The following is a 57671-nucleotide window of genomic DNA, read 5'->3' on the forward strand; positions in this document are numbered from 1 at the left end:
TTTTAGGAGTTGAATTGCCATATAGTTTGCTTAATTTTTACCTCTTTGCTGCGATTTCAAGTTTGATTATTTGTTTGACGTTTATCAGCTTACCAGACCTGGTTCCTGCATTGCACGACAAGCTGGGATTTATGTTTTTGTTTTCCATCTTTGGGAAACTTTTTTTACTAGTACTGGTTTTCAAAGACTTCCTTTTTTCAGATGTTCTTTTCTCGCGGTTAGAGCGCCTGAGTATGTTAATTCCTATATTTATCTTTCTGGTTTACGAAGTGTTGGTAATTGTTAAAATCTTAAATAAAAATTCTTGAATCTATATTTGCGTAAAAAAAGATGGAATTCTGAATAAAATGTTTAGTTTTGCAGCAAATTTTAGCAAGCCTGATTTTTTAAAAAAATATAATGAAGATAACTTCTTTACCCATTCATTTTCTAGCTGTTATCAGTTTTCTGTTGTTGGGATCGCTGGCAAATGCACAAGAGCATAGTGTCGCGGAAGCTAACGACGAAGGTCCTGTAAACACGCAACAAGAGATTACAGATTACACCAATCATCACTTGAAAGACTCTCATGACTTTCATTTGTTCTCGTATACCGGGGATAATGGTGCGCGTGAGCACGTAGGTCTACCTTTGCCAATTATACTTTGGGCAAGCAATGGCCCGGTTGCATTTATGTCTTCTGCATTTCACCACGATATTGATGGTGAAGTAGTTGTAGAAGCCGGTGGAAGCCGTTTTGTAAATCTTCACGATAAGATTTATGAGTTAGAAGAAGGTGCTGAGGAAATCGTGATGGGAGAAGATCATCATCCGGTAAACGCACATAAGCCTTTTGATTTATCGATTACCAAAAGTGTTTTGGGTATTCTAGTCGTAGGATTGCTTCTTATATTCTGGTTTGCCTCTTTGGGAAATCAATACAAGAAAAAAAGTATACCAACCGGTTTTGGCCGTGTCTTAGAGCCGCTTGTTATTTACGTTCGTGATGAGATCGCTCGTCCTAACATTGGTGAAAACAAGTACCGTAAATATATGGGCTTCCTATTGACTGTGTTTTTCTTCATCTGGGTTTCTAATTTATTAGGAATGACTCCATTTGGATTCAATATTACCGGTCAGATTGCGGTTACCGTTTGTTTAGCATTATTCACCTTTGTTATCGTTCAGTTTAGTGGTAATAAAGATTATTGGAAACATATTTTCTGGATGCCAGATGTACCGGTAATTATGAAAATTATGCTTATCCCGATTGAAATCTTAGGCATACTTACAAAGCCATTTTCACTTCTTATACGTTTATTTGCAAACATCACTGCAGGTCACGTAGTAGTTATGGGTTTAATAGCATTGACAATTACATTAAAAGCTCAATTTGGAGCAATAGGATCTACAGGTTTATCGATAGTACTTACGCTATTTATATCTGTTATTGAATTATTAGTAGCATTCCTACAGGCATTTATCTTTACGATGTTGTCTGCTTTGTTTATCGGTATGGCGGTTGCAGAACACGACCATCACCATGAGCATGATGCAGAAGGTCACGAGATTGATGATGTAGAGGATGTTAGAGAAAGTTTTGTTTAATTTTTAAATCAATTGTTATGTACAATTTAATTGGAGCTGGATTAATCGTTATCGGAGGTGGTATCGGACTAGGTCAAATCGGTGGTAAAGCGATGGAAGGTATTGCTCGTCAACCTGAAGCAGCTGGGAAGATCCAAACTGCGATGATTATCATCGGCGCACTTTTAGAAGGTCTTGCTTTCGGTGCTTTGATCTTAGGTCAATAATCACAGTTTAAACAACTAAACAATTCCTGTAACGGTTGGTTACAGGAGTTGTTTTATTTAAAAAATTAAAGATGGATCAATTATTAAATGATTTTTCTCCGGGCTTGTTCGTAATGCAAGCCGTTATATTGCTTATTCTCATCTTGTTGATGAAGAAATTTGCTTGGAAACCTATCTTGAACTCATTAGATGAGCGCGAGCAGGGTATTCAAGGAGCATTAGAAGCTGCTGAAAAAGCACGTATCGAAATGCAAAATCTTCAGGCTGATAATGAGAAAGCGTTACAACAAGCTCGTGAAGAGCGTGATATAATGCTTAAAGAAGCACGTGAGATTAGAGCAAAAATGATTGCTGAAGCAGAAGGCGATGCTAAGTCTCAGGCAGACAAGATTATTCTTCAGGCTCAGGAAGCTATCGCTGCAGAAAAGCGCGCTGCTGTTGCCGAATTAAAAAGTCAGGTTGCAGAACTTTCTTTACAAATCGCAGAAAAAGTGGTGAAAGAAGAGCTTTCAGACAAAAGTAAACAAATGCAGTATGTAGATAAGATGCTGCAAGACGCTACCCTTAATTAATAAAAAAAGTAGTTCATGTCTTCAAGAGCAGCAATACGTTATGCAAAAGCAATTTTAGAACAGGCCCGTGAAAAGGGTACTGCTGAAGTTGTTTTTGGTAATATGAAATCTATTGAGGCGACCCTCAACGCAAGTAAAGAATTAAGAAATGTACTTAAAAGTCCGGTTATAAAATCAGATGATAAGCGCGCTTCGTTACTTGCAATTTTTAATGGATATGACTTGAGTACAATAAGTCTTATAGAATTGCTTGTTGATAAAAAAAGAACTGCAATTTTAGGAGATGTGGCTTCAAGCTATGTTGACATTTATAATAAATCTAAGGGTATTGTAGTAGCTCATTTAACAACTGCGGTAGAACTTGACGATTCATTAGAAGCAAAAGTTCTTGCAAAGGTTAAAGAGATTACAGACGGTAAAGAAGTAACCTTAGAACATCATATAGATTCTAACTTAATAGGAGGATTTATATTGAGAGTAGGTGATGTGCAATACGATGCAACGGTTGCAAATCAATTAGATAAAATACAAAAAGAGTTTAGTAAACGTTTATAATTACAACTAAGTCTTGAGTTAAATTGAGGCTTATTAGATATCAAACAAAATGGCAGAAGTAAAACCAGCTGAAGTTTCAACAATTTTAAAGAAACAACTTTCCGGCTTTGAAGCATCAGCTTCTTTAGATGAAGTAGGAACAGTACTTACCGTAGGTGATGGTATTGCCCGTGTTTACGGTCTTTCTAACGCACAATACGGAGAACTCGTAGAATTTGACGGAGGTCTTGAGGGTATTGTATTAAACTTAGAAGAAGATAATGTAGGGGTTGTACTCTTAGGTCCTTCTAAAGAGGTTAGAGAAGGTGCTATCGTAAAACGTACACAACGTATCGCTTCTATAAATGTAGGAGAGGGTATAGTAGGTCGTGTTGTTAACACTCTAGGTCAGCCTATAGATGGTAAAGGTGCGATACAAGGTGAAACTTATGAGATGCCACTTGAGCGTAAAGCGCCAGGTGTTATCTATCGTCAGCCGGTAACAGAGCCATTACAGACAGGTATTAAATCTATTGATGCAATGATCCCTGTAGGTCGTGGTCAACGTGAACTTGTAATTGGTGACCGTCAGACAGGTAAAACTACTGTTTGTATTGATACTATTTTAAATCAAAAAGAATTTTACGATGCAGGTGAGCCTGTATATTGTATATATGTTGCGATAGGCCAAAAGGCTTCTACCGTAGCAAACATTGCTAATGTACTTGAAGAAAAAGGTGCTTTGGCTTACACTACTATTGTTGCTGCAAATGCATCTGATCCTGCAACTATGCAGGTATATGCTCCATTTGCAGGTGCATCTATCGGTGAGTATTTTAGAGATACTGGTCGCCCGGCTTTAATCATTTATGATGATTTATCTAAGCAAGCGGTAGCCTATCGTGAGGTATCTCTTTTATTACGTCGCCCACCGGGACGTGAGGCATATCCTGGAGATGTTTTCTTCTTACACTCTCGTTTGTTAGAGCGTGCTGCAAAAATTATTGCAGATGATGATATCGCTAAGAATATGAACGATCTTCCTGATACTTTGAAGCCTGTCGTTAAAGGTGGTGGTTCATTAACTGCACTTCCTATTATAGAAACTCAGGCTGGTGACGTTTCTGCGTATATCCCAACAAACGTGATCTCGATTACAGATGGTCAGATTTTCTTAGATGGTGATTTATTTAACTCTGGTGTACGTCCTGCAATTAACGTAGGTATTTCGGTATCTCGTGTAGGTGGTAACGCTCAGATTAAATCAATGAAGAAGGTTGCAGGTACTTTAAAACTTGACCAGGCAGCTTTCCGTGAACTAGAAGCGTTTGCTAAGTTTGGTTCAGATTTAGATTCTGCTACATTAAGCGTTATTGAAAAAGGTAAGCGTAACGTAGAAATTCTTAAGCAAGGTGAGAACACACCATTTACTGTAGAAGATCAGATCGCAATTATATACGCAGGTTCTAAAAACCTGCTACGTAATGTGCCTATTAATAAGGTTAAAGAATTTGAAAGAGACTACCTGGAGTTTTTAAATGCTAAACACAGAGATGTGCTTGATACTTTAAAAGCAGGTAAGCTCACAGACGAAGTTATCGATACGTTAACCACTGTAGCAAAAGATCTTTCATCTAGATATACTAAGTAATTTTTTCGCAAAGCGAAAAAACCAATTAAAGAATGGCAAATTTAAAGGAAATACGTAACCGGATTTCATCAGTATCCTCAACGATGCAGATTACCAGCGCTATGAAAATGGTGTCTGCTGCTAAGTTGAAAAGGGCTCAAGATGCTATTACAGCTATGCGCCCGTATTCTGATAAATTAACCGAACTTTTACAGAGTCTTAGCGCTTCTATGGAAGGCAATAGCGGTAGCCGTTTTGCCGAAGAGCGTGAAGTTAAGAAAGTACTTGTGGTAGCAATCTCGTCTAATAGAGGTCTTGCCGGTGCTTTTAACTCAAACATTGTTAAAGAATCAAAGAATATTCAGCAAGCTGTTTACCCAGGTAAAGAAGTACATTTCTTAACTGTAGGTAAAAAAGCAAATGATATTTTAAAAAAATCTGCAAAAATCGTTTCTAATGATAATGCGGTTTACGACGATTTAACATTTGAGAACGTAGAAGTTATCGCTGAGCAGGTGATGGATTTGTTTGTAAACGGGCAATATGATAAAGTTGAGTTAGTATATAACTCATTTAGAAATGCAGCTACACAAATCGTTACACGAGAACAATTTTTGCCTATTGTACCTTTAAAAGAACAATTTGAAAACATTGAGGCTCCAAGCGTAGATTATATCTTCGAGCCTTCAAAAGAAGAAATTGTAAAGCAATTAATACCTAAAGCTTTAAAAACACAGTTTTTTAAAGCAGTTAGAGACTCTGTGGCGAGTGAACACGGTGCGCGTATGACAGCAATGCATAAAGCTACTGATAATGCAACAGAATTAAGAGATCAGCTTAAATTGACGTACAACAAAGCACGTCAGGCAGCAATTACAAATGAAATCTTAGAAATTGTAGGTGGTGCAGAAGCATTAAACAATTAATAGTAGATTAAATTCATATATTAAAGCCTTGCATTTGCAAGGCTTTTTTTATTTGTACAATTTTTTAAAAATATTGAGGTTTCAATTATTGTGTAATCCATTTAATACAAAATTACTATGCATATAAAATTTGGAATATTAATACTAATAGCAATAGCAACATGTTCTTGTGGTAGTAGTAAAAAGTCAGCAAATGAAGAATTTGTAGTTGAGGATTTAAAACGAGTTGACTTTAATGATAAAGGGTTTGAAGTAACTTTTAAAGTTGAGGCGCTAAACCCTAAAATCACTTTAAACCATCTGTATTTTCAAAATCAAAAAGCTCAAGTCACTAATTCTTCAGCAGGCATCTACTCAGCCCAATTTGCTGCTTTAAAATTGAATTCTGAAGATCGCGTTTTATCTCTAGATATGTCTAAAGAGTCTAAGAATTCACTGCCTTCTTTACCAGTAAAAATGCCGGTAAAGATTGAAGAATCTCAAGCTTTATTGAGTTATTTAATAGATTCAAATGTTAAGTATAAGGTACTTAATTTTAACACTAAATAAAAGCTCAAGTCAAGCGGGAAAACGGGATCTGGCTCTCATTCTTAAATTGATCTGTATAACTTACTTTTGAATTTTAAAAAATAACTTTTTTGAGCGTACTAAAGCGATTTGTAAAGGATACTGCGGTATATGGTCTTGCGACTATTTTACCTCGTATAATGAACATTGTATTGGTTCCTTTGCATACAGATGTATTAGATCCTGCTAACTACGCAGAAAACACTTTGTTTTATATTGGTGCGGCTTTTCTAAATGTTCTTCTTACCTATGGTATGGAAACTGCCTTTTTCCGATTTTTTTCTAAATCAGAAAATAAAGAGAGGGTTTATAGTACGGTTTTAATTGCGCTAACTACAACAGCAGTTCTTGCGTTCGGACTTCTATTCCTACTTAAAAACCCTATTATAGAGGCTTTAGAGCTTCGCAGCGAATACTTTGGGTATTTAATAGGCCTAGCTATATTAGACACATTAGTTGTTGCGCCATTTGCGTATTTGAGAGCTAAGGGTAAAGCGCTTCGATTTGCAGGTATCAAATTGGCGAATCTAGCTATTTATGTCGTGCTCAATCTCTTTTTCCTTTGGGCAATCCCGTATTTTAATCTTAAGTTTTCGTGGTACAACGCTGATAATATACTCGTATATATTTTTATCGCAAATCTTGCTGCAAGTGCAGTAACCTTCTTACTCATCGCTCCAGACTTTTTCCGCATTAAACTTATTTTTGATAGGCAACTCTTTAAACAACTATGGCAATATGGTTGGCCGGTTTTAGTTGCTGGTTTGGCATTTGTAATTAATGAGAATCTAGACAAGCTGCTCTTAGGAAATATGCTCGATAAAGAAGTTATGGGTGCATATTCCGGGTGTTATAAGCTTGCCGTTTTTATGACGATTTTTATACAGGCCTTTAAGTTAGGAGCAGAACCCTTTTTCTTTAATCACGCCCAGTCAAAAAATGCGCCTGCAACATATGCAACAATCCTTAAATACTTTACGATAGCAGGAGCCTTGGGCTTAATGATTATCGTTTGTTTTATCGATTTCTTTAAGGATATTCTAATTCGTGATGCGGAATATTTTAAGGCCTTGGAAATTGTACCATACATTCTTTTGGCAAATCTTTTTCTGGGTATTTACCACAACCTAGCAGTCTGGTATAAGCTTACCGATAAAACCTTATACGGCATGTATTTTTCAATTATAGGAGCAGTGCTAACGATAGGATTAAACCTGTTACTAATACCTGAGATTGGCTTTATGGCTTCAGCATATGCTACAGTGATTGCTTATGGCGTGATGATGATGATTTCGTATTTTTACGGACAAAAATATTACAGGATACCTTACAATATTCCACGTATTGCTATGTATCTCACCGTGGCTACCACAATGGCTATGGTTTCATTTTATTACTTAAGAGAATTTCATATTGTGAATTTTGGTTTTTTACTAGCTTTTATTTTACTGGTCTTTATGCTTGAAAAAAAGGAGTTAGAAGGAATTTTAAACCGAAACACAACTTCAAAAAACTAAAATATGCAAATCAATATTATAAATAAATCGAGTCACGCACTCCCGCATTACGAGACTGAAGCTTCTGCAGGAATGGACTTACGGGCAGAACTTACGACTCCCGTAATCTTAAAACCTTTAGAGCGCTCCATTATAAAAACCGGATTGTTTATTGAGTTACCTGTAGGCATTGAAGCTCAGGTAAGACCTAGAAGCGGTCTGGCTGCAAAATACGGAATTACCGTTCTTAATGCCCCGGGAACTATTGATGCAGACTACCGCGGCGAAATAGGTGTAATCCTTGTTAATTTATCAAATGAAGATTTTACCATAGAAAACGGGGAGCGCATAGCACAATTGGTTATCGCAAGACATGAGCGTGCAAACTGGAATGAAGTCGATGTTCTAAGCGAGACAGCGCGCGGGTCAGGAGGCTTTGGCAGTACCGGTACTAAATAATTTTTTTCCACATAGTAGGAAATTCTATCAAAAGAGCTTTTTTACCAGAAGAGCTTTTGAATATAAACTCCTTTAAAGCAAAAAACCAGAAACAAATAAATGAAAATTATAGTTCCTATGGCAGGGCGGGGTTCTCGTCTAAGACCACATACATTAACAATACCTAAACCGTTAATTCCCATAGCCGGTAAACCTATTGTACAACGACTGGTAGAGGATATAGCCGGCGTTCTTGAAGAGAAAATTGAAGAAATAGCTTTTGTCATTGCAGAAGATTTTGGTTCAGAAACCGAAGAAAATTTAAAGCAAATTGCTGAACGTCTAGGTGCAAAAGGTACTATTTACTATCAGGATAAACCGCTGGGAACAGGTCATGCGATTATGTGCGCTCAGGAATCTTTGAGCGGCCCTTGTGTGATTGCTTATGCAGATACACTCTTTAGGGCAGATTTTACGTTAGATAAAGAAGCAGATAGTGTAATCTGGGTAAAGCAGGTTAAAAACCCGCAGGCCTATGGTGTGGTTTCTTTAAATGAAAATAAAGAAATTACTGGTCTTGTAGAAAAACCTGAAGAATTTGTTTCAGATTTAGCCGTTATAGGTATTTACTATTTCAAAGAGGGCAGTGTTCTTAAACAAGAATTGCAAGCTGTTCTCGACGCTAATTTAATGCACGGTGGCGAATACCAGATTAACGATGGTATTAAACAAATGCAAGCTAAAGGCTATGTCTTTAAACCTGGAAAAATCGACGAGTGGATGGACTGTGGTAATAAAAATGTAACGGTAGAAACTAACGGAAGAATGCTTCAGTTTTTGCATAAAGAAGAGCAAAAATTAGTTTCTCCTTCTGCAAAACTAGAGAACGCTTCAATTATTCCGCCGGTATATCTGGGTGATGATGTGGTGATTAAAGATTCAACAATAGGCCCTAACGTTTCCGTAGGTAAGGGAACCGTTATTGAAAACAGTACCATTGAGCAAAGTTTAATTCAGAATTTCAGCACTATTAAAAATGCACAATTAAAAAACGCCATGATAGGTAATTACGCCAAATACAATGGTAATTTTACCGAAATTAGTATTGGTGACTATTCTGAATTGATATAGCTTTTATACAATGAAATTATTTACGTGTTTACTCGTGTTTTCTTTGTTTTCGCCGTTGGCGGAAGCACAGGAGCCTGCTACCTTAAAAGACGTAAATGTTGACAATCTTGAAGATGTTACAGATGATTTTCAAGAGTATTTTTTTGAAGCTTTAAAGCAAAAAGGCATTCAAAACTACGAGCGCGCTATAATCGCTTTAGATAAATGCATCTCACTACGACCGCAGGAAGCCATTCTCTACTTTGAGAAGGGAAAGAATGAAGCATTATTAGGCAATGTGCAGGAGGCCGAAAATAATTATTTAAAGGCGCTGCAATTAAAGCCAAACCAACGCGATATAATGGTAAGTCTATATGATGTCTATTATGCGCGTCAGGACTTTGAGAAAGCTATAGATCTTGTAAAACAACTCGTAAAATTTGATATTAGATATAAAGAAGACTTAGCGCGTATTTATTTGCGTAGGGGTTCATTTAAAGAAGTTATAAGCCTCATAGATGAGCTTGAAGAGAAACTAGGCAAAGATGCTTATCGCAATCAAATACGACAGCAAGCGCTAGCCTTAAGTGGAGGAGATGTTCAGGAAAAAGCACTTTTAAAACAAATAGCTGCTAGTCCTAAAAATGAACAGCATTATCTCAATCTTATTTACGTCTACAGCGAGCAGGGCATGACACAACAGGCCTATGAGACGGCTCAACGCTTATTAAAAGTAAACCCAAAGTCTGAGATTGTACATATGGCTTTGTACAAATATTACCTCGAGAGCGGCGCAATCAAACAAGCGGTTGCCTCCCTTGAGAAAGTGATGCGAAGTTCAAAGATTGAAGCGAAGGCAAAACATAATGTTTTAAATGACTTTTTAATTTTTGTAGATCGTAATCCCGAGTATGAGCCAGAACTGGAGCAAGCAATCACGCTATTTTCTAATGAAGAAAATACGGATGTAAATGAAGAATTAGGAGCTTATTATTTAAAGAATAAAGATAACGACAAGGCATTGTCTTATTATGAGAATGCATATAAAAAGAATCCTTCAGATTTAGGTGTATTGCGCAATTTGCTTATGCTTCAGCTTGAAGCAAAACAGTTTGAAAATGCCACAAACCTTAGTGAGGAAGCCTTAAGCTTGTATCCTGCTCAAGCCTTGTTTTATTTAGTTTATGGAGTTGCTCAAAACAATTTGGGTAAATCTAAGAATGCTGCAGAATATTTAGAAATGGGTTTAGACTACGTAGTTGAAGATTCTAAAATGCTTGCAGATTTTTACAGTGAGTTGGTACGCGCTTATGTTACGCTGGGAGATGCAAACAAAGCGACTAGGTATCGCGAGCTAATTAATAATTTGAATTAACACGATGCATATATATTTTAAAAGTTTTGTAGTACTATTGATGGTAAGTCTTACCGCTTGTAAATCAACAAAAAAAGTAGCTGCTACTAATGATGATTTAGCTTCTACTAAAATAATAGCGAGTCATTACGAGACACACCCGCAGTTTGAAACCCTTGCTGCACGATTAAAAATAAAATATTCAGACCCCGATCGTACACAAAGTGTAACGGTAAGTTTGCGTATGCAAAAAGATGAAACCATCTGGATGAGTGCATCTGTATTGGGGATTTCACTTGCTAAAGCGATGATTACTCAAGACCGCGTTCAGTTTTATGAGAAAATTGACGGGACTTATTTTGACGGCGATTTCAAACTCCTCAGTGATTTACTAGGCACCGAGTTAAACTATAAACAAGTACAGGCCTTATTGCTGGGAGAGCCCATCTATGATTTACGTAATAGCGGTTTTAGTGCAGGAGCAACAGGAACACGCTATCTAGTTGCACCGCGTCAGCAACAGAACTTATTTAACCTATTTTTCTATTTAAATGCAGGAGCGTTTACACTGCAGGAGCAGCGTCTAACACAAGATAAAGAGCAAAGAGATTTAACGATTAAATATGCAGATTACATAAAGGAGCAAAATGGTTATTTTCCTTCAGCTATAAGTATAAGCGCTCAGGAAGCGAGTAAAGAGACTCGCGTTGATATCGAGTACAAAGGCGTAGATTTTAATACAGAGGTGAGTTTTCCGTTTAGTATTCCCGGGGGATTAAAAGAAATAAAACTTTAATGCAATTGAAGCAGATTTATAAATTTGGTTTAGTAGTAGCGCTTCTATTTGCAGGAAGCACTGCATTGTGGTCTCAAAACGACAAGCAGGCAGAGCTTGAGCGACAACGACGAGCGTTAATGGGTCAGATTGAAGAATTAAGCAAACTGCGTCAAAGTAATAAGAAGAAAGAGATTAACGTATTGAGTCAGGTAGAAGACCTTGATTCTAAAATAAAAACACGTCAAAATCTTATTAAGGTTACAAATAGTCAGGCAAACTTACTAACGCAGAAAATTAACCAAAATATAAACAAACTCTCCTCGCTAAGAGAAGAACTAGAAAAACTGAAAGACGATTATGCCAGTATGGTGCAAAAGTCTTACAAGAGTAAAAGTAGCCAGAGCCGCATCATGTTTTTACTTTCTTCTAAAAGCTTTTTACAAGCCTACAAGCGGGTGCAGTATATGAAGCAATACAGCAATTACCGAAAAAAGCAGGGAGATCAGATAAAAGAACGTACGGCTTTACTTCAGGAGACAAATAAGAAACTAGCCTTACAAAAAGAAGAAAAGCAAAAGCTGGTTGCCCAAAATAAAATTGAACAGGAGAAATTAGAAGGGGAGCGTGCGCAGCAGGATGAATTGATTTCTAAAATTAGAAAACAAGAATCTACATATGTAGCGCAAATACAAGACAAACAAAAGGCAGCAGATCGTATAGACCGAGAGATAGACCGTTTAATCAGAGAGGCAATTGCCGCATCTAAAAAGGAAACAGGAGTAGAACCAACAAAAGAAGCGGCTACAAATGTGAGTAAAATGCCTACATTCTCGTTAACCCCGGCAGCAAAGGCATTAGCTAGCGATTTTGCATCTAATAAAGGCCGAATGGACTGGCCTGTAGAACGCGGTAGGATTTATAAAAAGTTTGGCACCTCAAAACACCCCACACTTCCTAATATTACAACCTACAACAGTGGGGTCGAGATAGAAACTGCTCCCGGTAGTATTGCGCGTGCAGCGTTTAAAGGAACAGTTCAACAAATACAACTAATACGAGGTGGGGGATATACGGTTTTAATTCGCCACGGAAACTATTTGACGGTTTATCAGAATTTAAAAAACTTGAAAGTTAAAGTAAACGATCAAATTTCTACAAAACAAGCACTGGGAGAAATTGCTGAAAATTCATTTAACGGCAAAACCATTTTAAAGTTTTTAGTGTATAAAGATTCAGAACGTTTAAATCCTGAAGATTGGGTTTATAATATGTAAATTTTAAATATATCTCATTTCAACTTCGAGATATAAGAATCAAAAAACCCTGTTAAGTCTTGACTTAACAGGGTTTTTATATAAAGTAAAGTTTATCTAAGCTAAAATCACAACAGATTTATTGTTGAAATAAGGCTTTAAGTTCTGTGGCTTCTGAAGCTTTCATCTTACCTGCAAGAACCAGACTCAGCTGTTTTCTGCGCAAAGCAGCGTCGTAGCGAGCGACTTCTTCTTCGGTTTCTGGTTTAATTTGTGGTATAGGTACTGGCATACCGGTATCATCTACAGCTACAAACGTATATATCGCATCGTTTGCTTTCGATTTTAAGCCACTTTCACGGTCTTCTACCCACACATCTATAACAACTTCCATAGAGGTTTTAAAAGCTCGGGAAATCGCCGCTTCTACGGTTACAACGCTACCCAGAGGTATTGCCTTGTTAAATGCTACGTGGTTTACTGAAGCAGTAACGACAATTCGGCGAGAATGTCGCCTTGCGGTAATACTGGCAACACGGTCCATACGCGCTAACAGTTCACCACCAAACATATTATTAAGTGGGTTAGTCTCGTTAGGTAAAACAAGATCTGTTTGCATTGTGCGCGATTGTGAAGGCGTCTTAGTATCCATACATTAATTTTTGCGCAAAAGTAGCAAGAATAAAAGCGATTGAGAAACGAAAAAGCCTCCAAATAGGAGGCTTTCAATATTATATGTTTTCTTTAACGTTAATCCATCTCCTGAATAAGCATCCAGGCGTTAGAATTATCGTTAGTACGTATTTTGCGTAAATCGTTTAGTGCTTCAGTACGTTCTGTATAACTTCCGTAAACAACTTGATGTAAACCATATTTGTTTTCGCCTAAAGTGCGTGCTTTATATCCCGCTTCACGCAATTCTTTCACACGGCTTTCTGCATTCTCAGGTACTCTAAAAGCACCGGCTACAATGTGATAGCTTCCTTTAGGTTTAAAAGCGTTTAAGGTAACAGCAGGCAGCGGATTCTCAATTGTAAATGTTGCGTGTTGTATGGTATTTTCAACTTGCTTCTTTGCTTTTTGTTCTTGAGCAAAGTTGTAATCTGCAATGTCTTTAAAATGTAAAAAGCTAAATGTTCCTGAAAGTCCAATTGCAAGAACTCCCACAGCAGCATACTTTAACCACGAGTTAGTGCGGCGATCAGTTGTAAGGTGTATAGGTGCTTTCTCTTCTAATACTTCTACTTCCTGTTTGTAAACCTCGCGCATTACCGGTTTAGTCTCAAAAGAAGATAGACCGAAAGCTTCTGTTAAATAATTTGTAGCAGAAACCGGTTCAAATTTGATTTGTGACGATTCATTCTGGGTTAGTGTACCTATTTTATCTAGTAAAATAGTTTCCCCATTAAGTATGCGCGTCTCAAGCGTGTATGCATATGCCTGAAGCTTACCTAAAGCTTCTGCATAGCTACTATTTTCGGCTGTTGCGATGTAATTTGTTAAGAGACCATCATTTTCTTTCAATTGCGCATTAAATGAAATTCTCTTTTTAGGAGGAAAAAATACATTTTGGTCGGCATCATGATGAGCAGAAATTTTATGCGCTAAAAATGCCCCAAATCCGGGAATAATAACGCACTCGTAACGGTAAAGCAAATCGCTTATGTAAGTAGAGTAATGCATAACGTAAAAATAAAAAAAAATGCGACCGCCCTTAAAAAGTAAGCATTGAATTGTCAACAATTTTATAATATCTTTAATACCAGCTAACTATAGGGATGACTCAGGACCAACTACACGCTTTTCTAATCTTACAACGTATTCCCAATCTTGGGGACACCTCTATAAAAAGACTTATCAATCGGTTTGAAACACCTCAAAATGTTTTGGCTCAAAAAAAGGCAACGCTTCTAGATATAGACGGAATAGGGGAGCATAAAGTCAAGGATTTTTACAATAAAGAGCACGCTATTGAAGCCGAAAAAGAACTCAAGTTTATTGAGAATAATAATATTGAATATTCATGTTTTCTAGATGCTGACTATCCTGAACGACTAAAGCATTGCATAGACGGTCCTATTTTACTTTTTAAACGCGGAAACTCAAATTATGCAAATCCTAAAATGATTTCTATTGTAGGCACCCGTAAAGTAACGACCTACGGGATAGAATTTATAAAACGATTTATTGAAGATCTTGCACCTTTAAAACCTGTAATTGTTTCGGGTTTTGCTTACGGTGTAGATATCACGGCACACCGTGCAGCACTAAACAATGGTTTAGAAACAATTGCAGTATTGGCACACGGCCTCAATCAGATTTATCCTAAAGTTCATCATAATTATGCAAAATCTTTAGAAGCACAAGGCGCATTTATAACAGATTTCTGGAGTTCAGACAATTTTGACCGAACTAACTTTTTAAGACGCAATCGTATTATTGCAGGAATTAGTGAGGCAACTGTAGTAATTGAAAGTGCAGATAAAGGAGGCTCGCTGGTTACGGCAGATATCGCGAACTCGTACAACAGAGATGTGTTTGCTGTTCCTGGGAGGCCAGATGATTCACAAAGTTTAGGCTGTAATAATCTTATAAAATCTCAGCAAGCCCAGTTAATTACCAGTGCTGCAGATTTAATTTATATGTTGAATTGGAGTGTAAAAGATTCTTTCAAATCTGTGCAAAAGCAACTTTTTGTAGAACTTGATGTTGAGGAGAAAGCAATATTTAATTACTTAACCAATCAAGGAAAAGAGCAGCTCGACTTAATCGCTTTAAATTGCAAAATGCCAACCTTTAAAGTGGCTGGCATTCTCTTAAATATGGAATTAAAAGGGGTTATACGCCCACTTCCGGGTAAGCAGTTTGAACTTGCCTAGTATCCTAGTTTTGTACGTACACGCTTTAAAACTGACTGCGCAACAACCTGAGCTTTCTCGGCACCTACTTTTAAAGCCTCATCAAGCTCATCAAGATTTGCCATATAATGGTTGTAGAGTTCACGTTCTTTTTCAAACTTAGTAAGTATAAGTTCGTACAATGCCTTTTTTGCATGACCATAACCATAACCCCCACCTTCGTAATTAGCACGCATTGCAGCAACATCTTCATCAGAAGCTAACAGTTTATAAATTGCAAAAATATTACAGGTAGTTGTGTCTTTAGGTTCTTCTAAAGGAGTGCTATCTGTTTCAATACTCATAATTTGTTTTTTCAAAGCTTTATCAGACTGAAACAAAATAATGGTATTGCCTTTACTTTTACTCATTTTAGCACCGTCTGTACCGGGTATGTACATGGTTTCTTCATGCAGCTTAAGTTCTGGTATCACAAATGTTTCTCCCATTTGTGCGTGAAAACGAGAAGCAACATCACGTGTCATTTCTAAGTGCTGCGATTGATCTTTACCCACCGGTACTATCTCTGCATCATAAAGAAGAATATCTGCCGCCATGAGCATAGGGTACGTAAATAAACCGGTATTTACATCATCTAAACGATCTGCTTTATCCTTAAAGCTGTGTGCAAGTGTGAGGCGTTGATAGGGGTAAAAACAACTCAAATACCACGTTAATTCTGTTGTCTGTGGTATATCACTTTGACGATAGAAAACAGTTTTATTAATGTCAAGACCACAGGCTAGCCAGGTAGCTGCTGTAGAATAGGTATTATGTCTTAATGTTTCTCCGTTTTTAATTTGAGTAAGAGAATGCATGTCTGCAATAAACAAGTAAGACTCGTTTTGCGGCATATTTGCCATTTTTATTGCAGGAATAATAGCACCTAATAAATTTCCTAAATGAGGAGTTCCTGTACTTTGAACTCCGGTTAAAATTCGTGACATTGTTAACTATAATTTTGCGTAAAGTTACCCCTTTTGGCTAATTAACTCCTTTTAAAATGCCTATTTTTGAATGATTACAACTTCATTATTGTTTATCACAGCCAAATTACCTAACCACATATGATTCACGTTTTTCGTAAGATTATTACACTGCTTTGGCGTATATGGTTTTATATACTTTTAGTAGTTCCTATAATTGTCTTGTTTCCTTTTCTTGTAATATCTGTTGCAAAGGACACGTGGTATCCTTACTTTTTTAGAATGGCGCAATTTTGGGCCCGGTTTATTTTGTTTGGTATGGGTTTTTGGCCACAGATAAAACGTCTTGAAAAAACTAAACGCGGCAAGAGCTATATGTTTGTCGCAAATCATACCTCAATGGCCGATATTATGTTGATGCTGCACGTAGCACGCAATCCATTTGTATTTGTAGGTAAGAAAGAATTAGCACGGTTCCCGCTATTTGGATATTTCTATAAACAAACCTGTATTTTAGTAGATAGAGGAGACGCAAAGAGTAGAATGGCTGTATTTGAAAGTGCGCAGCGCAGATTAAAGCAAGGTTTAAGTATTTGTATTTTTCCCGAAGGAGGCGTGCCTGACGATCTTTCTGTAGTATTAGATACTTTTAAAGATGGCGCTTTTAGACTAGCGATAGATCATCAGGTTCCCATTGTGCCTATGGTTTTTTACGATAATAAAAAACGGTTCTCGTATGATTTCTTTACAGGCACACCAGGTAAAATGCGTGTTAAGATTCTACCTTTTATAGAAACAAAAGGAAAAGAAGCAAAAGACCGAAGAGAATTGAGGGATCAAACCTATCGTGCAATACATAAAGAACTTCTTCAAGACCTTAGTTTATAAACGAAAAAAACCGCCCTAACCAAGGGCGGTTTTTCTAATTATTGCTGTGCAATAATTACCTAACCAACTAAAAAAATAACCTAACCTTTCTTCTTTAATATTTTAAAACTTAAAGCTCAAACCTGTGTATAAACCTAAATAGTAAGGTTTAAAATCACTTACACTTTTTGTGTATGCATTAAGTTGATATTTAAACATAGGTTCTAGTTTAAATTGAATTCGTTCAGTGAATTTATAGTCAATACCAAGCCCTACGTTAGTACTAAAACTGGTGTTATTAAGACTGTTTGATTTACCCAATTCAGATACTAAATTGCCTTCTTCCTCAAGTGAAATAGAGTTTGTATTTAAAAACATTGAGCTTAATCCACCAATCACCTGTAAACCAATTTTACTATCTAGCAGAGTATATTCTGCCTCAAGAGGAATCTCTATGTATCCCAATTCCTGTCGTAAAGATGTATTTTTATTAGCGCTTATACTGGTGGCAAATTCGGTTTGATTACCACTAGGTAAATTGGGTAAACCCGAGTTGTTATTGTTGTCAAGTTGTATGATTTGCGAATTGTCATTAAAGTCTATACTGCTAATCATCGTGTTAGGATTTCTGGCACTAATACTGGGCGTGAATCCTATTTGCTCGGTGCTATAGCCCAGTTCTACTTTGTTAATCCCAGAACGTACTGTAATACGTTTTGAAAGTGCATAACTAACCTGCACCCCATAACTGAGATTTACATCGGCACGTTTTGTATTATTAGCAAACTGTTGATCTATACCAGAACCACTAAAACTGTCGTAATAAACAGGCGCAACCATAGGTGTAATCCCCCATCGCATCGTTTCTGCTTTATTAGGATCATCTGTTGTAGCAATAGCCTCCTCTTTAGATTTATTTGCCAGTTTTTCTAAAGCATTGGGGTCAATTTCTGTAGGAGTCTGTTTATCTTGAGTTGTGTTTTCTATATCATTTTGAACAACAGCTGTTTCAACAACCGGTTTTTTAAGGGCAAACGCAGTTGTATTGTGTAATGGTTCATTCGGTTTTAAATCTTCGTTAAGAATATTTGACGTAACCGTTGTTTTTTCAATAGGTTGCCCTATTCCATTTTTTCCTACGGAAGCATTGTTTAAAGAGTTTTGACCATTAGTTACTACAGCAGATCGATGTTGAGTTGAGGTATTTTTAATTGTTTCTCTAGTATTGTTTTCAACCGAAATATTTTCAGTGTTTAAAACTTCAGAAGATTTAGTAGTTGTAGAAGTAATCGCCTCTTGATTAGTATTTATAGTTTCTGAAGGGGTAGTGTTATAAATGGTTTTATCTTCCTTTTTAAGAGTATCTGAAGTATTTTCCTGCTCTTGATTTACAAGTTGAGGTGTCTTTAAATCATTTTCCGTATTAAACCAAAATGTACCTGCTAAAAGCAAGAGCACTAGAATTGCTGCAGCTCCACTTAATTGAAACCATAACGGTAGAATGCGTTTTTTCTTTTGATTTTGTCGCGCAGCAATACCTGCCCAGATATGTTCACTAGGTTCTATGGTAAAGTCTTTAAACTTTTCCTGATATAAGCGATCTATGTTTTTCTTTTCTTTCACCGCGTTGAAGCTTGTATGTGAGCATTAGCTTGAAAGTCTTGAACTTTCTCTTTTAAAATCATTCGGGCACGAGCTAGATTTGATTTAGATGTGCCTTCCTTAATTTCTAGCATTTTTGAGATTTCCTTATGAGAATAACCGTCTAATGCATATAAATTAAAAACCAACCGGTACCGGTCGGGTAGTTCTTGTACTATCTGAAGTAAAAACTGAAGCGAGATTTCTTCATCATCATCAATTTCAACGGCTGCTTCCTCGATGTTTTCTTCGTTTATTATTTCGAAAACTGCTTGTTTACGGTAGCGCTGTAATGCTGTGTTAATGACGATACGCTTAAGCCAGCCTTCAAAAGAGCCTTTGTTTTTAAACTGCGAAACTTTTTCAAAAATTATAATAAAACTTTCTTGCAAGATATCTTCAGCCTCGCTGTAATTGCGGGCATATTTTAAAGCAACGGGAAAAAGTGTCCTGGCAAACTGCCTGTACAATGCCTCCTGTGCTTTTGATTTTTGACGTTTGCAGTCGATAATGAGCTGTTCTAAACTCACATTTTTGATTTGTTAAATTCTTATGGTTGCTTTACAGGTATTTCTTGAGTTATATAAGTAGGCTTGTCGTTAGCGTCTAAGCCTTTAAAGAATTTAAACACATAAGTGTAATTATATAGTACCTCAAAGTTAAGTGTGGCTTCTACAGTATCTGTTGTAGTTGTACAATTTTCATTTTCAAATACCTGATTTACAACAAATACAAAACGCGTGCTGTCTTTGCGATCGTATTCAAAACCGTAAAATGCATTACAATCTGTAGGAGAAACATATTTAATGGGGAATTGATATTTCTGCCCCAACACTAAAGAATCTGGTAATTCATAATCTGTAATAGGCACAAATTCATAGCTAACATTTCTTCCGTCATCATCTAAAGAACAACTAACAACTAAGGCTAGTAAAGCGAGTAATAAAAAAACCTTTTTCATCATTATAAATATCTTCTTTTATAGTAGATACTTAATGATGAAAAAGGTTGCGTGAAGTTTAAAAAAAAGATATTACTACGCTGAGGTAGCTACTTTTATAGCATCTTTTATTTTAATTTCTAGTTCTTCTAATAAATCTGGGTTGTCCTTAAGTATTGCTTTTACAGCATCACGTCCCTGACCTAGTTTCGTGTCCTGATAGCTGAACCAAGAACCGCTTTTATTGATGATCTCATACTCAACACCTATGTCAAGAATTTCACCAACTTTTGAAATACCTTCACCATACATTATATCAAATTCTGCCTGACGAAACGGTGGTGCTACTTTGTTCTTAACCACCTTCACACGGGTTTTGTTACCTTGTACTTCGCCATTAGCATCTTTAATCTGCGTAGAACGGCGTATGTCTAAACGTACAGAAGCGTAAAATTTAAGGGCATTACCACCAGTTGTAGTTTCCGGGTTTCCAAACATTACACCTATTTTCTCTCTTAACTGGTTAATAAAAATAACGGTACAGTTAGTTTTACTTATTGAACCGGTAAGTTTTCTTAAAGCCTGAGACATCAAACGTGCGTGTAATCCCATTTTAGAATCACCCATTTCACCTTCTATCTCGCTCTTAGGAGTCAATGCAGCAACAGAGTCAATAACTATAATATCAATTGCTCCTGAGCGAATAAGATTATCTGCAATTTCTAAAGCCTGCTCCCCGTTGTCTGGTTGTGAGATAATAAGATTCTCAATGTCAACCCCTAATTTTCCTGCATAGAACCGGTCAAAAGCATGTTCTGCATCAATAAATGCTGCAATACCTCCTTTGCGCTGTGATTCTGCGATTGCGTGTAGAGTAAGTGTGGTTTTACCAGAAGATTCTGGGCCATAAATTTCAATCACACGCCCTTTAGGTAAGCCGCCTACGCCTAATGCAATATCAAGACCTAAAGATCCTGTTGATATTGCCTCAACTTCAACAATAGCATTATCACCCATTTTCATAACCGTCCCCTTTCCGTAGGTTTTGTCCATTTTGTCAAGGGTGAGTTTTAGAGCTTTTAATTTAGCTTCTTGCTCTTTACTCATCGCAACTTCTTCTTTTTTTGCCATTATGATGCTTTTATAAACTTTACAAGTTATTTGATTAATCTATAAATCAAATACTTGGTATTTTATGTTTTATTTATTTTTTATGGATGCTAAAGTACCATTTCTTTTTGATGGATACAATGATATCTTGGCTTAATATTGGAAAAATTCCATTAAATGAAGGGTATAATGTGTTTTTAATCTTTTAAATAGGAAAATATCCTAGTCCGAATATTTAATTTTAACATAGGTATACGCAACCTTATTAGGAATGTTGCAACTAGATTATAAACAGTATTCCTATGGAGCATATATATAAACGTGTATACTGCGATTACAAAGTGTCTTTGTTAATACACTTAAATTGCAGTATAAGATTGGACGGTGGTTAGCTAAGTTCTTTGATTGATTTCAAATAATTTACTAATGAATTAGCCGTTCAGAAAAAATGCTTTCAATAAGATTGGAGGCATTTTTTATGTTTAAAACTTTTTGCTTCTCAAAAATGGTATTAAAAGCAAAGGTTGTTAGCTGTTTTTAAAAGCCCTATTTTTGCGCACTTTTTAACCTTAAAATTAGTATAGCATGCAACTGTACAATAAATTAAGTGCAAAAGAACGAGCAGCACTTATTGATGAGGCAGGCGAAGACCGTCTTACTCTTTCGTTCTACCAATATGCCAAAATAGGCAACCCCCATATTTTTAGAGATCATCTTTTTATTGCCTGGGACGGCATGGAAGTACTGGGTCGTATTTACGTCGCTCACGAAGGAATAAATGCGCAACTTTCAGTCCCGGCAAAAAACTTTGAAACTTTTAAAACGTTTCTAGATAGTATAGATTTTCTAAAAGATGTGAGACTCAATATTGCGATAGAACAGGATGCAAAATCCTTTTTAAAGCTCAAAGTAAAAGTGCGTGATAAAATTGTAGCAGACGGTCTCAATGACGACACATTTGATGTTACTAATAAAGGAATTCACGTAGATGCACAGACTTTTAATGAACTTATAGAAAGTGACGATGTGGTGCTTGTAGACATGCGTAACCATTATGAAAGCGAAATAGGACATTTTAAAAATGCGATAACACCAGATGTCGACACTTTTAGAGATAGTTTAGATCTAATTGAAGAAGATTTAAAAGATCATAAAGAAGACAAAAAGTTGGTGATGTATTGTACTGGTGGTATACGCTGTGAAAAAGCGAGTGCTTATTATAAGCATAAAGGTTTTAAACAGGTATATCAATTAGAAGGAGGTATTATTGAATATGCGCGGCAGGTAGAGCAGTTAAAACTTGAAAATAAGTTTAAAGGAAAAAACTTTGTTTTTGATCACCGTCGTGGCGAGCGTATTTCTGATGATGTTATTTCTAGTTGTCACCAGTGCGGAAAACCTTGTGATACGCACGTTAATTGTGCAAATGAAGCGTGTCACTTGTTATTTATACAATGTGAAGAATGCTCAGACGCGATGAGTTTAACGTGTTCTAATGAGTGTAAAGAGATTATTGCGCTACCTTATGAAGAACAAAAAGAACTGAGAAAGGGAATACCTAACAGTAATAAAATCTTTAAAAAAGGAAGGTCAGAAAAGCTGAAATTTCAACGGAAAGCATAAAAAAAGCCGGCACTAGCCGGCTTTTTTATAAATATATAGAACTATCTTCTTACTTGTGAGTTATTAGCAGGTGGGTTGATAGGAGCAGTTAAAATAGTAGTATTTAAATACTGAAGAAAACTCTGGTGCACTTCATCTGCAGAAAGTAATTTTCCGTTTTTCTGAAGGCTTTGTGCAAAATCATAACCAGCCTCTGCAGCACGCATACGCTGTGCAGGAGTTCCGTGGTGACCAGGACTCGTAAACTGGCAATCTCCAATATTGAAGAACAATTCATTAAATTCTTCAACACGTTTCCAGTTAAAAGTCGCCCCTCTTTTATGAGTCATATAAAATGCAGCAAAAAAGTCTGCTTCAAGTTCTGTAAATCGTGTCGCTTCTGGAGCATTGTCAGCAGCCCCATTAGGATACCATACCGCTGTATTATCAAACTGAATTTGATGTGCCCATTCGTGAGCTAAAATACCAGACCATACAATCTTATCTTCAACACCTGCTTCAGAAGCAAGTTGAACAAGACCATCACCTATAACAATAAGATCTGCAGAAGATGCAAAACCGTCAAAAGATAATAAAGGGCTTTCATTTAAGAATGTGCTAGCCTCATTTACTGCAAGAAAAAAATCTGCATTACCATATGCCTGAGCTTCTGTTAATGTAGAAAAATTAAGATATACACTTGCAATTTTATCGCGATCATTTAAGGTCGCGTTATGTTGACCTCTTACTGTAATTAAATTAGACATGTCCCAAAATTTTTCAAGACTACGGGTTCTATTATTTACATAGTTTGTGTATTCCCCATCTGCCCCAAAATATTGAGAATCTGTGTCAATAAAAGTATATAATTGAGCTATCTGTGTATAAATATCGTAATACTGAGCGCCTAAAGCATCAATATTACTACTTATTGAAGCGTTAATTACATCATTAAATGGTGTTGTCGCACAACTGGTAGGTTCTACGAGACTCGAAATCTTAAATTTAAAATCGTTATGTGTGAAAAAAGCAGGAGTTTCTAAAACATCTATATTGGTACTTTCTGTATTAGCGGTAGCTGTTAAATTCATTTCCACCGAAGTTTCTAAAGTTTCATCTTGACTACAAGAAGTTAATACGAGACTCCCAATGGCTAACATTTTTAAATAATTCTTAATCATATTCGTGCTGTTTTTTAAATATTATTTCAGACAATTTAAAGATTAGCTAGATAACCACCAACATTTAAAAAATTTTAACACAAAACCCTTTTATGCTCGTGTTTTAAGGGAAGCCTAATTGTGTTTTTTGAATTTGTCATATATCAATGTATTTGAGATAACATTTTCTGACAATAAGAATTACTATATTTTTGCCTGTCTAAAATGTTATCTTTAGCATAAATTAAAACGAAAAAATTTCGTTTTAAAGAATACAAATCAAAAAATCCTAATTTACTTTAAATTAGAGATTTACTAAATATAGGATCTCATGGCGTGTGGAAGTTGTGGTACGACCGTTAACGGTCAGCCACGTGGTTGTCAAAATAATGGTACCTGTGGTACAGATGGTTGCAATAAATTAACGGTTTTTGACTGGTTAGCAAATATGAGCTTACCAGATGGGCAAGAACCTTTTGATTTTGTAGAAGTTCGTTTTAAAAACGGGCGTAAAGAGTTTTTCAAGAACGTAGATAATCTTCAGATTAATATAGGTGAGGTGTTAGCTGTACAGGCTGCTTCTGGTCATGATATAGGTATTGTTTCGCTTACTGGTGAGCTGGTGCGAATTCAAATGAAAAAGAAAAAGGTGCCTTATGACACCGAAGAATTTTTAAAAATATATAGGAAGGCAAATCAGAAAGATGTAGAAATCTGGCAAGGTGTAAAAGATCGCGAAGAAGCAATGAAAGTGCGTTCTAGACAAATAGCCATTCGTCTTAACCTACATATGAAAATCTCTGATATTGAGTTTCAGGGCGATGGTTCTAAAGCTACCTTTTATTATACTGCAGAAGAGCGCGTAGATTTTAGACAGCTTATTAAAGAGTTTGCACAAGAATTTAGAACGCGCATAGAAATGCGTCAAATAGGTTTTAGACAGGAAGCAGCACGCCTGGGCGGTATAGGCTCTTGTGGTAGGGAGCTGTGTTGTTCTACGTGGTTAACAGATTTTAGATCGGTGACTACAAGCGCAGCGCGCTATCAGCAGCTATCGTTAAATCCTCAAAAACTTGCGGGACAGTGCGGTAAGCTTAAATGTTGTTTAAATTATGAGCTTGATGCGTATTTAGACGCATTAAAAGACTTTCCGAAGACGGAACAAAAATTAAAGACCGAAAAAGGAACTGCTATTTGTCAAAAAATAGACATTTTTCAGGGACACCTGTGGTATGCATACGAAGGTGAGTGGATGAACTGGCACAAACTTACCACCACTCAGGCAAATGAGATTTTAGAATCTAATAAAAAGAATTTACCGGTTGCGAGTCTTGAAGAATACGCAGCAGAATTAATTTCTGATACTAAAGTTGATTTTGGTAACGTTGTTGGGCAAGACAGTTTAACACGTTTTGATAAGCCTAAAGTAGCGCGTAAAAAGTCTAAAGGCAGAAGAAAGAAATCAAATTATCGTAAAAAAGGCCCAAGTAATAATGCATAAATTTTGCTATGCACTTTTAATTTTAATCTGTTTTTCAGCTTGTGATGAGAAAGCTGTTTTTCACGAATATAAAAGTCTTCCAGATTACTGGGAAAGCGACGCTGCAGTGGTTTTTAAAGTGAATAAACTTGATAGTTTAATTAACTATAATCTTTTTATCACTTTGAGAAACACAAATGAATACGCATTTAGCAATTTATTTTTGATCTCAGAATTGCAATTTCCTAATGGAAAAACCATTACAGATACTTTAGAATATAAAATGGCACGACCTGATGGGTCCTGGCTGGGAGAGGGTTTTGGAGATTTAAAAGAAAATAAACTTTGGTATAAAGAGAATTTCAGGTTTACTGAAAAGGGCGAATACCAGTTTAGACTTAAACAGGCAATGCGACGTAATGGTAGCGTAAACCCTGTACAAGAATTAGGTGGTATTGAAGATGTGGGTTTACGCATCGAAAAAATTAAAGAATAAAAAATGGCTCAGAAAACAAAAAAGACAGCTAAGAATACACCCAGTAACGCACCGTATATTAAAGGATTTTGGATTTTATTTTTTGGATCTATAGGGGCGCTTGTTCTTGTTTTTCTTTTAGCTTCCTGGGGTGTTTTTGGGAGTTTACCTACGTTTGACGAATTAGAAAACCCTGAAAGTAATCTAGCTACAGAAATCCTTTCTTCAGATGGAAAAACATTAGGGAAATTCTATAATGAAAACAGAACTCCTGTAAAATATAGCGACTTGCCTCAAAATTTAATTGATGCAGTTGTGGCTACTGAAGATAGACGTTTTTACGATCACTCTGGTATAGATGTACGAGGTACAACGCGCGCCGTTGCCTATTTAGGTTCAAAAGGTGGTGCAAGTACCATTACACAGCAGCTCGCAAAATTGCTCTTTTCTGATACACCTAGCAGTACACTAGAACGTCTGGTACAAAAGGTAAAAGAATGGATCATTGCTGCACGATTAGAGCGACAATACACTAAGGAAGAAATTATTACGATGTATTTAAATAAGCAGGATTTCTTATTTCAGGCGGTGGGAATACGTTCTGCTTCAAAAATTTACTTTGACAAAGAACCCATAGAGTTACGTCCTGAAGAATCTGCAGTAATTGCTGCAATGCTTAAAAATCCGCGACAGTTTAATCCACATCGTGAGATTTCTAAAGATAATTCTCTAGAACGCCGTAATACAGTTTTAGCACTTATGGCTCAAACTGGAAAGCTTACCCAGCAAGAGCGCGATAGTCTTATGGCAATGCCCATGAAAATTACTTTTTCTCCGGAAGGGCATGCAGATGGTATTGCGACTTATTTTAGAGAATATTTACGCGCATTCATGGCAGATTGGATTAAAAATAATCCTAAAGGCAAAGATGCAGACGGTAATGAAGAGTTTTATAATATTTATCGTGACGGGTTAGTTATTACAACTACGATAGATTCACGTATGCAGCGTTATGCAGAGCAATCTGTAACTGCGCATATGGAGAATTTACAGCGTGAGTTTGATAAACAGAATGAAAGAAATAAAACTGCTCCCTTTAGAGATATAACAGAAGACGAAGAGCAGAAAATTCTGTACCGTGCAATGCGTACTTCAGACCGCTGGAGAAAAATGGCTGCTAATGGTATTTCTGAAGAAAAAATCAAAGCATCATTTGATATTAAAACAGATATGCGTGTTTTTGCGTGGAAGAATGGAGCTTCAGAGATAGATACGATTTTAACCCCTAAAGATAGCATACGATATTATAAGCGCTTTTTTAGAGCAGGTTTAATGAGTCTTACACCGCAGACCGGCGAGGTAAAAGCATGGGTAGGTGGTATAGATTATAAGCATTTTCAATACGATCACGTAAAAACCGGAAAGCGCCAGGTGGGTTCTACATTTAAACCTTTTCTATATGCTACAGCAATAGATCAATTACACCTATCTCCTTGCGATACAATCCCTAATATTCCTTACTGCATTCCTGCAGGAGAAATGGGAGCGCAGCGTGACTGGTGTCCAGAGAACTCTGGAGGACAATATGGTGGTATGGTGACTTTAAAAAGTGCATTAGCGCAATCTATTAACACGGTTTCTGCCCGCTTAATGCATCGTGTGGGGCCACAAACAGTAATTGATTTAATTGCAAAATTAGGTATAGATACTAAAGACATACCGGTAGTGCCGTCTATTGCTTTAGGTACTCCAGATATTAGTTTATTTGAGATGGTTTCTGCTTATTCTGCTTTTGCTAACAAAGGGGTTCATGTTGAGCCGCAAATAGTTTCTACAATTGTCGACAAGAACGGGACGGTTCTGTACCAAAGTATCCCAGAGGCTAAAGACGTCTTAAGTAAAGAATCTGCATATGTAACGGTTAACCTTATGGAAGGAGTAACCCAATACGGTTCTGGTGCCAGATTACGATCGGGTGCAATAAATAGTGATGTTTATAAAAAAGTAATTACGGGGCATCCTTATGCATTTAAAAACCCTATTGCGGGTAAAACGGGTACCACACAAAATCAAAGTGATGGTTGGTTTATGGGTATGGTGCCTAACCTGGTTACTGGTGTTTGGGTAGGAGGTGATGATAGATCGGTTCACTTTTCTTCTATAATCTACGGTCAGGGGGCAACTATGGCGTTGCCTATCTGGGGAAGCTTTATGAAAAAATGTTATGCAGACGAAGCACTAAAAATCTCACAGGGCGCTTTTGAAAAACCAGAAAATCTTTCTATTCGCATAGATTGTTCTCAGTCTGAAGAAAGTTCGCATCAATCTGATATTATTGACGAACTAGATTTTTAATTAAGGACCAAGCCGTAATTTTTTTCTTGAATTAGGGCTTAAAATGAATTGCATAAAATCTTGTAAAAAAATTGCCGTTGGATGCGTTGTTTTGTAATTTTCTGTATCTAAAATCAGAAAATGATAATTAAAACAGTGCGGTCAGTTTCAGAAGCTTTAAAAGGCGCTACTGATTCAATGACAATGATGTTTGGAGGCTTTGGCCTTAGTGGAATTCCTGAAAATGCTATTTCACAATTAGTTAAACTGGGTGTAAAAGAATTAACATGCATTTCTAATAATGCAGGAGTTGATGATTTTGGACTGGGCTTACTACTTCAGAAAAAGCAAATCAAAAAAATGATTTCTTCCTATGTAGGCGAAAATGCAGAATTTGAGCGCCAGATGCTGAGTAATGAGCTTGATGTTGAGCTTATTCCGCAAGGAACTTTGGCCGAACGTTGCCGTGCTGCTCAAGCAGGATTTCCGGCATTTTATACTCCGGCAGGGTATGGTACAGAAGTAGCTGAAGGTAAAGAAACCCGCGAGTTTAACGGTAAAATGTATGTGCTTGAACAAGCGTTTAAAGCCGATTTTGCGTTCGTCAAAGCCTGGAAAGGAGATACTGCAGGTAATCTTATTTTTAAGGGGACGGCACGCAATTTTAACCCAAATATGTGTGGCGCAGCAACAATTACAGTTGCTGAAGTAGAAGAGCTTGTACCTGCAGGAGAACTTGACCCAAATCAAATACACATTCCCGGTATTTTTGTTCAACGTATTTTTAAAGGCTCAGACTATGAGAAGCGTATCGAGCAGCTTACTGTTAGAAAACGATAAATCAATAAATTATTAAGATTAATAAACATATATAAAATGGCACATTTAAGATTAGGAGATACAGCACCAGATTTTACAGCAAATACTACCGAAGGTGAAATCAATTTTCACGAATGGCTAGGAGACAGCTGGGGAATTTTGTTTTCGCATCCGGGAGATTATACGCCGGTGTGTACAACAGAATTGGGTACTGTGGCAAATTATTACCCGGAGTTTAAAAAACGTAATGTAAAGCCTATTGCAATTAGCGTAGACAGCGTTGAAGAACATATGGGATGGATTAAAGACATCAACGAAACTCAAAACACTACGATGAACTATCCTATCATAGGTGATGAGAGCCGCAATGTTTCTGAATTATATGATATGATACATCCTAATGCTAGTGAGAAAGCTACGGTACGTTCGGTATTTATCATTGGACCAGATAAGAAAATAAAATTAACACTTACCTATCCGCCTTCTACCGGTCGTAATTTTGACGAGATTATACGGGTAATAGACTCTCTTCAACTTACAGCATATCATAAAGTGGCTACACCGGCAAACTGGAAAGATGGCGAAGATTGCGTAATCTCACCAAGCGTAAGTAATGAGCAAATACCAGAATTTTTTCCGAAGGGACACACAGAGATTAAACCGTATTTAAGAATGACACCTCAACCCAATAAATAATGCTAGATAAAAACGGAATCGCTAAGCGCATAGCTCGTGAAGTTAAGGATGGCTTCTATGTCAATCTGGGTATAGGTATTCCTACGCTGGTTGCTAATTATGTTAGAGATGATATAGAAGTTGAATTTCAGAGTGAAAATGGAATATTAGGAATGGGTCCTTTCCCTTTTAAAGGTGAAGAGGATGCAGACCTGATTAATGCAGGTAAACAAACCATTACAGCACTTAAAGGCGCTTCTTTTTTTGACTCTGCAACAAGTTTTTCAATGATACGTGGTCAACACGTACATCTTACCATTTTAGGCGCTATGGAGGTAGCTGAAAATGGTGATATTGCAAACTGGAAAATTCCCGGAAAAATGGTTAAAGGTATGGGAGGTGCAATGGATCTTGTTGCCAGTGCCGAAAATATTATTGTAGCCATGATGCATACTAACAGAGAAGGAGAATCTAAACTTCTTAAACGCTGTTCTCTACCGCTTACGGGTGTAGGTTGTGTGACTAAAATCGTTACTAATCTTGCTGTGATCGAGGTAACGCCTAAAGGCTTTAGGCTGTTAGAACGTGCTCCAGGGGTATCTGTTGATGAAATTATTAAAGCAACAGAAGGTTATTTAGAAGTCCCTGCTGAAGTCCCGGAAATGATACTCGCTTAAAGATTTTGTATATCATTAAGAAGGAGCCTTAGGGCTCCTTTTTTTATCTTCCTAGTGTCAAAAATAATCGTTGAATGAATTAAGTCACTAAAAACAACGCTAAAAAGCAAGTTAAAACAGGTGAAAAACACTTTTTTTTAACGTTTTTTAAAATTAGTTACTCAAATTCTTGCGCGAACTGAAAATTACAATTACTTTAGTCATTCCCAAATCAGGATTTTTTAGATATAAAGTTTAGGAGGAGTCCTTTCAATTATTACTTAATTTCAAAGCAGGAGTGTTTTGATGTTATGATTTGTTAATAAACCGCAGGGGGAGCCCGGCGGTTTTTTTATATCTAAATAAAAAAAGTTAAATTCACGTTAACGAAAATAAGAAATAAGAACATGCCAACACTTTCTCCCGTTAAGAATCATAAGTCTAAAGGCTTAAATGCAGTTTTACAAGATACCTATCAAACTACACGAAGTATTCTCTACCTCTTTAAAAAAGTTTTTCTATTTATGTTCTAAATTCCTTTAGGGATTGCCTCGATTAAGGCTTTAGTATAATCGCTTTGAGGGTTTTCGTATACAGCATCTGCTTCTCCGGTTTCCTCAAATCTACCGTTACGCATAACCAGCAAACGGTCTGAAATATATTTCACTACGGCCAGATCGTGTGAAATAAATAAATACGTAAAACCGTATGAGGTTTTTAAGGTATTAAGCAGATTAAGTACCTGAGCCTGCACAGAGATGTCCAGTGCAGAGACAGACTCATCACAAACTATAAACTTAGGCCTTACTGCAATAGTGCGTGCTATACCTATACGTTGTCGTTGACCACCACTAAATTCATGAGGATACCGGTCATAATGCTCAGGCAATAAACCTACTTCTTGAAGTAATTTTAAGGCTTCCGTTTTTCGCTCCTGTGCGTTTTTATAAAGCTTATGTACTTGCATGGCTTCGGTAATAGAACGGCCTACAGTAAGTCTTGGGTTTAGAGAAGAATAGGGGTCTTGAAATATAATCTGAATATCTTTCCTTAGGGTTCTTAGTTCTTTTGAAGACAACAGAGTTAGATCTTTTCCCTTGTAGAAAATTGCTCCTCTGGTAGTTTTGTCTAACTGAAGAATTAGATTTCCTAAAGTCGACTTCCCACAACCCGACTCGCCAACAAGACCTAATGTCTCCCCTTCATAAATTATAAAACTTACTTCATTTACTGCTTTTAGAGTTTCTGTCTTTCCGAAGAATGAAACCTTAGAATAATACTCTTTTGTAGCGTTTTTGATTTCTAATAATGGGGTTTTACTGTATATCTTCTCGTGTTCAAGTTCCCGTTCTGCCTTACTCACTGGTTTTGCAAGTGCATTTCCCTTTAAAAAATCTGATACAGTAGGTAGCTTTGCAAGCCGTTCGCTTGTAGAAGGGCGGGCATAGATTAAAGCTTTTGTGTAGTCTTCTTTAGGGTCTTTAAAGATGGTTTTAGCGCTACCTTGCTCAATAATTTTACCGCGATACATCACAATAACGCGATCTGCAATCTCACTTACTAGAGACAGGTCGTGTGAGATAAATAAAATACTCATTCCTGTTTGCTGTTGCAGTTCTTTTAAAAGTAGAATTATCTCTTTTTGAACCGTTACATCTAGCGCAGTTGTGGGCTCATCTGCAATTAATAATTTGGGCTTGCAGGCGATTGCCATCGCGATCATTACCCGCTGTTTTTGCCCACCGCTTATCTCGTGAGGATAGGCTTTAAATGCAGCTTCGGGTCTAGGTAATTTTACCTGATTAAAAAGTTTTAGAGTTTCTTCTTTTGCGGCTTTCTTAGAAAGAGTAGTATGTCTTAATAAGATTTCGGCAACCTGTTTTCCGCAACGCATAGAAGGGTTTAAAGAACTCATAGGTTCTTGAAATATCATTGAAATTTCATTCCCACGTATTTTTTGAAGTTCGTTGTCTGATAGTGGAAGTAAATCTCTTCCATCAAATAAAATACTTCCCGAAATGATTTCGGCAATTCGCTTAGGGAGTAAACCCAAAACAGCCAGGTTTGTGACAGATTTACCTGAACCAGATTCTCCAACCACACCTACAATCTCGTTCTGCATTACATCAAAATTAATGGTATGCAAAACCTGATTCGTTTGCTTTCCGGTTTTAAAACCGAGGCTAAGATCTTTTATTGAAAGTAGAGCTGTTGTATTCACAGCCTAAATTTACAATATCCTACACTATTTAAACTGAAGTGATCTCTGTCACTTGTAACAAAGCTTCATTGCGCAGACGTAAAACAATTTGAGCGACCGCAACGACATCACGCTCGCAATAGTCTACTATACGAGCTATATCCTTTTCTACATAAAATACATCGCGTACCTGACTACCGTCTATGTCTGTTTTAGGGGAAGGAATGTCTAGAATTTTAGTAAGTAATTTTAAGGATGTATAATGTTTATAATCGCCAAACTTCCACATTTCCAGGGTATCAAGATGGGGGATTTCCCAAGGTTTTTTGCCGAATAAATCTAGTTTAAACGGAAGCGTAATACCATTAATAATCATACGTCGAGCGATGAATGGAAAGTCAAACTCTTTACCATTATGTGCACATAACACGTGATACTGCTTATTAAAATGTTCTTCTAAAAGAGTTTTGAATGCTAAAAGCTGGTTTTGCTCATCTCCATGAAATGAGGTTGTTCTAAATGTACGCACTGCATCTTTAATTTTAAAATAGCCTACCGAAATACAAACTATTTTACCAAACTCAGCCCAGATACCTGCACGATCATAAAACCCCTCGGCCGTGAATTCATCCTTACGTTGATATTCTGTTTTATCTGCATAAAGCTTTTGAAGATCTGTGTCTAGATCGCTAAAATTAGCGTGTTGAGGTACAGTTTCTATATCTAGAAATAAAATATTTTCTAAGTGTATTTTTGATAGCATAATTTAGATTTCTGTTGCAATTTTTGAAAACTGTCAATGATAAAAATTCAATCATCCAAATAGGATAACCTAGTTGTAAACTAAATATAATCAAAAGTTTATGAAAAAAGTAAGGAGCTTAAAAACTCTAAAATAGCATTTGTTGTGTAACCGGACTTTCGTGCTCAAGAAGCCATTTTTTACGCCAGATGCCACCAGCGTAACCCGTCATAGAATGATCGCTGCCAATCACACGGTGGCATGGTATGATAATAGCAATAGGGTTTTTGCCATTTGCAGAAGCTGCAGCACGTATGACTTTACCATCACCTAGATCTTTTGCCATTTGTAAATAGGAAGTGGTTTTCCCAAAAGGGATTCTCGCCAGTTGTAACCAAACTTTTTTCTGAAAATCGGTGCCTTGCAGATTCAATTTTAGATTAAAATCTTTTAAATTTCCTGTAAAATATTGTTCTAATTGAGAGACTACATCTTGAAGCTCTTTAGGTATTTTTTCGCTTTGCGGAATTTTTTCATCTAAAAAAGTTACACACACCAGTCCTTCCTGATCTCCTTTAATCAATAGTGTTCCCAAAGGTGAATCTAGATAAGCTTCTTTCATTCTGAAGGTTTATCAACATCTTCGTTTTTTACGTTTACATCGTGTTGAGGTGAGAGTTCAACGGTTTTAGAATTTTCAGGAATTTTGTCTAGAACGATTCCCATACGTTTTGCACGGCGTTCCCAATTTTTACGAGCTTGCACCTGCATGTCTTCAATAGTGTCACTCTCATCCATTATTTCGAGTCCCAGGAGGGTTTCTATAATATCCTCCATAGTAACAACACCTATTGTGTTGCCAAAATGGTCTGTTACTAGTGCAATGTGACCACGACTGGTCACAAAAGTGTCAAAAAGTGCAGGTATAGGTTGATCTGCATCTACAATTAAAATATCTCTTCTTATATCTGAAAGTAATTTCTGGCCGTGTTCTTCTACGATTTCTTCAAGAACGTCGTCTTTGAGAATAAAACCGGTAATGTTATGTGATTTCTCACTATAAACAGGAATTCTGGAAAATTTAAGATGTGGATGTTCTTTATGAAATTGATTTAAAGTTTTAGTCTCATCTTCGGTCACCACAACTGGAAATGGCGTCATTACATCTTTTGCCATCACCGATTTAAAAACCAATAAATTTTTAATTACGGTAGTCTCGTTATCTTCAAAAACGCCTTCTTTTTCAGCAGCATCGGTGAGTGCCATAAACTCTTCTCTACTCATTGTACTTACGTGAGCAGATTTACCCACAAGTTTAGTGACTTGAGTTAAAATCCATAAAACACCGGTGTATTTAAGAAATATTATAATAAGTGTTAATGTCTTTGCAGTAAAGTTGCCCAGTGATTTCCAGTAAGTAGCACCTATTGTTTTTGGGATAATTTCTGAAAGCACAAGAATAAGCAAAGTCATTATTGTAGAAACAATAGCGACAAAATTGAGTCCTAAAATAGAGAAATCCCAACCTGATTCTGCAGCCATTGTACCGGCTTGCTCACCCACTAAAATTGCACCTACAGTATGTGCAATAGTATTTAGGGTTAAAATCGCAATAAGTGGTTTATCAATATCTTTTTTAAAGTTGGCCAGAGTGTTAGCATACGCGTGACCTTCTTTAGTTTTAATGCGTATAAAACTTGGAGTGACACTTAATAAAACCGCTTCTAGAATAGAACATAGAAACGAGAAAAATATAGATATAAATGCAAAGGCGATTAGTAGACCCATTGGTTTAGTTTGATTTGAGATAAAGATACCATAATCAAAACACCTTACAAACAGGTTAAGAAAAGCTTAGGCTAAACTCGAAATTATTTCAAAAAAAAGAGGCTCAACGAGCCTCTTTTTTTTCTAATGTTAAAGATCAATTATGAAATTAACTTCACAACATCCTTAGCAAAATAACTGGCAATTAGATCTGCACCTGCGCGTTTGATCGCATACGTTTGTTCAAGAACCACAGCGTTGTGATCTAACCAGCCACGCTCAGAAGCTGCTTTTATCATTGCATATTCGCCACTTACCTGATATACAGCAACCGGTACATTTACCGTGTTTTTAATATCGCGTACAATATCTAGGTAGCAAAGTCCTGGTTTTACCATAACAATATCTGCACCTTCTTCAATATCCATGAGGGTTTCTTTAATGGCCTCATCGCGGTTTGCAAAATCCATCTGATAGGTCTTTTTATCTTTTGGAACATCTTTAAGATCAACAGGGGCACTGTCTAACGCATCCCGAAATGGCCCATAAAAAGCAGAAGCATATTTTGCTGAGTAACTCATAATACCCACATCGTGGTGCCCTTCATCTTCAAGCAGGGTACGCATTTCAAAAATACGACCGTCCATCATATCACTGGGAGCAACCATGTCTGCACCGGCATTAGCGTGAGAAAGTGCCATCTCTGCTAAAATAGCACTAGAATCATCATTAAGTACTTTACCTCCTGCTACGATACCATCGTGCCCAAAAGACGAGAAAGGATCTAAGGCGACATCGGTCATAACAACCATACCCGGCACTTCATCTTTAACAGCTTTTATAGCTCGTTGCATAAGTCCGTCAGGATTTAGTGCTTCAGTACCTTTATTGTCTTTCAGTTTATCATCTACTTTTACAAAAAGTAACACACTTTTAATACCCAGCGACCATACTTCTTTAGCTTCTTTTTTAAGATTGTCAAGACTCAGGCGATAATAACCCGGCATTGATGCAATTTCATCTTTAACCCCTTTTCCTTCTACCACAAAAACAGGTAGAATAAAGTCATTAGGCGATATGATAGTTTCACGTACTAAAGAGCGCATAGCTTCTGAAGTACGTAATCTGCGATTTCTTCTTAATGGAAACATATTATTCTGTATTTTACAGGCAAATTTACCATTATATTTTGAGCTTAGCGCCTGATTTTACTCTAACTGAACATCTCAAATTCATATTTCCGTGGAGGTCGTATCAAGCTAAATTTCTTAAGGAATTTAATAAGCATATAGAAGACGAGCATTTGCATGTAATTGCGCCGCCAGGATCTGGCAAAACGGTTTTAGGTCTCGAAATGATAAGACGCGTAAATAAAAAAACACTGGTTTTTACACCTACGCTTACCATTAGAAATCAATGGAATGATCGTCTTAGGGATTGTTTTCTAAAAAACAGTAAGGATGTAAATTGTGGTTATGATTTAAAGAAGCCTGCAGACATTACGTTTTCTACATATCAATCGCTACACGCATTTTTTAAGAATGAGATGGATTCTTCTTCAGAAAAATTACTTGATTTTTTTAGAAATGCAGGGATTAAAAATATTGTTTTAGATGAGGCACATCATCTAAAAAATGAGTGGTGGCTGCCGCTTTTTGAACTAAAAAGATTAGAAAACTGTATTTATATCGCCCTTACAGCTACACCGCCTTATGACAGTTCACCCAGAGAATTACGTAACTATTTTGAACTCTGCGGTGCTGTAGATGCAGAAATCACAGTTCCTGAACTCGTAAAAGAACAGAATTTATGTCCTCACCAGGATTATATTCATTTTTCAAAACCCAGTAAAGAGCGTATAAAAGATATTCTTGATTTTAGAGAACAGATTTACCATTTTGTAACGGCACTTACTGGTAATATTAAATTTATTGAGTTAGTTAAAACCCATCCGTTTTATAAGGAAACAGAAGCTGTGCTGACGCAGATTTATGAGGCGCCTAAGCTCTATTCAGCACTGCTTATCTTTCTAAATGCTTCTAAAGAATTAATCACCAGAGAAAAACTCGAAATTTTGGGTTTAACCGAAGAGGAACAGAAGCACATCCCAAGCTTTTCTTATGAGTGGGTAGAGGTACTTTTACAGCATTATCTGGTTGATTTTAAAGATGCGTATGGTGAAGATGCGGCGGTTCTTTATCCCATTGAAAAAGAACTCAGACGTATAGGAGTACTCGATCAAAAGCGTTTAAATCTTATAGGAGATCAGCGATTTTATAAATCTTTATCACAAAGTGTAACAAAACTGAATAGCATTCTTGAGATAACAAATCTGGAGGCTAAGAATATGGGCGACTCGCTACGGCAAGTCATTCTTTCAGATTATATAAGAAAAGAATTTGTAGATATTCAGCAGAATCAATTACATACTATTAATAAACTGGGTGTAATTCCTATATTCCAGCATTTACGCTTTAATGGAATCAAAGAACAGTGTCTGGGAGTACTCACCGGCTCATTAATTATTTTACACAGTAGTACGATTGATGAATTAAGAAAAAACCTCCCTGCAGATGCAATTTCCTGGGAGCAAATCCCTGCATCATCTTTTTTAATTATTAAACCCAACGCATCGTCAAAAACCTTGCTAATAGGGGCGATAACACACTTATTTGAAACTGGTTTTATAAAAATACTAATAGGTACAAAATCGCTATTAGGAGAAGGCTGGGATTGCCCGGCAATAAATACGCTGGTTTTGGCTTCGTTTGTAGGCTCTTTTGTAATGTCTAATCAAATGCGGGGCCGAGCCATACGGATTTCACCAGAACATCCTGATAAAGTTGCAAACATCTGGCATCTTGCCTGTGTTGACCCAACCGCAGATAGTGGTGGAGCAGATTACAATTTGCTACAAAGACGTTTTGATGCTTTTTGCGGCGTAAGCTTAACTGGAGTACCGGTTATAGAGAATGGCAGTGATCGCTTAAATATAAAAGTAGGTTCTAATAACAGTGAAGATCTCAATTTGCATTTTAGAAATTTAGCTTCAAATCGCAATCTTGTCAAATCTCGCTGGAGTGAAGCTATTGAAGAAGGAGCTGTTATGGTTAATGAGCTGAAATTAAATTTTGATGACAATCAACCTTTTAAAGTTAAACGGAAAATCGCTTATGATACTACGCTCAAGTATGCTTTGGCAGAAATAGGTCTAATACTTACTGTTGTGTTACCCGAGATTTTTATCAGTTACTTACGCGTTCTCATCTCTAAAGGAATCATTCATTTTATTGTTGTAGTGGCAGCTGCACTTGCGGTTACATTAATGCCGAAACTTTTTAAAGCATCAAAACTTTATTTATATTTTGGAAGAATAGATAAAGATATTGAGGCAATCGCCAAAGCTGTGTTACGTACAATGATTAATTTAAAACATATACATACACCACCTAAAAATATCGTTTTAGAAATTGAGGAGCCTCATGCAGGTGTTATAAATTGCTATTTAAAAGGTGCTACCGCAAAAGAAGAAAAACTGTTTATATCCTATTTGCAGGAAGTGATATTGCCCATAGAAAACCCAAGATATATACTAGCTCAGGCAAACTGGCTACGAGAGCAACTGGGGTTCTCCAGCTATTTTACAGTTCCTGATGTTTTTGCACAGCGCAAGGAAGATGCACTGGTTTTCTATAATTTTTGGACGCAGCATTTAGGAGAATGTTCTTTGTATTTTACCCGAAATTTAAGAGGCAGAAAATTGTTGCTAAAAGCACGCTTTCAAGCCCTTAAAAAAGATACGCATGTAAGTGCAAAACAGGCTACAATCTGGAAATAATGGTATTACAATTACACCCAGTCTCTTGGGTTTTCTAAAACCTCTACCAGTTTTGCTTCTTCACTACCCGGCTCGGGATGATGGTCGTAGCGCCATTGCACATTAGGAGGAAGGCTCATTAATATACTTTCTATTCTCCCATTTGTTTTAAGGCCAAAAAGCGTTCCTTTATCGTGTACCAGATTAAATTCTACATAGCGACCGCGACGTACTTCCTGCCAGTCTCGCTCTTTTTCGCCGTATGGCAAGACATTTCTTTTTTCTAAAATAGGAGCGTAAGCTTCTAAAAAGCTATTACCTACTTCAGTCACAAAATTGTACCAGTCTTGCATGGAGCGTTCAGGGGTAGCTTTTAAATAATCAAAAAACAAACCACCTATACCACGGGCTTCGCCACGGTGGCTGTTATAAAAATACTCATCACAGCGTGCTTTATAATGACTATGAAAGTCTGGATCGTGTGCATCACAGGCTGTTTTACAAGTCTGATGAAAATGAATCGCATCCTCTTCAAAAAGGTAATATGGTGTCAAATCTTGCCCGCCACCAAACCACGAGTCTACCAGCGTACCGTCTTTTTCATACATTTCAAAATAACGCCAGTTTGCGTGCACGGTGGGTGCATATGGGTTTCTAGGATGAATAACCAGGCTCAGTCCACAGGCAAAAAAATCACAATCGCTTACATTAAAATATTTTTGCATAGCAGGAGCCAGTGCACCATGTACTTCAGAGATATTGACGCCTCCTTTTTCTATTACAGCGCCATTCTCAAGCACACGCGTACGGCCACCGCCACCTTCTTTGCGAACCCAGTTATCTTCTTTGAATTTTGCAGAACCATCTATTGCTTCCAGTTTTGAAGTAATAGTGTCTTGTAAATTCTTTATGTAGTTAACAAACTGTTCTCTCATTGGGTAACTGCTTATTCTTATTTTTTTAAAATATAAAGCTCCATATCCTGAGCTTCTTTATCTTCTGTTTTAAACTCTTCTTCTAAGGTGCTATCCCATACAAAGCCGTTGTGTGTTGCTACAGCTATACTTTTCTCATTGCTTTTGTGAGTGATAATTTTAAAAGTAGATATCTGATGGTTTACAAAAGCAAAATCAATTATTTGAGATACGGCTTGCAAAACCCACCCTCTACCTTGAAACCGCGGACTCAAACAATACGCAAATTCTGCTACTTTTTTCTCAAGATCAATCTCTTTTAAAATCACAAGACCTGCAATCTCAGGGTGTATTTTAGTATGTATTGCAAAGGTAAAACCGAGTTTATTTTCGGCTTCTTTTTCTTTTGTGGAAATGTATTCTTTTGTTGCCGAAAGAGATTTGTTCTCACTTAAAGTTATCGGAAAATATTCTTTAAAGGCGTCATTATCTTCCTTTAAAAGAAGGTTTAGCGCTTTGGCATCTTCAGCATTTAATAATGCAATTTCAAATTGAGTTTCTTCGGTCATTATTTTTTATCTAAAAGGGTAAGTGTTGTTTTGCTTGCCGCCGTAACCGAGATGGGCAAAACCAGCAATATACCTATGATAGGAATTAAAAGAAAAAGCATAAATACAATTCCGTTGCCTATTGCATAGCCTCGATGTTCTTTTACAAATGAAACGCTTTCGCGGTAGCTAAAATGGCGCTCTAATGTATAATCCATATTTCCAAAACCCGCGTAATAGGCTTGTGTTAAGAACAATAGAAAAGTAGCGATTATGCCAACGACGGGAATTAAACTTAACAGCAATAAGGGTAGCGTCATAAGTAACTCCCAACCCAGATTACGCATATTTATACGAATACCGCGTATAAGTTGGCTTGCATTTGAAGTATGTCGATGTTGATGAATTCCGGGCTGTAAATAGGCTTCTATTTTTTCAGAAACAGGGCTCATAAAAGGAGCCGAGAATGCCATTATTAAATGTTTGTAGAGCATAAGCCCCAAGGCTATGATTACTAAAGCTCCTATTAGGTTACTAATGGTCGCCATAGTTTCTGCTCCCCAACTCCAGACCCATAAACCAGATACAAAACCACCTATAGTATCAGAAAATCCCCACGCCGTAATCCCTATTAATAGAGCGGTAACAAAGCTTATTACCATAGGGATTGCAAAGTATTTCCAGAGGTTTAATTTGTTAATTAAACTTAAAGAATCTTTGTAAGCCGCAAGTCCTTTAACTATAGATTTTATCATTCTTCAGAAATGTATACAAGCTGATTTTCCAAATTTACCACCTCTTCCGGCTCACAGATTTGCTGTGCTTCCTGTGCTTTCTTTTTTAATAAAAGTACAATTTCGTCTTCTTTTTTATTTATCAATTCTGCCAGCATCGAGATGCCTACATTGTTGTTGTGCAAATCCATAGCGCGTTCTAGCGGTTTATTTACTGCAATATTTTCGTGCGCTGTAGTAACTTTTAACGCCCAGTTTTTTGCAGTTACTTCATTACCTGTCTTATCATAAACAGCTTTTGCTAACAAAATTGTCCATAATGCATGTCTAAATGCATTTGCAGCATTGCTTTTATGATGTGTGTTGCTATAATATCTATTTGCCAGCTGTACTGCATGTTGCGTTGCCTGCAATGTCAGTTTAATATAAAAAGGCTTTGTAATAAATAACTTGACAAGCTTAAAAAGCTGATTGGCATCAAATGATTTTAAGCGAGCCCAGAATTTCATCGTTCGGCTTTATACTCTTTTACAGCTTCAATAAACGCGCCTGCATTTTCTAACGGAATATTAGGTAAAATACCGTGGCCCAGATTTACAATATATTTGTCTTTGCCAAAAGCATCAATCATTTCGGTAACCATTCTTTTTATTTCGCTCGGGGGCGAAAACAGGCGTGTAGGGTCAAAATTCCCCTGTAAAGTAATGTTTCCTCCGGTCAAATAACGGGCGTTGCGTGCGCTACACGTCCAATCAATTCCTAATGCCGAAGCGCCACTTTTAGCCATTTCGCCCAGTGCAAACCAGCATCCTTTACCAAATGCGATTACCGGAATCTCGTCTTTCAACGCATCTATTATTTGTTGCATGTATTGCCAGCTAAATTCTTGATAATCTACAGGAGACAACATACCTCCCCAACTGTCAAAAACCTGAACCGCGTTGACACCAGCTTTTACTTTTTCTTTTAAATAAAGAATAGTAGTATCTGTAATTTTCTGCAGCAACTCGTGTGCAGCAAGTGGTTGTGTAAAACAGAACTCCTTAGCAATGTCAAAATTCTTAGAACCCTGTCCCTGCACGCAGTAGCATAAAAGTGTCCATGGGCTGCCGGCAAAACCAATTAACGGAATCTCGTCATTTAGTTTTTCTTTAGTCATTTTAATGGCATCCATCACATAACCCAGGGTGTCGTTGATATCGGGCACAATCACTCGATCCAGATCTTTTTGAGACCGAATAGGATCTGGCAACCACGGCCCAACACCTGGTTTCATCTCTACGTGAATATTCATCGCCTGCGGAATTACTAAAATATCACTGAATAATATCGCAGCATCCATCCCATAACGGCGTATAGGTTGAACGGTAATTTCACTAGCCAATTCAGGAGTTTGACAACGGGTAAAAAAATCATACTTGGCCTTTATTTCTTGAAATTCGGGTAAGTATCTTCCTGCCTGACGCATCATCCATACCGGTGGTCGTTCAACAGTCTCTCCTTTTAATGCCTTTAAAAATAAGTCGTTCTTAATCATAAGTTCTAAGTCATCCCGAGCATGCCCGGGTGGTTATTAGCTAAGTGCTTTTACTGCTCTGGCAATTACACTCTCAATGGTAGTTGCATTTGCAGTGGTATAGTTTGTTGTATGTTTTTTTGCTTCGGTTGCAGTGGTTTCCCCTATGCAAACAGCAAGTGTATTTTCTAATGTATTTTGATTCATAAAACTTTGCACGCCACTCGGACTAAAAAAAAGTGTAGCGTCAAAATGCTGTCTAAATATCTTTGTATTTAAACGAGTTTTGTAAACCTCAATTTCTTCAAAATCTACGTTATATTCTTTAAAAATTTGAGGTAACTCTGCTCTTCTGCTTTCCCCACAAAAGAAGATAAATCGCTCCTTTTTATAGGCATCCACAATAAAATCACCTAATTCCTTAGCATTATCTGCAGCGTTGATCACTTTGAAGCCATTTTCTAAAAGTAAAGCTTCGGTTTTGGGTCCTACGCAAAAGCACTTGTAATCTTGCACTTCTAACTTTTTTGCATTCAGGGAATGGAGGCTTTTGAAGCCTGAGGACTCTTTTAGTTCTTTACTCATTTTGTTCAAAAATGCGTTTACGGCATTTTTACTTGTAAAGATTAGATTTTCAAGAGTATCAGGAAGTTCAAAATCTACATACTCAATCTGTATAGCATCATATTCAACCACAGAAAGACCAGCTCCCAGAATTAAATTCTTTTGAGAAGAGGTTATTTTTTTTGTGGAGAGTATAGATTTCATCAGAGTAGGGGGTATTACAACTCTTTTTTAATGGACTCCATCAACTCGCGACCACCACTCTCAAGTATTTTAAGTGCGCAAAGAGTCCCAAAGTTTTGACATTCAGAAACCGGAACGCTCTCTTCAATTTCCATTTTTTGAGTTCCGTCTAGACTAAAGAGAACTCCTTTAAAATGAATACGCTTCTCTTTAATTTCTGCATAAGCACCTATAGGTGCCGTACAGCCGCCTTCTAAAGTTCTTAGAAACTCACGTTCTACATGAGTTACTAGTTCAGAGTTTTTATGATTAAGGTGGGCGCAGGCTTCTTTGCAATACGAGTCGTTTTGCATTACCGCAATTACCATCGCGCCTTGTGCCGGTGCAGGTAACATCCAGTCGAGTACGATATGATTTTCGGGCTTTAAGTTTATACGCTCTAAACCTGCTTTTGCAAAAACAGCACCTGCCCAGTCGTTATCTGCTACTTTTTGAAGTCTGGTATTTACATTACCCCGTAAGTCAACTACCTGATGGTGTGGATATTTATTTAACCACTGTGCTTTACGCCGTAAACTACCTGTAGCAATAGTAACAGTTGATTCAAAATCTGCAGTACTTTTGCCATCTTTAAAAACAAAAATATCTTCACTGGCAGCACGTTCTAAGACAGCTCCCTGAATGATTCCTTTAGGCAATTGTGTAGGTACATCTTTCATCGAGTGAACGGCGATATCTACGGTACCATTAATCATTGCAACATCAAGAGTCTTTGTAAAAATACCAGTAATGCCTAGTTCATATAAGGGTTTGTCAAGAATAAGATCGCCGGTAGATTTAACCGATATGAGTTCGGTTTTATAGCCTAGAGCCTCTAATTTATGCTGTACAGTATGTGCCTGCCAGAGCGCTAATTCGCTATCGCGGGTACCTATGCGTATCGTTTTTGCCAAAACTTAATTATTTTGAAGTTTGAACACTTTTTGAATTAACTCCAGACTTCCGGAATGAGAAATGTCTTCGGTTTTTAAGTGTTTAGCAAACTGAGTAGTAATTTTTTGAATAATGCGCTCGCTGATAATTTCAGCTTGCTCTTCATTAAAGTTTGCGATTTTACGACGTTGATTGTCAATCTCGCCATCTTTCATATGGGCAAGTTTCATCTTAAGCGCTTTAATAGTAGGCGCAAACTGGCGTGTCGTAAGCCACTCGTAAAATTCGTCTTGTATTTCTTTATTTATAGCCATTGCCTGTGGCAACTGCTTTTTACGACGATTTAAAGTATCGTTAGTTATTTGTGAAAGTTGGTCTAAGTGAACTAAAGTGACACCTTCAACTTCTTCAACATTTTGATGCACATTTTTAGGAATGCTCAAATCAAGAATAAGTAAAGGTTTTTTAGTATATAAAAGCTCTTTAGAAATTGTAGGTTTTTGTGCTCCCGTTGCTACGATAAGAACATCAGCTGTAGCAATTTCAGATTGTATATCTGCATAATCTTTAACGATAAGATTAAATTTTCCTGCTATTTTTTCGGCTTTGTCTTTGGTGCGGTTTATAAGCGTAATGTTTTCATTGCGCGTATGCTTTACGAGATTTTCACAGGTATTACGCCCTATTTTACCCGTACCAAAAAGCAAAATATTCTTTTCTGAAATAAAAGGAACACGAGATAAAATATATTGTACCGAAGCAAAACTTACCGATGTTGCTCCACTAGAAATGTTGGTTTCGTTTTTTATACGCTTACTGGCTTGTATTACAGAGTTTACTAAACGCTCCATAAACGGATTAACCAGTTTTAACTTTTTTGCTCTGCGAAAACCATTTTTTAACTGACTGATGATTTCAAAATCGCCTAAAATCTGACTGTCTAAACCGGTTCCTACTTTAAAAAGATGGTCTACCGCCTCTTCATTTTTATAAGAATAAGAAACCTTTTCAAATTCCTGAATCGTTCCCTGCGTATGTTCACAAAGTAATTTTACAAGATCTAGCGGTTCTTGAGCAAAACCATATAGCTCAGTGCGGTTGCACGTAGAAATAATACTTAGACCTTCTATGCCTTCTTCACGGGCACGTTCTAAAATGCGTTCTTGTACTACCGTATCTACACTAAAATGACCGCGCGTCTCAGCATCTGCTTTTAAATAGCTTAAGCCAATGGCGAAAAAATCACCGGGATAAGCCGGATAAAAATGTCGTTTGCCGTTTGTATTCATAATATCGCTGGCAAAAGTATTCCGCAGATTGTTTAAAAAGTAACGCTAGACGTATCATTTTTAACGATACCCGAATAAAAACCTGTTTTTGATCGTAAAATCCTCAAAATGCCCTAATTTAGTGACGTATTTTAAGCATTAGCGAAGCCTTTTGTTTAGAACAAATCTAAATAAAAACCCTTTTTTAGAATATGGAAGCTTTAAAAAATAACGCTCTAGGTTTATATAGTGAAACCAATATTGAAGATGGCTTCTTTATTCTGAAATTTAATAACGATACTTCTGAAAATCAATTAATAACGCGTGAGGTTGACAGCAGTTATATACAATTTCACTTTTGTGCAAAAGGATCTTCTGTATTTCAATTTAATGAGGGTAATTATAAACTTCCGCTAGGAGAGGAGCATTCTTTATTATTGTACAATCCGCAGCGAGATTTACCCATAAATCTTGAGATTACCCCAGACAGCTGGGTGATTTCGGTTTTTATATCAATTAAAAAATTTCATTCTCTTTTTTCTCGGGAAGCAGATTTTATTACCTTTTTAAGTGATGAAAATCGAGATCGTAAATACTATAAAGATGGAAACATCTCACCATCTATGGCGATAGTTTTAAATCAGTTAATGAATTACAATCTGCATCCTTCAATCAAGGCTTTGTATTTTAAAGGAAAGGCTTACGAGTTGTTGAGCTTGTATTTTAACCGGCCATCTGAAGCAGATACAGAGCAATGTCCGTTTCTGGTTGATGAAGATAATGTCGCAAAAATAAAACGAGCAAAAGATATTATCATCGCGCGTATGGCAGAGCCACCCTCCCTACAAGAACTTGCAGATGAGATTAACTTAAGTATTAATAAACTTAAGGAAGGTTTTAAGCAAATCTATGGTGACTCGGTTTACAGCTTTTTGTTTGATTATAAGATGGAAGTCGCCCGGCAATTACTTGCTTCCGGTTCGCATAATGTAAACGAGGTAGGTTTAAAAATAGGGTACAGTACCGCCAGTCATTTTATAGCAGCCTTTAAAAAACAATACGGTACAACGCCTAAAAAATACATTCAATCTCTAAACTAATTTTATGAAAAATCTTTTATTACTAGTTTTCCTTTCCTCATTGATTTTAAGTTGTAATTCGACTAAAAATGGTGTTTTTCTGACCAAAAAAAATGTGCTGGTTTTTACAAAGACTAATGGTTTTAGACATGCCTCAATAGAACCCGGAGTTACTGCGTTAAAAGAAATAGCTTCAGAAAATCACTGGGCAGTTCAGCACTCAGAAGATTCATTAATATTTAATTCTGAAAATTTAAAAAACTTTGATTTAATAGTTTTTCTAAGCACAACCGGTGATATTCTTGGAGAAGAACAACAGGTAGCTTTTCAGAATTATATGGAAACCGGCGGAAAATTCTTTGGTATTCATGCAGCATCTGATACCGAATATGACTGGCCCTGGTATGGGGAATTTATAGGAGGCTATTTTTTAAGCCATCCTGAAACTCAAAAAGCCCGTATAAAAAAAATAGAAAATCATAAGACGGTCAAAGCATTTCCGGAGTCTTTTGAGCGTGTAGATGAGTGGTACAATTTTAAAAACCTGAATCCAAATGTTCATGTAACGCTAACACTTGACGAGTCTTCTTACAAAGGCGGTAAAAATGGGGAGTACCACCCGCATGCCTGGTTTCATAAAGTAGGGGAAGGTGAAATGTATTACACGGGAGGAGGTCATACTGACGAATCATACACAGAACCTCAATTTAGACAGCATTTAGAAGATGTAATGAAATGGTTAATTAGTTATTCTAACCAATAGAAAACATCAATACACCACCTAACAACCCTTATAGCTTTTCGGTTTTAAAAAGTGGATAAGTCGTAGTTTTGTAAATCAAAAAAAAGAAAATGAAAAAAGGAGTACTTATGGTTAATCTGGGATCCCCAGATAGTACAGACCCTAAAGACGTAAAAAAGTACCTTGGGCAGTTTTTGATGGATAAACGCGTGATTGATTTCCCTTTGTGGGCACGCACCCTTCTAGTGAAAGGGATTATCCTAAATACACGTCCTAAAAAATCTGCTGAAGCCTATTCTAAAATCTGGTGGGAAAAAGGGTCTCCGCTCATCGTTTTAAGTGAAATGCTTCAGGAGAAAGTCGCCGATAAAGTTGACGTGCCTGTTGTATTAGCTATGCGCTACGGAAGCCCGTCTATGATGCAGGGATTACAGGAGCTTAATGATCAGGGTGTTGATGAGGTATTAATTCTGCCGTTATATCCGCAATTTGCGATGGCAACCACTGAGACTATTTTAGTATTAGCTGAAGAATTGCGTGCAGCGCATTTCCCGAACATGCGATTCTCTGATATTCCGGCGTTTTATAACAAACCCGAATATATTGAAGTGCTTTCGCGTAGCATAGAAGAAAAAATTACAGACCTCGATTATGAGATGCTTGTGTTTAGTTATCATGGGGTTCCTGAGCGACACATACGTAAAAATGATGTTACTAAAAGCCATTGTAAAATAGATGGTTCTTGCTGTAAAACGCCATCTGCGGCACATCAATTTTGCTACCGCCATCAATGCTACGAGACCACACGTCAGGTAGCCGAAAAGTTAAATTTAAAAGAAGGAACTTATTTTACTTCGTTTCAATCCCGTTTAGGTTTTGACCCGTGGTTACAACCGTACACAGATCGTACAATAGAACGTTTTGGTAAAGAAGGTTTAAAGAAAATGGCAATTGTTACTCCGGCATTTGTAAGCGACTGTTTGGAGACTTTAGAAGAAATCGCGATGGAAGGGGAAGAGATCTTTCACGAGATGGGCGGTAAAGAATTCACAACCATACCTTGTTTAAATGATCGTGATGACTGGGCACACGTAGTCGCCACCTGGATAAATGACTGGGCACTAGTAGAACCCTCTAAAGCAATAGCATAATTTAATTCCCTCAATTCTTAATTGGGGGAATTTTCATTTAAATACATACGTTTTTGTTAAAGCCAAACAGATCTGAAGTTTTAGGTACAGAACCCATAAGTACCTTGCTTATAAAACAAGCATTACCGGCTTCAATAGGTATTCTGGTAATGTCGCTCAATATCCTGGTAGACACCATTTTTGTGGGTAACTGGATAGGCAGTATCGCAATCGCCGCTATTAATGTTGTTCTTCCGGTATCGTTCTTTATAGCCGCTTTAGGAATGGCAATAGGGATAGGCGGTTCTTCAATTATCTCAAGAGCGTTAGGAGCAAACAATAAAGCTAAAGCATTTAAAACCTTCGGAAACCAAATTACCATAACCGTGTTGCTCACTGTAGGAATGGTTGTTTTGGGGTTGGTTTTTATAAACGAACTTATTCCCGCTTTTGGGGGTAAAGGAGAAATCTTTGAGCCTGCTAAAGTGTATTACCGTATTGTTCTTTATGGTGTGCCGGTTCTGGCGCTTTCGATGATGGGTAACAACGTTATTAGAGCAGAGGGGAAGCCTAAATTTGCTATGATCGCAATGATTATCCCTTCATTGGGGAATCTAATCCTCGATTATATTTTAATCAATATGCTAGATATGGGGATGGCTGGCGCAGCCTGGGCAACTACAGCTTCTTATATCTGTTGTTTTCTCTATATCGTTTGGTATTTTTTAAGTGATCATTCAGAATTAAAAATAGATATCAGCCATTTTGGCCTCGACTGGCCTATACTTAAGGAGATGTCTGCTTTGGGTTTTGTAACACTAGCGAGACAGGCAGTGGTAAGTGTTACCTATTTGTTGATGAATAATATTCTGTTTGACCTTGGCGGCGAAGCATCTGTTACAGTTTATGGAATAATAGGTCGTATGCTTATGTTTGCCTTGTTTCCAGTGCTTGGGGTAACTCAGGGATTTCTTCCAATTGCCGGATATAATTTTGGGGCAAAAAATTATAACCGCGTACGCGAAAGTATAAAGCTCGCAATAACATACGCTTGTGGTGTTGCACTTTTAATTTTTGCGCTAATTATGATTTTTCCCGAAGCTATCGTTTCGGTTTTTACACAAGATGCTGCTGTTTTAAGAGATACACCTAATGCTATGCGTTGGGTTTTTGCGGCTGTGCCGGTAATAGGCATTCAGTTAATAGGTTCGGCTTACTATCAGGCGATAGGTAAAGCGATTCCTGCACTCTTACTTACGTTAACCAGGCAGGGTTTTTTCTTTATTCCGCTGGTACTCATCTTGCCCAATTATTTTGGAGAATTGGGCGTGTGGATCTCGTTTCCCATAGCAGACGTGCTATCTACAATCGTCACCGCTTACTTTCTGTGGCGGGAAACACGTACAAAATTGTAAGGCTTCTCGCATGTATTGATGCGATTGCGTATTTTAGTTAGCTACAAACTAAGTTTTAAAAATATGCGATCACTTTTACTCAGAGCTTTTTGCCTAACACTCTTTATTTCAACCTTTGCTACACAGGCTCAGGATATAGATGAATCACTTTACGATGCTTTAGAATATAGACTTATAGGCCCTTTTAGAGGTGGGCGTAGTGCGGCTGTCACCGGTGTTCCTGGTAAGCCTAATTTATTTTATTTTGGGGCAACAGGTGGCGGAGTGTGGCGTACAAAAGACGGCGGCCGTAGCTGGGATAATATTTCAGATGGTTTTTTTGGCGGAAGTATTGGCGCTGTAGAAGTTGCTACCAGTGATCCTAATATTATTTATGTAGGTGGAGGAGAAAATACGCTACGCGGAAACGTTTCTTCTGGCTACGGAATGTGGAAGACTACAGATGCCGGTAAAACCTGGCAACAAGCTGGCTTACCAAAAAGCAGGCATATTTCAAAAATACGTATTCACCCTACTAACCCAGATATCGTGTATGCTGCTGTATTGGGAGATATTTATAAACCTACACAAGAACGCGGTGTTTATAAATCTACAGATGGCGGTGCAAACTGGTCTAAAGTTCTTTTTGCAAATGAAGACTCGGGAGCAATTGATTTAACTTTCGATCCTAATAATCCGCGTATTTTATATGCTTCAACCTGGCATGCGCGCAGAACACCCTACGATTTTACCAGTGGAGGTGCAGGATCTGCCCTTTGGAAAAGTACAGACAGTGGTTCTACCTGGAAAGAAATATCAGCAAATAAAGGCTTTCCCACAGATACTTTAGGGATTATAGGAGTTGCAGTTTCTCCGGTAAATTCTGAACGGGTTTTTGCTATCGTAGAAAATAAAGAAAAAGGGGGTTTGTATCGCAGTGAAGACGGTGGTGAAAACTGGTCTATGATTAACGACGATCGCAATATTAGACAGCGTGCCTGGTATTACACAAAAGTATATGCAGATACTCAGGATGAGGATGTGGTGTATGTACTTAATGTGAGTTATCACAAAAGTACAGATGGCGGTAAATCATTTGAAAGTAATAATGCACCGCATGGCGATCATCACGATTTATGGATCGCCCCAGAAGATCCTACACGTATGATTATGGGTGATGATGGTGGCGCTCAGGTAACTTATGATGGCGGTGAAACCTGGAGTACCTATCACAATCAACCTACCGCACAATTCTATAGAGTTACGACAGACAATCAGTTTCCATATCATATTTATGCGGCGCAGCAAGACAACTCTACGGTACGTATCCCGCACCGAACAGATGGTTATAGTATAGGTGAAGACGATTGGGATGAGACTGCAGGAGGAGAATCTGCACACATTGCTGTAGATCCTGAAGATGCTGATATTGTTTATGGTGGTAGTTATGATGGGTTTCTAACTCGTGTAAATCATAAAAATAACAGTGTACGCTCGGTTTCTGTATGGCCAGATAACCCTATGGGGCACGGTGCAGAAGATATGAAATATCGTTTTCAGTGGAATTTCCCGATTATGTTTTCGCGTCACAATCCAGATGTTTTATATACGTATAGCAACAGAGTGCATAAGACCACAAACGAAGGTCAAAGCTGGGAAGTTATTAGTCCAGATTTAACTACAGATGATAAATCAAAACAGAAATCTTCGGGTGGCCCTATCACACAGGATAATACTTCGGTAGAATATTACTGTACCATTTTTGCCGCTAATGAAAGCCCTATAAAAGAGGGCCTCTTATGGACCGGTAGTGATGATGGTTTAGTTCATGTAAGTCGTGACGGCGGTGCAAATTGGGAGAATGTCACGCCTAAAGGAATGCCAGAGTGGATGATGATAAACAGTATTGAACCAAGCTATTTTGAAGAAGGCACGTGCTACATCGCAGGTACTAAATATAAGACCGGTGATTTTGCTCCGTATTTATACAAAACCACAGACTACGGAAAAACCTGGAAAAAAATCACAAACGGCATTGCTGGAGAACACTTTACACGTGTAGTTAGAGAAGATCCCGAGCAGAAAGGATTATTATACGCCGGTACCGAAACCGGAATGTATATTTCATTTGATGCAGGCGCAAACTGGAAACCGTTTCAGTTAAACTTACCTATAGTTCCTATTACAGACTTAGCCTTAAAAGACAATAACCTCATTGTCGCAACACAGGGTAGAAGTCTGTATATTATTGATGACTTGAGTGTTTTACACCAGTTGAATAGTTCTTCAAAAACTGATGCTGTAAAATTATTTAAGCCCAAAGATACCTATAGAATGGATGGCGGAAGTCGTAAAAATGCTAACGACTCAGGAACAAATCACCCGGAAGGAGTCATAACTTATTTTTATTTACCGGAATATGATGCAAAAAAAGACAGCATTACGCTTACCTATTTTGATGCTAAAAATGATACTATTAAGTCGTACAACAACACGGCAAAAAAAGATAAGCTTGAAGTAGATAAAGGAGCTAATCAATTTAACTGGGATATGACTTACAAAGGTGCAGAACGTCTTGATGGTATGATCTTATGGTGGGCAAGTACAGAAGGTCCCAAGCAAATTCCTGGAAATTACACCGTAAAACTAAATGTAAATGGTACAGATTATAGTGCGCCTTATAAAGTAGTTGCAGACCCAAGAAGCGAATCTACATTAGCAGATATGCAGGCACAGTTTGATTTTATTAGTGATGTTAATTCAACAGTAGATCGAGCACATCAAAGCATCAAGAAAATACGTAATATCAACAGTCAGTTAAGCGCTTTTGAGAAGCAGTATAAAGATAACGCATCTACTAAAGATTTACGAGACAAGTCTAAAAAGCTGCGTGAAGATCTTGAAGAGATTGAGAAGGCATTGTACCAAACTAAAAACCGAAGCGGTCAGGATCCTTTAAATTTCCCGATTAGATTAACAAATAAACTGGCGCATTTAAATTCGCTGGTAAGTATGGGTGATTTTGCACCAACAGATCAGGATATTGCAGTTAAAAACGAACTTACTCAGCAAATAAACACCCAGTTAACGAGGTTTGATAAGCTTGTAAGCGATGAAGTGACTGCCTTTAACGCAGATTTCAATGCGATGCAATTAAATTATTTATTTATACAGGAAGATTAGTTTTTGAGAACTTCCTCCTTTAAATGATGGGGAAGTAATTTTGAATAAAATGAGGGGTGGTTCAGTTTAGTTTATAGCTATTTTGATGCTCCCCTTTTTTATTCAACGATATATTAGGTTTATTTTTACCCTATGGAATACTACAATTACCTAAAATCCCTGCATCTTATTTTTATAGTAACCTGGTTTGCGGGACTTTTTTATGTGCCGCGGTTGTTTATGTATCAGATTGAAGCTTCAGAAAAACAGGAACCAGATCGTAGTATTTTAGGTGATCAACTTGCCTTGATGACTAAGCGCCTTTGGAAGATTATAACCTGGCCTTCGATGATTTTAGCAAGTATTTTTGCATTCGGAATGTTACATATTAGCCCGGGACTTTTAGAGCTTCCGTGGATGCAAATTAAACTGGGGTTTGTGGTTTTACTGTTTGCATATCATTTCAAAAATCATCAGATTTATAAGCAGTTGCAAGCCGGTAATTTTAAGTATACCACAAAATTTATGCGCATCTGGAATGAGGGTCCTACACTTATTCTCTTTGCCGTAGTATTTTTAGTAATAACAAAAAGTGCAACCAACTGGATTTGGGGTTTAGCAGGGCTATTAACGCTTGCGATACTTCTTATGCTAGGAATAAAACTATATAAAAGCATACGCGAAAAAAACCCTAACGCCTGACGGCGCGATTTTTGATACCTTCTAACCCATGAAATTTAACAAGCTTTCGTTACGCCTGCGCATCTTTTTTGGGATGGTTTTCCTCATTCTGGGAGCTTCGATTCTCATTGGGATTATTAGTGTTGTACAATACAAAGAGGAAGCAAAAGAGTATCACCGAGATCGTTTGTTGCGCAAAGAAGATCAGATTAGAGCAGAGATAGATTACGTTCTGGACCAGACTTCTTATGAGATAACCGCAAATAACCTCCCTAATATTTTAAGATGGCAACAGAACATATACCGCATTGCAGATGTTCACGAGTTGCCTATTAATATCTACGATCTAAAAGGACACCTTTTATTAAAGTCTAAAGACGGCTTTGTTTCAGACACCTTAGAAACAGCGCTCACACCTAAAATTTTAGACGGTTTAGCTAATTCTCCCACAAAACGATGGGTCGAGCAATTAGAGATAGACGGTGTAAAATATACTTCGTCATACACCTACATAAACGACAATAAATTTAAGCCGCTTGCGATAATGAATCTACCCTATATACAGGATGATGATTTTATAACCCGCGAGCTCGATGAGTTTCTGCGTAGACTTGCAGAAGGCTATTTGTTTATGCTGCTTATTGCTACAGCCTTATCCTATTTTCTATCGCGTTACATTACACGTAGCTTAAAAACCATAGGTGATAAAATGATTGAGACACGTCTCGATAAACGCAATCAGCGTATTGAGATTGATGATGCCAGTGAAGAGATTAACAACCTGGTGCAGTCTTATAATGGGATGATAGACGAACTCGAAAACTCTGCTGCGCAACTTGCACAAAGCGAGCGGGAGGCAGCCTGGCGGGAGATGGCAAAACAGGTAGCACACGAGATTAAAAATCCGTTGACACCTATGCGCTTAACCGTACAAAGTTTTCAACGCAGATTTGATCCTGAAGACCCTGATATTCACAAAAAGTTAGATGAGTACAGCAAAACCTTGATTCAGCAGATAGACACGATGAGTTCTATAGCAGAGGCTTTTTCTAACTTCGCTAAAATGCCTGCGCAGCAAAATGAAACGTTGAATGTGGTTTTTGTAACTAAGCTGGCGCTCGATATTTTTACAGAACCCTATTTGACTTTTGTTTCGGAAGAAGAAGAGATTACCGCAAAATTTGATCGTACCCAGTTGATTCGGGTGATTACAAATCTTGTTAAAAATGCTACTCAGGCGACCGAAGATACTCCAGATCCTAAAATACGGGTTGAGGTAAAGCGGGAAGACGGTATGGTATGTATTCTGGTTTGCGATAATGGTCATGGTATTTCAGAAGATCTTGCAGAAAAAGTTTTTGAACCTAAATTCACCACAAAATCAAGTGGAATGGGACTAGGACTGGCGATGGTTAAAAATATCGTGGAAACCTATAACGGAACCATTACCTTTACTTCTAAAGCGGAACGAGGAACTGTTTTTAAAGTGTCTTTTCCGCAGGCAATTGTCTAAAAACTAAATAGTATAATCATGAATTTTGAAAATCTTATTTATGAAGTCGATGATCAATTGGCTATCATAACCATAAACAGACCAAAAAAATTAAACGCACTTAATAAAGAAACCATTCAGGAATTGCACGACGCGTTTGCAGAAGCTGATAGCGATCCTAATATTGGAGTAATCATCTTAACCGGAAGCGGAGAAAAAGCATTTGTTGCCGGCGCAGATATTAGTGAGTTTTCAGATTTTGAAGAAGAGCAAGGCGCTCTTTTAGCACGTAAAGGTCAGAAATTATTATTTGACTTTATCGAAAACCTAAGTACACCGGTAATTGCTGCAATTAACGGTTTTGCATTAGGTGGCGGTCTAGAATTAGCAATGGCAGCTCACATACGTATTGCCAGTGATAATGCACGAATGGGTCTGCCGGAAACTTCGCTGGGTTTAATACCGGGTTATGGGGGCACACAGCGTTTACCGCAGCTGGTAGGTAAAGGCCGCGCTTTTGAAATGATTATGACTGCCAGTATGATTAATGCAGATCAAGCATTACAATATGGTCTTGTGAATCATGTAACAATGCAAGAAGAGCTAATGTCTCACGCAGAAAAATTAGCGGCTAAGATTTTAGATAACTCAGGCGTTGCGATTGCTACAGCCATAACAGCAGTTAACGCAGGTTTTAAAGCAGGTGTTAACGGCTACGATGTAGAGATTGAAGGTTTTGGTGCTTCTTTTGGTACTGAAGATTTTAAAGAAGGAACTTCAGCATTTCTAGAGAAGCGAAAAGCAGAGTTTCCCGGGAAATAAAAGTGGCAATCTTAAATAAAGTATTAAAAAAACCGCTCTTTAGTGGTTTTTCTATTTTAATAAAAGCCCTTATTATCAGCACAAAAAAGTTCTGATATCCCGTAAATCACTTCTGTAAACAAGTATATTTGTTTGGATATAAGGAGTTGGCAACAATTTGAATGAACCAAACACTAAATTTCATATTACTTCTTTTAATTCCAATTTTGTCTTTTGGACAGGAAAAGGATTTCTATGATTTGGATAATTCGTACCACGAAATTTTTAGGAATAATAAAGTAAAGTCATTAAAAGTTCTTACTAAGGAATTTGACAAAAATGGAGATGTCAAAGAAAACTATGTTGAGCTAGTTCAAAATTTCGCAGAAAATTGAGATATAGTCTGGGAAAAAGAATTTTATGATGACTCAACAACAGCCTGGGAAGTAAATTATAAGTATAATGACAACCATCAAACTATTAGAACTGAATGGACTTGGTTAGACGAAAACGACCAAGACCTTACCGAATACGAATATGATTCTGACAACAGACTTATAAAAAGTCGTGACTTTTATAAAAGTTCAAACTCAACTGACTTTTTATTAGAGGAATCCCAATTCTACCATTAAAAAAAAAATCGAATAAGTAAGGTCACCAATATTGACAACGAAATAGAATCCTTCTATAAAAAGAAAGGGAAAATGGTCTTTGGATTTAGCGCTGATAACGAACTGAAGTACAAGTATAAAAATGGTGAATTTGTTTATCAAAATCTAGATTCAATCATTTTTCAATATGAACGGAACAAAATCGGTCAGATTTTAAAAACCACTAAGACCGACAAAAAAGGAACTGTACTTAGTCAAAGTAATTATGAATATTCTAATGGACTATTAATGAAAGTTATTTCTAAAGACAGAGCTGGAAATTTGATACGAGAAGAAGAATATCAATATGAATATTATGAATAAAAAACTGTTGCCAACAATGTATAACCGCAATTACGGCGGATTCGACTACGTCCGAATCCACTCGGAATTGCGAGCGTCAGTGCCAAACCGAAAATTAACGCATATTAACCCGTAACTGACGGTTATACGAGACCGTTATCACCTTGAATGTACCTATAATCATAAAATTCAGTGAATGCCGTAAGAATGTCGTCAATAAGCCGCTATAAAATTAATAATCTTTAAATATTTTAGCTCCAAAATAAAAATAGTAAATAATGAGAAAAATCGGAGAAAAAATCAAAGAAGTGCGCTTAAAAAAAGGTTTATCCCAAGAAAATCTAGCGGAATCTTCGAAAGTAAATTTAAGAACAATTCAGCGTATAGAAAATAATGAAACAAATCCTAGAAATAAAACGCTTCGCTTAATCTTTGATGTTTTAGAAATAGAAATGATCGAAAATGAAAAAAAATTCCAATTAGATAAAAACTTGATTGGGTCAATTTTTTTAACATTGGCAATAATCATAAGTTCTTTTACAGTATGGATACGGATTTCAAGAGGATACTCAGGGTTCGAAAAGATTTACACAAAATATGATGGTTGGAATGGACATACTTACTTGAATGATTATCACTTTTACAATTGGTTTTTAAGTATAAGTGCTATTACTGTAGGATTAACAGTTATAATAAATTCACTGGGATTTATTAAAAACAAAATGAAATATATAATAATTCAAGTTATATGTTTATCCTTATACCTAATCGGATTATTTGGTTGGAGCTTTAGGCGAGCTTTTGAAATTCGACCTGGTTTATTTGTTATAGTAATTTCAACTATTATATTAATTATAGTTTATAAAAAAAACAGGTGCTAACACCGGTAACCGTTGCACAAGACTTTAATTTATAGAAATCTCATTCTGTTAAACCGCTTTTAAGCGGTTTTTCTGTAGGCTTCCCCTTTTTAGGACACCTTAAAATTCGATAAATAGTTATTATTTAGTTCAGGTTT

At 37.1% G+C, this 57671-nt stretch carries 55 protein-coding genes (1 of these 55 running past the window's edge); 34 read left to right on the plus strand and 21 right to left on the minus strand.

What is annotated here, in order from left to right:
• From ACIGAM_RS03240 to ACIGAM_RS03305, 14 genes are all read left to right on the plus strand, one after another.
• Positions 1-308: the 3' portion of a DUF6168 family protein gene (locus tag ACIGAM_RS03240; protein WP_396510016.1), read on the plus strand. It extends 91 nt beyond the left edge of the window; only the last 308 of its 399 coding nucleotides appear in the window; its start codon lies beyond the left edge, outside the window; its stop codon occupies positions 306-308.
• 91 nt (positions 309-399) lie between these two features.
• Positions 400-1587 carry a F0F1 ATP synthase subunit A gene (atpB, locus tag ACIGAM_RS03245; protein ID WP_396510017.1) on the plus strand — a complete coding sequence of 396 codons (1188 nt, stop codon included), beginning with the start codon at positions 400-402 and terminating at the stop codon, positions 1585-1587.
• 17 nt (positions 1588-1604) lie between these two features.
• The gene (atpE, locus tag ACIGAM_RS03250) at positions 1605-1793 is read left to right on the plus strand and encodes an ATP synthase F0 subunit C (protein ID WP_155171773.1); all 189 of its coding nucleotides are present in this window, start codon (positions 1605-1607) and stop codon (positions 1791-1793) included.
• Positions 1794-1864: 71 nt separating this feature from the next.
• Complete coding sequence (locus ACIGAM_RS03255) at positions 1865-2365, plus strand: F0F1 ATP synthase subunit B (protein WP_396510018.1); 501 nt, start codon at positions 1865-1867, stop codon at positions 2363-2365.
• A 15-nt stretch (positions 2366-2380) separates the two neighbouring features.
• The gene (gene atpH, locus ACIGAM_RS03260) at positions 2381-2920 is read left to right on the plus strand and encodes an ATP synthase F1 subunit delta (protein WP_396510019.1); all 540 of its coding nucleotides are present in this window, start codon (positions 2381-2383) and stop codon (positions 2918-2920) included.
• A 49-nt stretch (positions 2921-2969) separates the two neighbouring features.
• Positions 2970-4550, plus strand: coding sequence for a F0F1 ATP synthase subunit alpha (gene atpA / locus ACIGAM_RS03265; protein WP_396510020.1), 1581 nt, complete (start codon positions 2970-2972; stop codon positions 4548-4550).
• 32 nt (positions 4551-4582) lie between these two features.
• Entirely contained in the window at positions 4583-5455 is an 873-nt protein-coding gene (gene atpG, locus ACIGAM_RS03270; protein WP_396510021.1) for an ATP synthase F1 subunit gamma, read from the plus strand.
• A 117-nt stretch (positions 5456-5572) separates the two neighbouring features.
• Positions 5573-6004, plus strand: coding sequence for a hypothetical protein (locus tag ACIGAM_RS03275; protein WP_396510022.1), 432 nt, complete (start codon positions 5573-5575; stop codon positions 6002-6004).
• Positions 6005-6093: 89 nt separating this feature from the next.
• A complete protein-coding gene (locus ACIGAM_RS03280; RefSeq protein ID WP_396510023.1) occupies positions 6094-7539 on the plus strand; it encodes an oligosaccharide flippase family protein in 1446 nt (481 codons plus the stop codon).
• A gap of 3 nt (positions 7540-7542) precedes the next feature.
• Positions 7543-7977: a dUTP diphosphatase gene (gene dut / locus ACIGAM_RS03285; protein WP_396510024.1), complete on the plus strand. Its 435-nt coding sequence runs from the start codon at positions 7543-7545 to the stop codon at positions 7975-7977.
• Between the two features lie 99 nt (positions 7978-8076).
• Positions 8077-9087 carry a sugar phosphate nucleotidyltransferase gene (locus ACIGAM_RS03290; RefSeq protein ID WP_396510025.1) on the plus strand — a complete coding sequence of 337 codons (1011 nt, stop codon included), beginning with the start codon at positions 8077-8079 and terminating at the stop codon, positions 9085-9087.
• A gap of 10 nt (positions 9088-9097) precedes the next feature.
• Entirely contained in the window at positions 9098-10441 is a 1344-nt protein-coding gene (locus ACIGAM_RS03295) for a tetratricopeptide repeat protein (RefSeq protein WP_396510026.1), read from the plus strand.
• Positions 10442-10445: 4 nt separating this feature from the next.
• A complete protein-coding gene (locus ACIGAM_RS03300; protein ID WP_396510027.1) occupies positions 10446-11216 on the plus strand; it encodes a DUF4292 domain-containing protein in 771 nt (256 codons plus the stop codon).
• Positions 11216-12472 (plus strand): murein hydrolase activator EnvC family protein, encoded by a 1257-nt coding sequence (locus ACIGAM_RS03305; RefSeq protein WP_396510028.1) that lies wholly within the window; start codon positions 11216-11218, stop codon positions 12470-12472. Before ACIGAM_RS03300 ends, ACIGAM_RS03305 begins: the two co-directional genes overlap by 1 nt.
• Before the next feature lie 118 nt (positions 12473-12590).
• On the opposite strand, the gene ACIGAM_RS03310 is transcribed toward ACIGAM_RS03305, so the two are convergent.
• Positions 12591-13103, minus strand: coding sequence for an acyl-CoA thioesterase (locus ACIGAM_RS03310; RefSeq protein ID WP_028377141.1), 513 nt, complete (start codon positions 13101-13103; stop codon positions 12591-12593).
• Positions 13104-13201: 98 nt separating this feature from the next.
• Positions 13202-14134, minus strand: coding sequence for an SPOR domain-containing protein (locus tag ACIGAM_RS03315; protein WP_396510029.1), 933 nt, complete (start codon positions 14132-14134; stop codon positions 13202-13204).
• A gap of 95 nt (positions 14135-14229) precedes the next feature.
• On the opposite strand from ACIGAM_RS03315, the gene dprA reads away from it, so the two are divergent.
• Positions 14230-15330, plus strand: a complete 1101-nt coding sequence (dprA, locus tag ACIGAM_RS03320; protein ID WP_396510030.1) for a DNA-processing protein DprA — start codon at positions 14230-14232, stop codon at positions 15328-15330.
• Here dprA and trpS read toward each other — a convergent pair.
• Positions 15327-16295: a tryptophan--tRNA ligase gene (gene trpS, locus ACIGAM_RS03325; protein WP_396510031.1), complete on the minus strand. Its 969-nt coding sequence runs from the start codon at positions 16293-16295 to the stop codon at positions 15327-15329. The genes dprA and trpS overlap by 4 nt on opposite strands.
• Before the next feature lie 120 nt (positions 16296-16415).
• On the opposite strand from trpS, the gene ACIGAM_RS03330 reads away from it, so the two are divergent.
• Positions 16416-17162 (plus strand): lysophospholipid acyltransferase family protein, encoded by a 747-nt coding sequence (locus tag ACIGAM_RS03330; protein WP_396510032.1) that lies wholly within the window; start codon positions 16416-16418, stop codon positions 17160-17162.
• Between the two features lie 102 nt (positions 17163-17264).
• Here ACIGAM_RS03330 and ACIGAM_RS03335 read toward each other — a convergent pair whose 3' ends face one another.
• From ACIGAM_RS03335 to recA, 4 genes are all read right to left on the minus strand, one after another.
• A complete protein-coding gene (locus ACIGAM_RS03335) occupies positions 17265-18764 on the minus strand; it encodes a hypothetical protein (protein ID WP_396510033.1) in 1500 nt (499 codons plus the stop codon).
• A complete protein-coding gene (locus ACIGAM_RS03340; protein WP_396510034.1) occupies positions 18761-19312 on the minus strand; it encodes an RNA polymerase sigma factor in 552 nt (183 codons plus the stop codon). The genes ACIGAM_RS03335 and ACIGAM_RS03340 overlap by 4 nt, the downstream gene beginning before the upstream one ends.
• A gap of 20 nt (positions 19313-19332) precedes the next feature.
• Entirely contained in the window at positions 19333-19746 is a 414-nt protein-coding gene (locus tag ACIGAM_RS03345) for a hypothetical protein (protein WP_396510035.1), read from the minus strand.
• Between the two features lie 72 nt (positions 19747-19818).
• On the minus strand, positions 19819-20829 hold the full coding sequence (recA, locus tag ACIGAM_RS03350; RefSeq protein ID WP_396510088.1) for a recombinase RecA: 1011 nt from the start codon (positions 20827-20829) through the stop codon (positions 19819-19821).
• A gap of 588 nt (positions 20830-21417) precedes the next feature.
• Here recA and ACIGAM_RS03355 point away from each other — a divergent pair.
• Positions 21418-22455: a rhodanese-related sulfurtransferase gene (locus tag ACIGAM_RS03355; protein ID WP_396510036.1), complete on the plus strand. Its 1038-nt coding sequence runs from the start codon at positions 21418-21420 to the stop codon at positions 22453-22455.
• 41 nt (positions 22456-22496) lie between these two features.
• On the opposite strand, the gene ACIGAM_RS03360 is transcribed toward ACIGAM_RS03355, so the two are convergent.
• Positions 22497-23615: a hypothetical protein gene (locus ACIGAM_RS03360; RefSeq protein ID WP_396510037.1), complete on the minus strand. Its 1119-nt coding sequence runs from the start codon at positions 23613-23615 to the stop codon at positions 22497-22499.
• 310 nt (positions 23616-23925) lie between these two features.
• Here ACIGAM_RS03360 and ACIGAM_RS03365 point away from each other — a divergent pair, with 310 nt between their 5' ends.
• The 6 genes from ACIGAM_RS03365 to ACIGAM_RS03390 all read left to right on the plus strand — a co-directional run bounded on the left by ACIGAM_RS03365 (position 23926) and on the right by ACIGAM_RS03390 (position 30054).
• Complete coding sequence (locus tag ACIGAM_RS03365; RefSeq protein ID WP_396510038.1) at positions 23926-25095, plus strand: stage 0 sporulation family protein; 1170 nt, start codon at positions 23926-23928, stop codon at positions 25093-25095.
• Complete coding sequence (locus ACIGAM_RS03370; protein WP_396510039.1) at positions 25088-25570, plus strand: gliding motility lipoprotein GldH; 483 nt, start codon at positions 25088-25090, stop codon at positions 25568-25570. Before ACIGAM_RS03365 ends, ACIGAM_RS03370 begins: the two co-directional genes overlap by 8 nt.
• 3 nt (positions 25571-25573) lie before the next feature.
• Positions 25574-27904 (plus strand): penicillin-binding protein 1A, encoded by a 2331-nt coding sequence (locus ACIGAM_RS03375; protein ID WP_396510040.1) that lies wholly within the window; start codon positions 25574-25576, stop codon positions 27902-27904.
• Between the two features lie 120 nt (positions 27905-28024).
• The gene (locus ACIGAM_RS03380; protein WP_396510041.1) at positions 28025-28723 is read left to right on the plus strand and encodes a CoA transferase subunit A; all 699 of its coding nucleotides are present in this window, start codon (positions 28025-28027) and stop codon (positions 28721-28723) included.
• A gap of 36 nt (positions 28724-28759) precedes the next feature.
• On the plus strand, positions 28760-29398 hold the full coding sequence (locus tag ACIGAM_RS03385; RefSeq protein WP_396510042.1) for a peroxiredoxin: 639 nt from the start codon (positions 28760-28762) through the stop codon (positions 29396-29398).
• Positions 29398-30054: a 3-oxoacid CoA-transferase subunit B gene (locus ACIGAM_RS03390; RefSeq protein WP_396510043.1), complete on the plus strand. Its 657-nt coding sequence runs from the start codon at positions 29398-29400 to the stop codon at positions 30052-30054. The genes ACIGAM_RS03385 and ACIGAM_RS03390 overlap by 1 nt, the downstream gene beginning before the upstream one ends.
• A 508-nt stretch (positions 30055-30562) precedes the next feature.
• Here ACIGAM_RS03390 and ACIGAM_RS03395 read toward each other — a convergent pair.
• From ACIGAM_RS03395 to hemB, 5 genes are all read right to left on the minus strand, one after another.
• The gene (locus ACIGAM_RS03395) at positions 30563-32254 is read right to left on the minus strand and encodes an ABC transporter ATP-binding protein (protein ID WP_396510044.1); all 1692 of its coding nucleotides are present in this window, start codon (positions 32252-32254) and stop codon (positions 30563-30565) included.
• A 28-nt stretch (positions 32255-32282) separates the two neighbouring features.
• Positions 32283-32996: a 3'-5' exonuclease gene (locus ACIGAM_RS03400; protein ID WP_396510045.1), complete on the minus strand. Its 714-nt coding sequence runs from the start codon at positions 32994-32996 to the stop codon at positions 32283-32285.
• A 127-nt stretch (positions 32997-33123) separates the two neighbouring features.
• Positions 33124-33597 carry a methylated-DNA--[protein]-cysteine S-methyltransferase gene (locus tag ACIGAM_RS03405; RefSeq protein ID WP_396510046.1) on the minus strand — a complete coding sequence of 158 codons (474 nt, stop codon included), beginning with the start codon at positions 33595-33597 and terminating at the stop codon, positions 33124-33126.
• On the minus strand, positions 33594-34763 hold the full coding sequence (locus ACIGAM_RS03410; RefSeq protein ID WP_396510047.1) for a CNNM domain-containing protein: 1170 nt from the start codon (positions 34761-34763) through the stop codon (positions 33594-33596). Before ACIGAM_RS03410 ends, ACIGAM_RS03405 begins: the two co-directional genes overlap by 4 nt.
• 140 nt (positions 34764-34903) lie before the next feature.
• Positions 34904-35893 (minus strand): porphobilinogen synthase, encoded by a 990-nt coding sequence (hemB, locus tag ACIGAM_RS03415; protein WP_396510048.1) that lies wholly within the window; start codon positions 35891-35893, stop codon positions 34904-34906.
• On the opposite strand from hemB, the gene ACIGAM_RS03420 reads away from it, so the two are divergent.
• On the plus strand, positions 35884-38580 hold the full coding sequence (locus ACIGAM_RS03420) for a DEAD/DEAH box helicase family protein (RefSeq protein ID WP_396510049.1): 2697 nt from the start codon (positions 35884-35886) through the stop codon (positions 38578-38580). The genes hemB and ACIGAM_RS03420 overlap by 10 nt on opposite strands.
• 11 nt (positions 38581-38591) lie before the next feature.
• Here ACIGAM_RS03420 and hemF read toward each other — a convergent pair whose 3' ends face one another.
• The 8 genes from hemF to hemA are packed head-to-tail and all read right to left on the minus strand — an operon-like array spanning position 38592 to position 45240.
• Entirely contained in the window at positions 38592-39494 is a 903-nt protein-coding gene (gene hemF / locus ACIGAM_RS03425; RefSeq protein WP_396510050.1) for an oxygen-dependent coproporphyrinogen oxidase, read from the minus strand.
• 17 nt (positions 39495-39511) lie between these two features.
• Entirely contained in the window at positions 39512-40042 is a 531-nt protein-coding gene (locus ACIGAM_RS03430) for a GNAT family N-acetyltransferase (RefSeq protein ID WP_396510051.1), read from the minus strand.
• The gene (locus ACIGAM_RS03435; protein ID WP_396510052.1) at positions 40042-40776 is read right to left on the minus strand and encodes an EI24 domain-containing protein; all 735 of its coding nucleotides are present in this window, start codon (positions 40774-40776) and stop codon (positions 40042-40044) included. Before ACIGAM_RS03435 ends, ACIGAM_RS03430 begins: the two co-directional genes overlap by 1 nt.
• Positions 40773-41264, minus strand: a complete 492-nt coding sequence (locus ACIGAM_RS03440; RefSeq protein WP_396510053.1) for a DUF6973 domain-containing protein — start codon at positions 41262-41264, stop codon at positions 40773-40775. Before ACIGAM_RS03440 ends, ACIGAM_RS03435 begins: the two co-directional genes overlap by 4 nt.
• The gene (hemE, locus tag ACIGAM_RS03445) at positions 41261-42292 is read right to left on the minus strand and encodes a uroporphyrinogen decarboxylase (protein ID WP_396510054.1); all 1032 of its coding nucleotides are present in this window, start codon (positions 42290-42292) and stop codon (positions 41261-41263) included. The genes ACIGAM_RS03440 and hemE overlap by 4 nt, the downstream gene beginning before the upstream one ends.
• Before the next feature lie 36 nt (positions 42293-42328).
• The gene (locus tag ACIGAM_RS03450) at positions 42329-43039 is read right to left on the minus strand and encodes a uroporphyrinogen-III synthase (protein ID WP_396510055.1); all 711 of its coding nucleotides are present in this window, start codon (positions 43037-43039) and stop codon (positions 42329-42331) included.
• Between the two features lie 14 nt (positions 43040-43053).
• Positions 43054-43971, minus strand: coding sequence for a hydroxymethylbilane synthase (gene hemC / locus ACIGAM_RS03455; RefSeq protein ID WP_396510056.1), 918 nt, complete (start codon positions 43969-43971; stop codon positions 43054-43056).
• Positions 43972-43974: 3 nt separating this feature from the next.
• The gene (hemA, locus tag ACIGAM_RS03460) at positions 43975-45240 is read right to left on the minus strand and encodes a glutamyl-tRNA reductase (protein WP_396510057.1); all 1266 of its coding nucleotides are present in this window, start codon (positions 45238-45240) and stop codon (positions 43975-43977) included.
• Between the two features lie 191 nt (positions 45241-45431).
• Here hemA and ACIGAM_RS03465 point away from each other — a divergent pair, with 191 nt between their 5' ends.
• The 10 genes from ACIGAM_RS03465 to ACIGAM_RS03510 all read left to right on the plus strand — a co-directional run bounded on the left by ACIGAM_RS03465 (position 45432) and on the right by ACIGAM_RS03510 (position 57534).
• A complete protein-coding gene (locus ACIGAM_RS03465; protein WP_396510058.1) occupies positions 45432-46319 on the plus strand; it encodes a helix-turn-helix domain-containing protein in 888 nt (295 codons plus the stop codon).
• Positions 46320-46323: 4 nt separating this feature from the next.
• Complete coding sequence (locus tag ACIGAM_RS03470; protein ID WP_396510059.1) at positions 46324-47061, plus strand: ThuA domain-containing protein; 738 nt, start codon at positions 46324-46326, stop codon at positions 47059-47061.
• A gap of 89 nt (positions 47062-47150) precedes the next feature.
• Entirely contained in the window at positions 47151-48191 is a 1041-nt protein-coding gene (gene hemH / locus ACIGAM_RS03475) for a ferrochelatase (RefSeq protein ID WP_396510060.1), read from the plus strand.
• Positions 48192-48244: 53 nt separating this feature from the next.
• Positions 48245-49585 carry an MATE family efflux transporter gene (locus tag ACIGAM_RS03480; protein ID WP_396510061.1) on the plus strand — a complete coding sequence of 447 codons (1341 nt, stop codon included), beginning with the start codon at positions 48245-48247 and terminating at the stop codon, positions 49583-49585.
• Between the two features lie 63 nt (positions 49586-49648).
• On the plus strand, positions 49649-52747 hold the full coding sequence (locus ACIGAM_RS03485) for a glycosyl hydrolase (protein WP_396510062.1): 3099 nt from the start codon (positions 49649-49651) through the stop codon (positions 52745-52747).
• Positions 52748-52879: 132 nt separating this feature from the next.
• A complete protein-coding gene (locus ACIGAM_RS03490; protein WP_396510063.1) occupies positions 52880-53428 on the plus strand; it encodes a CopD family protein in 549 nt (182 codons plus the stop codon).
• Between the two features lie 28 nt (positions 53429-53456).
• Positions 53457-54920: an ATP-binding protein gene (locus tag ACIGAM_RS03495; protein ID WP_396510064.1), complete on the plus strand. Its 1464-nt coding sequence runs from the start codon at positions 53457-53459 to the stop codon at positions 54918-54920.
• An 18-nt stretch (positions 54921-54938) separates the two neighbouring features.
• On the plus strand, positions 54939-55721 hold the full coding sequence (locus ACIGAM_RS03500) for an enoyl-CoA hydratase/isomerase family protein (protein WP_396510065.1): 783 nt from the start codon (positions 54939-54941) through the stop codon (positions 55719-55721).
• Positions 55722-56404: 683 nt separating this feature from the next.
• On the plus strand, positions 56405-56674 hold the full coding sequence (locus tag ACIGAM_RS03505; RefSeq protein ID WP_396510066.1) for a hypothetical protein: 270 nt from the start codon (positions 56405-56407) through the stop codon (positions 56672-56674).
• 257 nt (positions 56675-56931) lie between these two features.
• Positions 56932-57534 carry a helix-turn-helix domain-containing protein gene (locus ACIGAM_RS03510; RefSeq protein WP_396510067.1) on the plus strand — a complete coding sequence of 201 codons (603 nt, stop codon included), beginning with the start codon at positions 56932-56934 and terminating at the stop codon, positions 57532-57534.
• Positions 57535-57671 lie beyond the last annotated feature (137 nt).

It is taken from the genome of Leeuwenhoekiella sp. NPDC079379 (assembly GCF_044542075.1).
GTDB lineage: Bacteria > Bacteroidota > Bacteroidia > Flavobacteriales > Flavobacteriaceae > Leeuwenhoekiella.

Excerpts from the sequence above, each read along its gene's own strand:
- recA (WP_396510088.1), bottom strand. The coding sequence starts at position 20,829 with ATGAGTAAAGAGCAAGAAGCTAAATTAAAAGCTCTAAAACTCACCCTT.
- ACIGAM_RS03505 (WP_396510066.1), top strand. The coding sequence starts at position 56,405 with ATGGTCTTTGGATTTAGCGCTGATAACGAACTGAAGTACAAGTATAAA.
- ACIGAM_RS03490 (WP_396510063.1), top strand. The coding sequence starts at position 52,880 with ATGGAATACTACAATTACCTAAAATCCCTGCATCTTATTTTTATAGTA.
- ACIGAM_RS03380 (WP_396510041.1), top strand. The coding sequence starts at position 28,025 with ATGATAATTAAAACAGTGCGGTCAGTTTCAGAAGCTTTAAAAGGCGCT.
- hemH (WP_396510060.1), top strand. The coding sequence starts at position 47,151 with ATGAAAAAAGGAGTACTTATGGTTAATCTGGGATCCCCAGATAGTACA.
- ACIGAM_RS03305 (WP_396510028.1), top strand. The coding sequence starts at position 11,216 with ATGCAATTGAAGCAGATTTATAAATTTGGTTTAGTAGTAGCGCTTCTA.
- ACIGAM_RS03470 (WP_396510059.1), top strand. The coding sequence starts at position 46,324 with ATGAAAAATCTTTTATTACTAGTTTTCCTTTCCTCATTGATTTTAAGT.
- ACIGAM_RS03495 (WP_396510064.1), top strand. The coding sequence starts at position 53,457 with ATGAAATTTAACAAGCTTTCGTTACGCCTGCGCATCTTTTTTGGGATG.
- ACIGAM_RS03300 (WP_396510027.1), top strand. The coding sequence starts at position 10,446 with ATGCATATATATTTTAAAAGTTTTGTAGTACTATTGATGGTAAGTCTT.
- ACIGAM_RS03420 (WP_396510049.1), top strand. The coding sequence starts at position 35,884 with ATGGAAACATATTATTCTGTATTTTACAGGCAAATTTACCATTATATT.
- ACIGAM_RS03465 (WP_396510058.1), top strand. The coding sequence starts at position 45,432 with ATGGAAGCTTTAAAAAATAACGCTCTAGGTTTATATAGTGAAACCAAT.
- hemE (WP_396510054.1), bottom strand. The coding sequence starts at position 42,292 with ATGATTAAGAACGACTTATTTTTAAAGGCATTAAAAGGAGAGACTGTT.
- atpG (WP_396510021.1), top strand. The coding sequence starts at position 4,583 with ATGGCAAATTTAAAGGAAATACGTAACCGGATTTCATCAGTATCCTCA.
- ACIGAM_RS03400 (WP_396510045.1), bottom strand. The coding sequence starts at position 32,996 with ATGCTATCAAAAATACACTTAGAAAATATTTTATTTCTAGATATAGAA.
- atpE (WP_155171773.1), top strand. The coding sequence starts at position 1,605 with ATGTACAATTTAATTGGAGCTGGATTAATCGTTATCGGAGGTGGTATC.
- atpH (WP_396510019.1), top strand. The coding sequence starts at position 2,381 with ATGTCTTCAAGAGCAGCAATACGTTATGCAAAAGCAATTTTAGAACAG.
- ACIGAM_RS03330 (WP_396510032.1), top strand. The coding sequence starts at position 16,416 with ATGATTCACGTTTTTCGTAAGATTATTACACTGCTTTGGCGTATATGG.
- atpB (WP_396510017.1), top strand. The coding sequence starts at position 400 with ATGAAGATAACTTCTTTACCCATTCATTTTCTAGCTGTTATCAGTTTT.
- ACIGAM_RS03510 (WP_396510067.1), top strand. The coding sequence starts at position 56,932 with ATGAGAAAAATCGGAGAAAAAATCAAAGAAGTGCGCTTAAAAAAAGGT.
- ACIGAM_RS03295 (WP_396510026.1), top strand. The coding sequence starts at position 9,098 with ATGAAATTATTTACGTGTTTACTCGTGTTTTCTTTGTTTTCGCCGTTG.
- ACIGAM_RS03275 (WP_396510022.1), top strand. The coding sequence starts at position 5,573 with ATGCATATAAAATTTGGAATATTAATACTAATAGCAATAGCAACATGT.
- ACIGAM_RS03390 (WP_396510043.1), top strand. The coding sequence starts at position 29,398 with ATGCTAGATAAAAACGGAATCGCTAAGCGCATAGCTCGTGAAGTTAAG.
- ACIGAM_RS03360 (WP_396510037.1), bottom strand. The coding sequence starts at position 23,615 with ATGATTAAGAATTATTTAAAAATGTTAGCCATTGGGAGTCTCGTATTA.
- trpS (WP_396510031.1), bottom strand. The coding sequence starts at position 16,295 with ATGTCACGAATTTTAACCGGAGTTCAAAGTACAGGAACTCCTCATTTA.
- ACIGAM_RS03355 (WP_396510036.1), top strand. The coding sequence starts at position 21,418 with ATGCAACTGTACAATAAATTAAGTGCAAAAGAACGAGCAGCACTTATT.
- dut (WP_396510024.1), top strand. The coding sequence starts at position 7,543 with ATGCAAATCAATATTATAAATAAATCGAGTCACGCACTCCCGCATTAC.
- hemB (WP_396510048.1), bottom strand. The coding sequence starts at position 35,893 with ATGTTTCCATTAAGAAGAAATCGCAGATTACGTACTTCAGAAGCTATG.
- ACIGAM_RS03290 (WP_396510025.1), top strand. The coding sequence starts at position 8,077 with ATGAAAATTATAGTTCCTATGGCAGGGCGGGGTTCTCGTCTAAGACCA.
- ACIGAM_RS03375 (WP_396510040.1), top strand. The coding sequence starts at position 25,574 with ATGGCTCAGAAAACAAAAAAGACAGCTAAGAATACACCCAGTAACGCA.
- ACIGAM_RS03365 (WP_396510038.1), top strand. The coding sequence starts at position 23,926 with ATGGCGTGTGGAAGTTGTGGTACGACCGTTAACGGTCAGCCACGTGGT.
- ACIGAM_RS03255 (WP_396510018.1), top strand. The coding sequence starts at position 1,865 with ATGGATCAATTATTAAATGATTTTTCTCCGGGCTTGTTCGTAATGCAA.
- ACIGAM_RS03385 (WP_396510042.1), top strand. The coding sequence starts at position 28,760 with ATGGCACATTTAAGATTAGGAGATACAGCACCAGATTTTACAGCAAAT.
- hemF (WP_396510050.1), bottom strand. The coding sequence starts at position 39,494 with ATGAGAGAACAGTTTGTTAACTACATAAAGAATTTACAAGACACTATT.
- ACIGAM_RS03440 (WP_396510053.1), bottom strand. The coding sequence starts at position 41,264 with ATGAAATTCTGGGCTCGCTTAAAATCATTTGATGCCAATCAGCTTTTT.
- dprA (WP_396510030.1), top strand. The coding sequence starts at position 14,230 with ATGACTCAGGACCAACTACACGCTTTTCTAATCTTACAACGTATTCCC.
- ACIGAM_RS03430 (WP_396510051.1), bottom strand. The coding sequence starts at position 40,042 with ATGACCGAAGAAACTCAATTTGAAATTGCATTATTAAATGCTGAAGAT.
- ACIGAM_RS03410 (WP_396510047.1), bottom strand. The coding sequence starts at position 34,763 with ATGGGTCTACTAATCGCCTTTGCATTTATATCTATATTTTTCTCGTTT.
- ACIGAM_RS03450 (WP_396510055.1), bottom strand. The coding sequence starts at position 43,039 with ATGAAATCTATACTCTCCACAAAAAAAATAACCTCTTCTCAAAAGAAT.
- hemA (WP_396510057.1), bottom strand. The coding sequence starts at position 45,240 with ATGAATACAAACGGCAAACGACATTTTTATCCGGCTTATCCCGGTGAT.
- ACIGAM_RS03370 (WP_396510039.1), top strand. The coding sequence starts at position 25,088 with ATGCATAAATTTTGCTATGCACTTTTAATTTTAATCTGTTTTTCAGCT.
- ACIGAM_RS03310 (WP_028377141.1), bottom strand. The coding sequence starts at position 13,103 with ATGGATACTAAGACGCCTTCACAATCGCGCACAATGCAAACAGATCTT.
- atpA (WP_396510020.1), top strand. The coding sequence starts at position 2,970 with ATGGCAGAAGTAAAACCAGCTGAAGTTTCAACAATTTTAAAGAAACAA.
- ACIGAM_RS03500 (WP_396510065.1), top strand. The coding sequence starts at position 54,939 with ATGAATTTTGAAAATCTTATTTATGAAGTCGATGATCAATTGGCTATC.
- ACIGAM_RS03315 (WP_396510029.1), bottom strand. The coding sequence starts at position 14,134 with ATGCATTACTCTACTTACATAAGCGATTTGCTTTACCGTTACGAGTGC.
- ACIGAM_RS03405 (WP_396510046.1), bottom strand. The coding sequence starts at position 33,597 with ATGAAAGAAGCTTATCTAGATTCACCTTTGGGAACACTATTGATTAAA.
- ACIGAM_RS03435 (WP_396510052.1), bottom strand. The coding sequence starts at position 40,776 with ATGATAAAATCTATAGTTAAAGGACTTGCGGCTTACAAAGATTCTTTA.
- ACIGAM_RS03485 (WP_396510062.1), top strand. The coding sequence starts at position 49,649 with ATGCGATCACTTTTACTCAGAGCTTTTTGCCTAACACTCTTTATTTCA.
- ACIGAM_RS03345 (WP_396510035.1), bottom strand. The coding sequence starts at position 19,746 with ATGATGAAAAAGGTTTTTTTATTACTCGCTTTACTAGCCTTAGTTGTT.